The organism is Marinobacter pelagius (assembly GCF_003315345.1).
GTDB lineage: Bacteria > Pseudomonadota > Gammaproteobacteria > Pseudomonadales > Oleiphilaceae > Marinobacter > Marinobacter pelagius_A.
In genome coordinates, this window is record NZ_QNRO01000027.1 from 1 (window position 1) to 48,459 (window position 48,459).

Sequence of the window (48,459 nt, forward strand, 5' to 3'; positions counted from 1 at the left end):
ACTCAACTACGGAGTCGATCTATCAACCATCTGAGGGTGGTATCAGATTGATGGGGTGAAGGTGCCCCATCAACCATTAAATCCGTATACCCAGAATTCTTTGGTGGGGCTTTGCCTCACCGTCGGAAGAATAATAGGGGAGTAGAGGGCGTAGACGGATCGTCCAAAGGGCGTAGTGGCCAGGGAAAGGTTCTGAAAAATGTGATGGGGGTCACAAGTAGAGACTGATTCCCCTCAGGATTCCAGTAGCCCAAGCTCCCGGGCCCTGGCCAGGGCTTCGGTCCGGCGCCCAACGGCAAGCTTGCCGTAGAGGTTACGGATATGGGCCTTGACGGTGGCCGGCGCCACTTCCATCTTGCTGGCGATGTCCTTGTTGGCCAGACCTTCGTTGATCAGGGCAAGAACTTCCATTTCCCTTTGGCTCAAGGGTTCCACAAGACTTCCGTTATCCTCCGACACAGAAGATTGTTGGCCAACGGACGGTCTGGCGGCCTGCTTTTCATGTGCGACCCGCGTGCTCTCCAGCTCCCGGAGCATGTGCAGGACTCGCCGGTTCCAGCTACCCGGTGTCCGGAGCGCAGGCAGATCGAGCAACATCTCGCGAATCCTGGGGCTTTCCTCACCAAAGAGCCGGACAAATCCGGAGCCCGAGGCAAGCTCAAGCGCCTCGTTCAGCAGGGCGTTCGCTTTTCGGGCCTGTCCCAGAAGATCCTCTGCTTCCGCAGACACCAGCAGAATCTCCACCAGATGTCGGTTGTGGGCATGGCGTGATGCGGTTTCCCGTAGTCCGACCAGGCACTCCAATGCGTTCTCCGGCTTGCCCAGGGCCTTCAATACCCGGGCCTGGCTGATGCGTAACTGTTCCCGGTTCAGGGGATTGGTGGCGTGTTCTCCTTCGGTGGCCGCCATGATGCTTGCGGCCTTTTCGGGGTGCCCCTCAGCCAGGAAGCACCGTGCGAGCAGGGCGGCACTGGCCGGCGGTTCAAAGACGATGTGGTCGCGTCGTTTTCTGCTGGTTTGCCAGGCATCCTCAAGGGTTTCGATAGCGTCCTGGAACCTGCTTTCGCTGAAGGCCAGGTGCCCGCGTACGTACTGGATCACCACATGCTGACCGGGTTCGGTTCCATTGCTGACGTGTTCAAGGAGGGGCGCAAGGTGGCTCCGGGCCAGCTCCGGCTCGTTGCGTTCCCGGTAGATCTCGGTCAGGGCACTGTTCTGCCAGCACGAAATCAGCCTGGGCTGGCTCGGATCGGCATAATGTCTGTCCACCCATCGCCGAATTTCGGTGCAGGTTTCCAGGGCCAGGTCGATATCGCCCCGGTTGTACTGGATCCAGGCCAGCAGTCCACCGCTGGAAAGCACCGTGCTGGGTTTCCGCTCTACCTGGCCATAATGGACGGCGGAGCGCAGGGCGTCCTCGGCCTCGGGCAATTCACCGCGGCCGAAACCGTCCAGGGCAATCCCGTAGTAGGTGACGGATTTCAGGGGGATCCGGGTGTGGTCGATCTCCTCCAACACGCGACGGGTGAGGTCGCTGGCTGCCTTGTCGTCGCTCCGGGAGCGGGCAAGATAGGAACGGATCAGGGAAATCTCGCTGTGCAGTCCGAGCGCACCTTCGGCATCCGGATGGGAATCGGCGACCCGCCGGTCCAGAAGGTCTTCCAGGGCAACGAGCAGAGGTTCCAGGCTGTCGACGCGATTGGCAAAGAACAAACCCCAGATCTTCAACATCTGCAGTTGCGGGCTTTCACTCAACAAATGCTCTGGCAGTGCACCCAGCCAGTCCAGTACCGGCAGGTGAAAGCCGCCGTGGATCAGATTGTTGCCATGCTCCGACAGCACCCGGGCCAGCCAGGGCCAGTCCTGGTGGCGGACAATCTGGGCAATGGCTTCCTGTACGTGACCGTGAGCCAGCAGCCAGTCGACGGTTTTGCGCCAGAGCGATTCGGCCAGTTCCGGCTGAGTGTGTTGCATCCGCCTGGAAAGGGCGTCCCGGAACAGATCATGGTAACGGAACCAGCCGTTGTGATTGTCCAGTGGAATCAGGAACAGGTTTTGTCGGAGAAGTTCTTCCAGAATTTCCTGGCTGTCGTCCCGTCCCCGGATGCTGTTGCACAGGGATGCATTCAGGCGAGGGCAACAGGAAGTTTCCAGGAGGAAGTCAGCCAGGTGGGAGGGCTGCTTATCGAGCACCTCGGTCAGCACGTAATCGCTGATATGGCGCTCGTCCACTTCCAGGTTTCCGGCCGGTTTCGCCAGTCCCTCCCGGGAAATGCTGTTGTCACCGGAAAGTGCAGACAACTGCATGGCCGCAACCCAGCCCTCGGTTTTGCGGCAGATCGTGCGGGCATCTTCGTCGGTGATATCCAGCCCCATGGTGTCCCGGAAAAATTGCCCACACTCCTGTTCGGAGAATGCGAGCAATCCGGGGTGGATATCCTCTACCCAGCGGCGAACCCGCCAGCGGGCAAGCGGGAGAGGTGGCTCAGTGCGTGAGGCCAAACAAACCAGCACGCCCGGCGGAAGGTAATCAATGAACCAGGCCAGCTGGCGGTGGATGGTGTCGTCCTGGATAAAGTGGTAGTCATCGAGGACCAGCGCCCAGGCACCGCCGTCCCGGGCCAGCTCGTTGATCAGTGCCGTGATGACGGCCGTGGGATCTCCTTTGTCCTCCTGAGCCAGCAGTTTGTGGCACTGGGCCATGCCCGGCAGCCCTGCATATTCGAAAGCGCCGATCACGTAGTGCCAGAATCGTCGGGGCTGGCCATCGTGCTCGTCCAGGGACAGCCAGGCGGTAGGAGACGACGTGCGAGCACACCACTGACTGACGAGGGTTGTCTTGCCGAATCCGGCCGGGGCTATGACCAGATCCAGTCGTTTCGGCCCTGCAGGATCCAGCAAGGCTCGCAGCCGATCGCGGGGAACCGCTCTCGGATCGGAACTGGGCCGTAGGAATTTCGTGGTCAGCAGCATTGGATCCCTGAATGCCGGAAAGTAAGAATCTTAGTCGGATTGTGTGCTTTGCGTCAGACAAGTCAAGGTTTCTAATGACTCAGATCGTGGTGAAATGATGCGTAAATGCAATTTTGGTCTAAACTTTGGAAAAGGTTTTATCTATAATAAAAAAGAATGAAAGCTAAAGTTTTTATGCGGGAGTGCAGCAATCGATGAAATTACAACAATTGCGCTATATCTGGGAAGTTGCCCATCACGATCTGAACGTGTCCGCGACCGCCCAAAGCCTGTTCACCTCGCAGCCCGGGATATCGAAACAGATCCGTCTGCTGGAAGACGAGCTGGGCCTCGAGGTGTTTGCCCGCAGCGGTAAGCATCTTACCCGTATCACGCCGGGCGGCGAGATCATCATCCGGGAAGCGGGCGAGATCCTGCGACGGGTGGAAGGCATCAAGAAAATCGCCCAGGAATTCAGTAACCAGCGTAAGGGTGATCTGAGTATTGCCACCACTCACACCCAGGCCCGCTATGCCTTGCCGCCGATCATCAGCGGCTTCATCGAAGAGTATCCGGATGTGTCCCTGCACATGCACCAGGGTACCCCGATGCAGATTTCCGAGATGGCGGCGAACGGTGCGGTTGATTTTGCCATTGCCACCGAGGCCATGGAGCTGTTCAACGATCTGATCATGATGCCCTGCTATAAATGGAATCGCAGCGTTATCGTGCCCAAGGATCATCCGTTGGCGAAAAGGCCGGAGCTCACACTGCCGGAGTTGGCCGAATTCCCGCTGGTGACCTATGTGTTCGGCTTCACCGGTCGCTCGAAGCTGGACGAGGCGTTCCAGACGCAAGGTTTGACACCCAAGGTGGTGTTCACCGCCGCCGATGCCGACGTCATCAAGACCTATGTCCGTTTGGGGCTGGGCGTTGGCATTATCGCCAGCATGGCATTTGATCCGAAGACTGATACCGACCTGGTCGCCCTGGATGCCCGAAAACTGTTCCGGCCCAGTGTCACCCGGCTCGGCTTCCGGAAGGGCACCTTCCTGCGTGGCTACATGTATGACTTCATGCACAGGTTCGCACCGCACCTCACCAAGGAGAGGGTGGACGCGGCGGTTGCGCATCAGGGGAGTCGGTCAGAGATCGAGGAGTTGTTCAAGGACGTGGAACTGCCCACCTACTAAGCGGGCAGTTCGAGATGACCGGGGACTGGTCAGTCTTTGGCGATCAGGTTCCCGGCATGCAGGCCGCATTCTTTCTGCGTGGCCTCTTCCCACCACCAGCGGCCTTCCCGCTCGTGCTGGCCCGGCAGCACCGGTCGGGTGCAGGGCTGGCAGCCGATACTGACAAAACCTTTCTCGTGCAGTTTGTTGTAGGGCGCCTCCGACATCCGGATGTAGTCCCAGACCTCCTTGGACGTCCAGTTGGCCAGCGGGTTGAACTTCACCAGGGTCCTGTCTTCAGTTGAGAACGCCGAATCCTCCTGCACGACCGGTACGTCGTTGCGAGTACCGGGGCTCTGGTCCTTACGCTGACCGGTAATCCAGGCATCTACCGTGGCCAGTTTGCGTTTCAGCGGATTGACCTTGCGGACGCCGCAGCACTCGGAATGGCCGTCCTCGTAGAAGCTGAACAGACCCTTGCGATTGACCAGATCCTGCACTTCCGCCGCGTCCGGGAACAGCACCTCGATTTCGATGCCGTAATGCTTGCGGACCTTCTCCACAAACTCATAGGTCTCCGGGTGCAACCGACCGGTATCCAGGGTGAACACCTGCAGGTTGTCGGTGAGCTTGTGGGCCATTTCAATCAGGACCACATCCTCGGCACCGCTAAACGAGATAGCGATGTTGTCGTAACGCTGGAGTGCGGCCTTGAGGATGGCCCTGGGGCTTTGGCCCTCGAGTTCCGTGCGAAGGGTGTCGATATCCGTCATGGAGAAAACATACCTTTAATCAGTGTTCCGGCAGGTTAACATTCAATCCCTCATAGCCGGAAGGAATGACAATCTATATATTTATACCTTATTACACTGGTTTCGAACCCCAGAATCACGATGCATTCCGTACAGGATTTCCTTATCATACGCTCCTGATCAAACACGAGCGGCAGCTCAGCCACCGAACCACGTAATCAGGAGACCATTGTGGAACTCGCATGTCTTGACCTTGAGGGAGTACTGATCCCGGAAATCTGGATCGCATTCGCCGAGAAAACCGGCATTGAAGAACTCAAGGCCACCACCCGTGATATTCCCGATTACGACGTGCTGATGAAGCAGCGCCTGCGCATTCTCGACCAGCACGGCTATGGCCTGCCGCAGATCCAGGAAGTGATCGGAGAGCTGGACCCGCTGCCCGGTGCCCGGGAATTCCTCGACTGGCTGCGCGAACGCTTTCAGGTAGTGATCCTGTCCGACACCTTCTACGAGTTCGCCATGCCCCTGATGAAAAAACTGGGCTACCCGACACTCCTGTGCCACAAACTCGAAGTGGCCGAAGATGGCCAGATCACTAACTACCTCCTGCGCCAGCGCGACCCCAAGCGCCAGTCAGTCCGCGCCTTCCAGCTGCTGAACTACCGCGTCATCGCCGCCGGTGATTCCTACAACGACACCACCATGCTGGGCCAGGCAGAGCAGGGCATCCTCATCCACGCCCCGCAAAACGTCATCGACGAATTCCCCCACTTCCCGGCCGTCCACAACTTCGACGAGCTCAAACAGGAATTCCTCAAAGCCAGCACCGTCCACGACTGCTGATTGGTCCGGATGCCGGGGTCTGAAGAAAGCTTTCTTCTGACCCCATTTTGCTATTTGGCTGCCTGAGCCGAGAGCCGCGTCTACCCGAGGGGTCAGATGAAAGCCTTCATCTGACCCCATTTTCACCCCGCGATGCCAGACGCTAACTGAGGGGCAGGCACGAACTCCGGGGTCAGATGAAAACCTTCATCTGACCCCTTCTTCATCCCACAAGGCCAGAAGCTAACTGGGTGCAGGTATTGAACTCGGGGTCAGAAGAAAGCCTTCTTCTGACCCCACCTTCACCCTGACCCCTTCCCCCCAGGCCCAACCTCCAACTCCTCCAAAAACCCCATCAAAGACCCAACCTTGGCCAACGTCTCCTGATATTCAGCTTCCGGATCCGAATCCACCACAATACCGCCACCACCCCAACACCGAATCGTCCCCTCCCCATCACAAAGCAGGGTCCGAATCGCAATATTGCTATCCAGCCGTCCATCCAGCCCGTAATAAAACACCGAGCCACAGTAAGGCCCCCGCCAATGCGGCTCCAGCTCCCGGATAATCTCCATCGCCCGAATCTTCGGCGCACCGGTAATCGACCCCCCGGGAAACGCATCAAACAGCGCCTTCAGCGGTGAAACCCCCTCAGCCAGGTCCGCACGAATATGGCTGACCAGGTGATGCACATTGCGATAGGACTCCAGCGCAAACAGCTGATCCACCGAAACGGACCCGGTAACAGCATTCACACTCAGATCATTACGCAACAGGTCCACAATCATCAGATTCTCAGCCCGATCTTTCTCGGAAGCCTGAAGCTCAGCCGCAAGAGTCGCATCCTCTTCCGGTGTCTTCCCCCGCGGCCGAGTCCCCTTGATAGGACTGGTCTTTACCGTCCGACCCTCTATATCGAGAAAGCGCTCCGGAGAGATCGAAAGAACCGAATACTCACCGGCCCGGATAAACGCACTGTAGGGGGTAGGGTTCGCCTCCGCCAATGCCTGAAAGGCACACCAGGGGTCACCGCTAAACTTGCCAGTAAATTCCTGCGACAGGTTGGCCTGATAACAGTCCCCAGCCTGGATGTAATTGCGGATAGTCTGGACACCGGTTTTAAAGGATTCCGGAGATTGCCGGGGTGTGAAAGGCTCGGTGATCTTCCAGCTTGAAGGTTCACCGTTATCAGGCCCGGAAAGCCACTTTCCTATCTGATCAACCTGATTTTCAGGGCATTCCGGATGCACCCAGAGGTAATAACCGCCGGTTTCGCGGTTATGGCTGGCCATCCAGAGATATAAGCCAGCCGACACCAAAGGCACGGGAAGTGCGGGGCAGATCGGCGCAAGACGCGGTTCCCGGATATAACCCAATTCATAACTCAGAAACCCAATCCAGCCGCCGACCAGGCAGCTCAGGCCAGCCGTATGGCTATCAAATCTGCCGATTTCCGCCTCCATCTCACGGGCCAGTCTCACAAGCCCGTCACTGTCCGGATCACCGAGATGCAAAACACGGGAATCGGCCGCACCACACGAAAATCCCCGCCAGGTACCCCTGCCAGTACCTTCGCCAACAGTTCCCACGTGGATAAAATCATCCTGTGTCGAGGCGTGTTGCAGCAAACGTGCGAACTCTTCCCGGGATAGCTGGCGGGTCGTGGCCGGGCTCAAGGTACCTCCGAAGAATTTTGGAAGAATGATAAACAGGGCACAAAACGGGCGTTGTCGGTTCTGCGGAACCGCTGATCTAATGAAAACAGGTTCACACAGCAGATCCTGCCTGTGGACGATTATTTTAACCGAGTTCCTCAGTGAACGTATTCAAATCAGCACAATAACAAGGGAAAGAACGATGCCTCACTCTCTCAAAACCCTCATAGCCTCAGTGTCTGTGTCACTACTACTTACTACAGGTATAACCCAGGCCCAGGACAAGGACACCGTGGAGATAAAGATTCCGGAAAACAGCGTGCTTTCTGACGGTGTCATAGACAAGAAAGAGATGGCACGTTACCTCGTCATCGCCAACAAACAGCTCGCGTACCTGGCCGAACAGGCAACTGAGGAATATCAGGAAAGAATCCAGCCCGAGGAGACTCCGATGCCTTCCGGGTGGATGCTAATGAAAGACGGGGTCACGGTGAAGGAGTTGAAGCTCGATGAGTCAGCAGAGGGCGCTCCGGCGAATATACGTATTGTTATGTTTCGGGCAGCTCTCAAATCCATAGCGCGCAGGGGCCAGATCAATGCGGCTGCGATTCTCTATGCGGGGCAAATGAGTGAAGAAAATCCTCAGAAGGTTCTGGTGATGGAGCACGAGCACAGGCTTGGCATTTCGGGAAACAAGTTTGTCCCCTATAAGGTCGAAGGAGAAAAAATTCAATATTCGCAGTCAGTTACCAAAGATAAGCCTTTCCAGATGTTTTATGACAAAAAGGCCGATGCGCCAGAAATTTCAGGCTGAGTGAGAAGTGGTCGTGATTTGTTTCAGGTTGTAAATGGAACGTGACGAACTGTGAGGGTAATCACGGATTAGGACTGTAAAACAATCTTAAATGGAGGCGTGGGGATAAGGACCTCACGCCAAATCAAAAACTCAGATAACAAAAAAATGAGTTTATAAGGAGATAAGAATGAAAGGCCTGAAAAAAATTGCACTTGCTACTGCGGTAGCTGCCGCACCCTTCGCTGCCCAGGCAGAACTGAAGGCTCTGAATGACTCCGCGATGGGTAACGTAACCGGTCAGGCCGGTGTGACCATCGAACTGGAAACCAAGGTGAGCATTGGTCAGTTCAAGTACACTGACGAAGGTTCCTTTGCAGTGAACGACATTGTTCTTGGTGGTGCTGGTGTTACTGAGGATGGTGCCGTATTGGATGGTGCTGGCAATATCACTAATGGACTGCTTGATCAGCTCAAGATAGACATCGACGTGGCAGATGACGGTGACGCAGTGATCCACGTAGGTACCCTTGACGGTAATCCTATCGACTGGGGTATGACTGTTGGTTCCATGGAACTTCTGGCTGGAGGCACCGGTACTGGTAGCACAACGCTGATTTCCAACATGAGTGGTTGGGGTAATCTGGCACAGCTGGATATGCGAGTTGATACCGCAACCGATCACTTGAACATCGTCGCCGCCTTTGATGTTCAAGACATGGATTTCGACGTTGATTTCCTGGGTATTGGCATTCGCGACATGGTGGTTACTGGTGCTGGGATGAACTTCGACTACGATGGAAATGGTGACACTGCTCAGCAAGAAGTTGATGCTGGTACTGGCGTGGTTGAAGGTATTGATATGACGCAGACCGGCGCAAATCTCATGCTGGGCAAACTTACGAGTTATGCTAATGTCAATCTTGATGTATATAAAGGGGCTGGGCTGGGCGCATCCACTGCGACCAACGTCCTGCGCGTTGATGTCAACAATGTATACATGGACGTGAACATCGCTGATATCCAGATTGGTGGTGATATCGCTGGTGGCAATGGCCAATCCATTGGTTCTGTAAACCTGGATAACCTCGCCATCACCGATACCAAGCTGGCGATCTATGGCCACGATATCTCTCCGGTAACCACTCCGTAATCAGATATCGAAGAAGACACTCTGGGCGATCCAGAGTGTTCTTTCCAGAACAAACAAACCCCGGATTTCCGGGGTTTGTTTTTGTAGCAAGGGAACTTTAGCCAAGGAGTGCGATAAGGGCCGGCTATTCCGGCACCGCAATAGAAAGATCAAACCCGCCCCCAGCCCTCGGCGTCAAACTGATCGGCCCTTCATTAATCGCCTCCGGAATCCGAATCTGATCAATCCCCGGAGGATTCCCAATCGAGAAATTCACATTCTGCCCATCAAACCCGACACTCAGTTGGTCATTGAGAAAGGTCTGCGTGAACGGCTCATCCGGAATCTCCATCTGCTGGCCGAAGATCAGAGGTGGGATGGTGGGAGTAAACTCGGCGATGGGTTGGGCTGCAGCCAGTTGATCAGTGGGAAGCAGCAGGGCGCGGCGGATGAATTCCTCTTCCGCGGCGGATAGGGCATCTTCCCGATCCTCTTCCATATATTTCTGCAGCAGGTCCCGGTAGGCCTCTTCCTCGGCTTCGGTGAGTACGGGCTCGCCCGGGGAGATGGTCAGGGACCGAATGATGCGCCGTCGGTCAGCCTCGGATTTCCGCTTTTCCTTGGGTACGATGATGACCGCTGAGTCCTTGACGTAGGTTTCCACCATTTCGTCGGAAGTCAGGGCCTCCACGCCCGCATTTGCTGCCAGACTGGCGGTCAGGCCGGCGATGGCGCTTGCGAGCAGATGTGTGCCTTTCATAGTGTGGCCTCGTCCTTTGATCTGCTTCTCAGTATTCGGTTTGTTGGACAGTTTTTCAACCGAGTGCCACCGGGATTGTGATCAGTCTCTTTGAATTGTCAGTATCTTTATAAAAAGCTGTAGTTTCATTGGTATAGTCGTGGAACTTTTCCGTTCGTACATGGCCAGAAGGGCAGGATGATCAAAGTATTTCGCGAACGCTGGCAGCGCTGGGTGAACCGTCGGGTCCCCCGATCGGACAGTCAGTCCTTCAATCAGAAGAACATCTTTATTCTCCCGACCGGGGCTGGTGTGGTCTTCGGTATCCTGCTGTTGGTGATGTTGATCACCGGCATCAATTACCAGAACAGCCTGATCTATCTCACCACGTTCCTTCTTGGCGCACTGTTTGTCGGTGCCATGCACCAGACTCATCGCAACCTCTCGGGCCTGCAATTGACGGTGACGCAACCAGGTGAGGGCTTTGCCGGCGATGAGGTTCCGTACCGGTTCCGGGCGTCCGCAGGCAAAGGCCCGGCTATTGCGATACGGCTTTCCTGTGAGGGTTCCGTCCTTGCACCTTTTCATATCCCCGCCGGGCAGGCGCGGGATGTGACCTTGCCGGTTCCTTCCGCTCATCGGGGTTACCTTCGGCCCGACATGGTTCGGATTGAGACACGCTTTCCCTTTGGTTTGCTGAAGGCCTGGTCCTGGGTCCGGCCGATATCGCCGGCGATCGTTTTTCCCCGGCCCGTGGCAGCGCCTGATGCGGGAAGCACTGTTGAGGACGGGGACGAGGACAGTGCCCAGCGGCCAACCATCGGAAACGACAACGCGGACCTTCGTCCCTGGCGCGAGGGCGATCTGAGCCAGCGTGTCATGTGGAAGCGTTATGCCCGTACCGGGCAGATGGTGGTCGCGGACTGGGAGGGCGAGCAGGGCAACCCGCAGTGGCTGGACTTCTATGCGTTCGTCGGCGCTGACAACGAGCTGAGGCTGAGTTATCTCGCCCGGCAGGTGCTGGAACGGGCGAAGGGCAGCACGCCATTCGGTCTGAATCTCCCGGGGCAGGTGATCGAGCCTGATCAGGGGCCAGCCCACGTCACCCGCTGCCTGCGCGCCCTGGCTGTGTGGGGCGAGGAACCTCCGAGAGATGCAATATCAGCGCAGCATGGCACCCGCTGGCATGAGGCTCCCAGGGAGAAGGAGGCCGCTGCATGAAACTGACACGGGCCTTCTCTCTCGGTCGCGAGCCTGTTGAGCCGGCGAACGCTCTGCCTTCGAATGCCTTGCTCTGGCTGATCGGCAGTTTCGCCGTTCTGCTGGCGCCCCAGTGGGACCGACTGCCGATTTGGCTGGTGGCGGCCTGCGGAATACTGGCAGTGTGGCGCTGGCTTGCGCAGGAAGGCAGAGTCCGGCTTCCGGGGCGCTGGTTGCGCACTGGTATCATGCTGGTGCTGATTGCCGTCTATGTTGCTACCGTCCAGGGCCGTTTTACCGTGGATACCGCGGCCTCGTTCTTTGTGCTGGCGGTGGGGCTGAAGTGGCTGGAAACCCGCTCAACGCGGGACTTCTATGTGCTGTTTTTCATCCTGGTGTACCTGGCCGGGGTCAACTTCCTGTTCCAGCAGAACATTCTATGGTCGTTGGTGAACTTCCTTGCTGTTGCTTTACTGCTGGTGGGGTTGCAGGTGCTCAATGCCCCGGACCTGCCCAGTGATATGCCCTCCGGCTGGCGCCGTCTGGGCGGGTTGCTGCTGAAAACCCTGCCGGTCGTGGTGCTGTTGTTCGTTTTCTTTCCCCGCATGGCACCGCTCTGGAGTGTGCCGCTGGTTTCCGGAGAGGCCCGCTCGGGCATCAGCGATACCATGCGGCCGGGTGATATTTCCAACCTTGCACAAAGCAGCGAGCGGGCTTTCCGGGCAACATTCGGGGGTGAAATACCCGCATACCGCGATCGTTACTGGCGCGGCCTGGTGCTGGATTATCTGGATGGCGAAACCTGGCGTCAGGGGCGTGAAGAAGGTTTCCGTCGTCCGGGCCGGATTGCCATGGATGGGGGCGTCGGGCCGCTGGGTGGCCGTGAGTATGATGTGTTGATGGAGCCGACCGATCAGCGCTGGGCTTTCGCCCTGGAAGGCTCATCGGCGGTTTCCGACAACGTGGTGGAAGAGGGCGATGACCTGTTCCGCTTCCGCCGACCGGCGGACAGCCCGATGCGTTACCGCCTCACCCTTGATGAATCCCGTAGTCCCGGTAACGCTGAGCTGAGTCCGGCGGAGCGGCGCCGGTTTTTGCAATTGCCCGCGTCCGGAAACCCGCGGGCCCGTGAGCTGGCCGGCGAGCTGGACCAACGCTTTTCTGACGAGGGGGTGGTTGACTCTTTGCTCAGCCGGTTCCGTGAACAGGAATACTTCTACACACTCCGTCCGCCGGCCATGCCCGAAAATGGCATCGATGCCCTGTTGTTCGATCAGAAACGCGGCTTCTGCGCCCACTATGCGGGGGCTACCACCTTCGTTCTGAGAGCAGCAGGTATTCCGGCCCGGGTGGTTGTCGGCTATCAGGGTGGCGAGCCTGGTGCAGGGGGGGAATACCTGATTGTGCGTCAGTATGACGCCCATGCCTGGGTCGAGGTCTGGCTGGATGGCCAGGGCTGGGTGCGGGTGGATCCCACGGCAGCGATTTCTCCGGCACGGATCGAGTCCGGCCTCCGGGACGCGGTGGCGGAGGAAGGCTCGTTCCTGGAGGACGAGGTCCTCTCGGCCCAGAAGTACGGTGATATGGCACTGGTGCAATGGGCCAGTCTCCAGCTGGATCGAATCAACTATCAGTGGCAGCGCTGGGTGGTCGGTTACCAGGGCCAGAGCCAGATGGATCTGATGTCCCGCCTGCCAGGCGGTATCGGCATGAGGGAACTGGGCTATCTGACCGCCGGTATTGTAGGAGCCGGGTTGCTGATTGCCGGCCTGTTTTCAGCCTTGCAGTTGCGTCGGGGTGAACGCCGGGATGACTTCCAGAAAGTGCTGCTGTCCTGGTATCGCGCATGCGAAGGTGCTGGTGTACCGGTCCGGCAGGGCGAAACGCCCAGCACTCTGGCAGACCGGCTGTCGCAAGCGCGACCTTCAGTCACCGAAACGGCACGCCGTTTTGCCCGAATGGTGAACAGTCATTACTATAAGTCCTCATCCGAATCGGACGACCAGGAACTGCGGCGAATGCGGCGGCTACTTGGCACCATGAAGCGCCAGTTACGGGATGCCTCAAAGGGGCGCCAACCACACAGCGAATCCGGAACAACATCGTGACCGATATTGCCCAAGACATGCCCTGGCTCCAGCGAGCCTGGCAACAGATCCAGGCCCGGCTCGCCGAGGACCGGCTGCCCCATGCCCTGATCATCAATGGCGAGCGGGGCGTCGGCAAGCGGGCCTGGGCGGAAGCTGTGGCCGGGTTGCTCCTTTGCGACCGGCCGGTGAAGAATGAGGCAGGTCTCCCGGTCGCATGTGGTCACTGCAAACAATGCGAGCTTGTTGCCGCCGGTAGCCACCCGGATGTGCGGATCTACGCGCCGGAAAAGTCCCGGATGGTGAAGGTGGACCAGATCCGGGCGCTGTCGTCGTTTGCCGTGGGCTCGCCCCAAGTCGCCCATCACAAGGTGGCGATCATTGATCGGGCCGACCAGCTCAACATCAATGCCGCGAATGCCTTGCTGAAGACCCTTGAGGAACCACTGGCGGACGTCACCCTGCTGCTGCTCCAGGAAAGTGGCCGCCCGGTGCTGCCAACCATTCGTTCCCGTTGCCAGACTCTGAACATTCCTGTGCCTGCGAGGGAGCAGGCGGAACGCTGGCTGGTGTCGAAGGTAACCGAGCTGGATGAAGATCAGCGACCTCCCGCAGAGGTGCTGGCCAAGGCTTTGATGCTGGCGGGTAACGCACCGCGACTTGCCCTTGAATACGTCAATGGCGAGTTTCTCAAGCTCCGCGATGAGGCGTTCGAAAGCTTCCGGCAGTTCATGAAGGGGCAGATGCCCGTGGCCGAGGCCGCCAAGGCGTTCAAAGCCATGGGGCTGGAGGATGCGCTGTTCCTGTTCGAAGGCTGGGCAGCGGATCTCGCGCGTATGGCGGTTGGTGGCCAGGCTTCGGACGCGGAGGCATCGGACATGCTCGGATTCCTGGCAAAGCGGAACCCGGCGTGGCGGGCCCATGAGCTGCTGGACATGATCCGGGAGTCCAGGGCGGCCGGCGTCTACAACGCCAATCCGGAGCTTGAAGCCAGCCGGTTGTTGCTGGCCTGGCAGGCCCTGATGCCCAAGAGACGCAAGGCCGGCTGACCGCAATCCCGGCAAGGGCTACGCCTATGGGGGCCCAAGCTGCTATGATTGCGAAATGACAGGGATTTTCTTATCCCGGTATGGACGAGTTACCGTGACAACACAATAAAAGGTGTCAGATATGGGCCCAGGATTTGGCGCGCGCAGTGGCATTCTCACCCTGACCATCAAGGACAAGGCAGTGCTGTATGCCGCCTACATGCCCTACATCCGTCAGGGCGGACTGTTTATCCCGACGCAGAAACAGTACCAGCTCGGTGATGAGGTTTTTCTCCTGCTCAACCTGATGGATGAGCCGGAAAAAATCCCCGTGGCCGGCAAGGTCATCTGGATAACACCCAAGGGCGCCCAGGGGAACCGCGCCGCAGGTATCGGCGTACAGTTCAATGGTGATGATGAAACGGCTCGTACCAAGATTGAATCCTACCTGGCCGGCTCCCTGAGTTCCGATCGCCCCACACACACAATGTGAGGCGATCCGCTTCATGAATGATATGTCTGAAACCGCACGATCTGCCGTAGAGCCGCTGTGTTGTTCGGAAACCGTCTGGCAGCTCGAGAACATCGATCTTGCCGGCCTTTCCTGGTCCGCCAATCCCGGTGTTAGCGGGCAACCACCGGTCCTGATGCTTCACGGCTGGCTGGATAACAGCCTGACCTTCTCGAAACTTGCCCCGGAACTTGCAAAGCTGGCCGATGTCCATGCCATCGATATGGCCGGGCATGGAAAATCGGGGCACCGCTCACCGGGCCAGTCCTACCTGCTGATGGATTACGTGGCGGATCTGGCCGAATTGATCGAGCGGCATTTCAGCGAATCCGATGAAAGCCGGGTCGACCTGGTGGGGCACTCGCTCGGCGGCATCGTCAGCGCCCTTTACGCCGCAGCTTTTCCGGAAAAGGTCCGGCATCTGGTGATGATTGACAGCCTCGGCGCCATCAGCCGTCCGGTTGAAGAAACCGTTCCCCAGTTGAGAAGGGCCATCAAGAAACGCCTGAACGGATCTGGCAAGTCGGTGGTCTATCCGGACCTGACGACCGCAGCAAAGGCCCGGGAGGGCGGTGTCAGCCCGTTGAGCCATGAAGCCGCGCTGACTTTGGTGCCCCGGAATATGAAACCGTTTGGCGACGGTTACGTATGGTGTACTGATCCGCGTCTTCGTCACCCGTCCCCGCTGATGATGACGGAAGAGCAGGTGCTGGCTTCCCTGGAAGCCATCGAAACGCCTACGTTGTTCGTGCGCGCCGACGAAGGCCTGCTCTCCCATCGCACAGGCCTGGACGACAGGGCAGAGCGGATCAGAAATCTCACAATGGCGCGCGTTCCGGGCGGCCACCATTGTCATCTCGATGGCGATACCGTTCCGGTAGCAGAGGCGGTAAGGGCATTTCTGACCAATGGTTAAGAATTTCAGCGCAAAGCGGTTCGTTAAATCCCTTGGCGGGATGCTGGTCTTGTTGTCTACACTTTTGAATGGGGCAATGGCAGCCGGCTTTCCGGAGCCGTTCCCCCAGTCCCAGCTGGAAACCAGTACCCGGATTCAGTCCAACGGCCACCTGGTGCTTTTCAGCCCGGTGCGCGAAGTGAATGACGAGATCCGCTCCAGCACCATGGCCCGGTTGCCGGTTTTCGGTGAGGGTCGTATGTATCAGATCAACCGGGATGCGAGCCGGGAAGAAGCACGGGATTATTATCAGCGGCTGTTACAGGCCCGAAGCGCCAGCGTGTTGTTTGAATGTTCCGGTGTCAGCTGCGGCCGAAGTGTCATCTGGGCCAACCGGATTTTTGGCCAGGCGATCCTCAACGGCCGGGATTCGGAGCAGGATTACCTGGTTGCGGGGTCACTGGATGAGGATGGAACCCGTTGGCTGACGCTTGTTTACACCGTAACACGCGGTAATTTGCGCGAATACGTCTGGGTGGAACACCTCAGGCTCGGTGACGGTGCCGTTGTGCCGGGATTTGATGCCGGTTCCGATCGGGTGTTCGGCCCGCTGATCGTTCCTTACGAGGGCGGCTTTACCTACCAGTTTGACTGGACGTCAACCGATCGACGCACCCTGAGGGAACGGGCAACGGAAGAGGGCGCTATGGTCGTTCTGGTAGGGTTTTCGTCACTGGGCGCTGAAGAATCCGTCGAGGATTCCCTCGAGCGCGCCCGGGGGGCAACCGAGTCCCTCGCCGACGTGTTGGCGCGCATCGGGATATCCCGGGAGCAGCAGAAAATACTGGTAGTTGGCCCCTTTATACCCATGGAAAACCCGGATCGTCAGGGTGATCGGGTGGAAGTGACCGTCATTTCGAGGTGAGATCATGGCCAGGGATCAGGGAAAGAAGGGGGATTCCCCGGAAAAACCGGATTCAGATGTTCCACAGGACAACATTTCCAAGGTCCTGCAAAGTTCCGATGTGTCAGCGGCGGAGGCTCCTGCCGATGCCCAGAAACCCCCTCCCGGTACCAAACGCAAACAGACCGTTGCGCTAACTCTCGGTAGTGGCGGCGCACGGGGCTATGCCCATATCGGCGCCATCGAGATCCTGAATGAGCGCGGTTACGACATCGTGGCGATATCGGGATGTTCCATGGGCGCGCTCATCGGTGGCATGTATGGCGCCGGCAAGATGAAGGACTACAAGGACTGGGTCACCGGCCTTGGCCAGTTCGATGTACTCAAGTTGCTGGATGTCACCTTCAATTCCGTGGGTGCCATTCGGGGCGAGAAGATTTTCTCCGTGGTCCGGGAGATGCTGGGTGATACCCGGATCGAGGATCTTCCCCTGGCCTACACGGCAGTTGCCACCGACTTGCTTGCGCACAAGGAAGTCTGGTTCCAGGAAGGGCCTCTGGATCAGGCCATCCGCGCCTCCGTTGCCATTCCCAGTGTCGTGACCCCCCTGGTGCTGAATGGGCGCGTGCTGGTGGATGGGGCGCTGTTGAACCCGTTACCCATTATTCCGACCATCTCGGCCCATGCAGACCTGATTGTGGCGGTCAACCTTAGCGGCGAAGATGACCAGCGTCAGCGGATTCCGGACGCGGCCTTTGTCCATGATCAAGAGGCCTCCGACATGGAAGAGTGGGTCGACGCCATCCGGGACAAGGCGTCCCGCTGGTTTGACTGGGATGCCATCAAATCGCTCGGAGCCCGGAAAGCCGACAATGGCGAAAGTCCGGAAGAGAAGATCAGTCGGGAGGTCCACAAAAAAGAAAACCACAAGAACCACGACAAAAAGCCAACCGACAAGAAGCATCAGGAAGATCACGAAACCATCGACTGGGACAAGCTGGGCATTGGTAAATTCGATGTGATGAACCTGACCATCGAGACCATGCAGAGCGCACTGGTGCAGTACAAGATCGCCGGTTATCCGCCGGATCTGCTGGTCAACGTACCCAAGAATGCCTGCCGGACCTACGACTACCACAAGGCCCCGGAACTGATTCAGCTCGGGCGCGAGCGTATGGCCCTGGCGCTGGATCGTTACGAGGCGAACAGGAGCAGCTCCGGCCCGCTCGCCATCTGAGTAGCATCCGGGCTGGTTTAGGCTGCAGGAGCGGGGCCAAACAGCGTATAATCCCGCGCTGACATGCGCCAGAACAGGAAACGATCCTTGTGACGAGCCCCATCGACGATCTTCAGACCGTTCGCGATTACCTTCGCTATGCCTCGACGCAGTTTGCCGCGTCGCCACTGTTTTTTGGTCATGGCACCGATAACGTCTGGGACGAGGCGGTCCATCTGGTGATGCGCAGCCTGAACCTGCCGCTGGAAAACAACACCCTGTTTCTCGACGCCCGGCTCACTCGTGACGAGCGCGCCATGATTCTCGACCGAATCGAGCGCCGGGTGAACGAACGCGTTCCGCTCGCATACCTTCTGGGCGAGGCCTGGTTCATGGGTATGCCGTTCCACGTGGATGAGCGCGTACTGGTGCCCCGTTCACCCATCGGCGAATTGCTGGAAAATGGCCTCCAGCCCTGGCTGGGCGATATTGAAGTTAACAGGCTCCTTGATCTTTGCACCGGTAGTGGCTGCATCGGCATCGGTGCTGCCATGGTGTTCGAGGATGCCAAGGTGGATCTGTCCGATATTTCCGAGGACGCACTGGCAGTTGCCGAATCAAATATTGATCTTCATGACGTCCGTAACCGGGTGCGCACCGTAAGGTCTGATGTGTTCGAGAACATCACCGGCCGCTACGATGTCATTCTGAGTAATCCTCCATACGTGGATGCTGAAGACCTGGCGGACATGCCGGACGAATACCAGCATGAGCCTGAGCTGGGTCTTGCCGCAGGGACGGATGGCCTTGATATCGCCCACCGTATTCTGGCAAAAGCGGCTGACCATCTCACCGAAGAGGGCCTGCTGATCGTGGAAGTGGGCAACAGCTGGGTCGCGCTGGACCAGGCCTATCCAGACCTGCCGTTCACCTGGCTGGAGTTTGAAAATGGCGGTGACGGGGTGTTTCTGCTGCGGGCTGAAGACCTGCGCGCCTGGCAGGCTCGCGGTTAAACCGAATTCTCACAAGAACTGGATAAGATACTGAATCATGTCGGGAAATAGCTTTGGAAAACTGTTCACCGTAACCACCTTTGGTGAAAGCCATGGGGCTGCCTTGGGCTGCATTATCGACGGCTGCCCTCCAGGCCTGGAGCTTTCGGAAGCCGACATGCAGCGTGATCTGGACCGCCGCAAACCGGGCACTTCCCGCCATACCACCCAGCGGCGTGAGGCGGACGAGGTAAAGATCCTGTCCGGGGTGTTCGAGGGCAAGACCACCGGAACACCTATTGGCCTGATCATCGAGAATACCGATCAGCGCTCCAAGGACTATTCCAAGATCTCGGAGCAGTTCCGGCCGGCCCATGCCGACTATACCTACATGCATAAATACGGCGTTCGCGATTACCGGGGCGGTGGCCGCTCCTCGGCCCGCGAGACCGCCATGCGTGTGGCTGCCGGTGCCGTCGCCCGCAAATTCCTGGAGCAGCGCCTTGGCATCAAGATCCGCGGCTACCTTTCCCAGCTTGGCCCCATCAAGGCGGAAAAGCTGGACTGGGACCAGGTGCACCAGAACCCGTTCTTCTGCCCGGACGCCGACAAGGTGCCGGAAATGGAGGCCTACATGGATGCGCTCCGCAAAGAGGGCGATTCCATCGGTGCCAGAATCAATGTCGTGGCTGATGGCGTTCCTCCCGGCCTTGGCGAGCCTATTTTTGACCGTCTTGATGCTGATCTGGCCCATGCGCTGATGAGCATCAACGCGGTGAAAGGTGTGGAGATTGGCGCTGGTTTTGATTCTGTTGAGCAGAAGGGCACCGAGCACCGGGACGAGATGACGCCTGAAGGTTTCCTATCCAATAACGCCGGCGGTGTACTGGGCGGCATTTCCTCCGGTCAACCGATCGTGGCCAGTATCGCCTTGAAGCCGACCTCCAGCCTTCGTTTGCCCGGGCGCAGTATTGATGTGAACGGCAATCCGGTGGAAGTTATCACCACGGGCCGTCACGACCCCTGTGTCGGGATCAGGGCCACACCGATTGCTGAAGCCATGATGGCCATCGTTCTGATGGATCACTACCTGCGCCATCGTGGTCAGAATGGTGATGTGGAAGTTTCTACGCCTGTTCTGAAGCAGCTCTGATTCGGGAAGCCTGCAACGGTTGGTGAAGCGATTCCGTCGGGAAGGACGGTTCAAAAAACGCCCGTGAATAAGTCCCTGTAGGGCTTGGTCGCGCCCTCCTTGGCGCTCCACATTTTTGAACCGTCCTTCCCGCCGAAATCGCCGTAACTCACGATAAATCGTTTTTACAGGAGTCCTGGTATTTACTGGCGGCTTTCGAATCTTTATTTCTGGTTTTTCGCCCTTCTGGGCGGACTGCTTCCGTATTGGTCCCTCTATCTTGAGGGGCAGGGCTATACCTATCTTCAGATCGCCACGTTGATGGCGACCATCCAGCTTACGAAGATCGTAGCCCCCAGCGTCTGGGGCTGGCTCGGGGACCGGAGTGGTCAGCGGGTCCGGCTTGTAAGGTTCGGTGCCATAACCGGTTCGCTATTCTTTGCCGGCGTTTTCCTGGAACCGGGGTTCTATGGCCTGCTGCTGGTGATGCTTGCCTTCACGTTCTTCTGGAATGCCATCCTGCCTCTTTACGAGGTCATTACGCTTCGCACTCTCGGTAAGCAGAAAGAGAAGTACGGCCGGGTCCGGCTTTGGGGTTCGGTCGGGTTTATTGCAGCAGTAGCCGGGGTCGGGGGCATCCTCGAGATTGTTCCGGTCAGCTTGCTTCCATGGCTGTTGCTGCCGGTGTTTGTCGGTATTGCGGTCTCGGCGTTTCTGGTGCCATCGGAGAAAGGAGAGGTCAAGCCAAGGGCGCCAGAGGGCAGTCTGAAGAAAATTGTGACCCATCCAGCGGTGGTCACCTTCTTCCTGATGAATTTCCTGCTTCAGGTCTCCCACGGGCCGTACTACACCTTCTTCAGTATCCATCTCGAGCAGCATGGTTATGGCAAATTACCGATCGGGTTACTTTGGTCACTGGGCGTGGTCGCCGAGATCGGGTTATTTCTGGTGATGCACCGGTTTACCCGGCGTTTCTCCGTCCGGCAGATTGCCATCGGCGCCCTGGTGCTGACCATGATTCGCTGGGCGTTGATAGCCGAGCTGACCGACGTGGTTGCGGTGCTGATCTTCGCCCAGCTTCTTCATGCGGCTTCCTATGGGGCGCTGCACGCGATTTCTGTCCAGTACATCCAGGGCTTCTTCGGCAAACACCACCATGGCCAGGGTCAGGCCCTATACAGCGGCCTTACTTTCGGCGCCGGAGGAGCGGCTGGCGCGTGGATATCCGGCTTCCTTGTGGAAGGCGTCAATACTTCTGCAGCCTTTTGGGGAGGCGCCGTGGCTATGGCTATTGCCGTGCTGATTACCTGGCGGGGCCTGAGGCCGCCGCCAGAGGATGTCTGAAAAGCCTTTTATTCGTCCGGATCTTCCTCGTCTTCCTCGATTTTGAGGGAGAGGCCACTGCCGGTCGGGCCCGAGGCGGTGGAAGAGTCGGCGCCACCCTGACCGTGTAACTTGATCTTCAGTCGCAGGTTGTTGGCAGAGTCGGCGTTCTTCAATGCTTCCTCTTCGGAAATCTTGCCTTCCTTCCAGAGGTTGAACAGCGCCAGGTCGAAGGTCTGCATGCCGAGGTTGGCCGACTTCTCCATGATTTCCTTGATGCCGTCGATCTCACCACGCAGGATCAGCTCGCTTATGGTGGGCGTTCCGAGCAGGATTTCTATGGCCGCACAGCGCTTCTTATCGACCGTCGGAACCAGTCGCTGGGACACGAACGCGCGCAGGTTCATTGAAAGATCCATCAGCAGCTGCGGGCGCCGCTCCTCGGGGAAGAAATTGATGATGCGATCCAGCGCCTGGTTGGCATTGTTGGCGTGCAAGGTGGAAATGCACAGGTGCCCGGTTTCGGCGAAGGCCAGGGCGTGTTCCATGGTTTCCCGGTCCCGGATCTCACCGATCAGAATGACATCCGGCGCCTGACGCAGGGTGTTCTTCAGCGCTTTCTGGAAACTCCGGGTATCAACCCCTACCTCTCGCTGGTTGACGATGCATTTCTTGTGGCGGTGGATGTATTCCACCGGATCTTCGATGGTAATGATGTGGCCGGCGGAATTGCTGTTCCGATGATCGATCAGAGCGGCAAGGGAGGTGGACTTGCCCGAACCGGTGGCACCGACAAACAGAACCAGGCCGCGCTTGGCCATCACCACATCTTTGAGAATCGGCGGCAGACCGAGGTCGTCTGCGTTCGGAATCTCGGTGACGATGTTCCGCGCGACGATCGAAATCTCGTTACGCTGCCGGAAAATATTAATCCGGAACCGGCCCACTTTGCCAATGCTGTAGGCCAGGTTCATCTCGAGCTCCTGCTCGAACTCGGCAATTTGCTCATCGTCCATGATGGTATAGGCGATATCCTTGATCGCCCCGGGCCCCATGGGAGACCGGTCGATGGGCTTGAGCGCACCGTGGAATTTGGCGCAGGGCGGGGCGCCGGTACTCAGGTAAAGGTCCGAGCCATCGTGCTTGGCCAGAATCTTGAGGTAATCGTCAAAGCCCATGTTGTCTCCTGATCGTCAATGATTTACTTGGATTCGCCCGTTTCCTCCTCCCGCACAACCTTCAGCAGCGCCCGCGCCGCCTGGCTAAGCTGACGCCCGGCTACCCCGATACCGCCCAGCATCCGGTTAACGGGATACCCGGTATCCAGCTGGTGTATCGACTGATCCAGCATGCTCACGGGCAAAACACTCCAGCCTAGCCCGACACTCGTCATCATCTTGAGCGTCTCAAGGTAATTGGTCGGTATCTGCTGTTTCAGCGGAAGATTCGCCTCAAGAAAAAGGCGACTGACCGTCCGATAGGTGGCCGTCGTGGTATCCGGCAACAAAGCAGGATAGCGGGCAAGATCCTCAAGCGACGCCGAAACCTGACCCGACAACTCATGATCCCTCCCGACCACAAACGCCATTGGATCGGACCACTGCTCGTATACCACGAACTGGCTGCCCATACTGTCACTGAGTGTGACAAACGCCAGCTCCGCGTTACGTTTGAGCATCTGCGCGTAAGCCGCATCCGACTCCATGAACTGCAGATTCAACCGTACCTCCGGATAGTCACGGGAAAAACGCCTGAGCCAGTTGGGTAGGTGATGCAGTCCGATGTGGTGCGACGCGATAATCTCCAGCTCCCCGCTGATGTCTCCGTCATCTGCAGACAGCGCCACACGTGCGTTATGAATCTCGTCAAGAATCTTTCTCGCATGGGGCAGCAGCCTTGTACCGGCATCGGTCAGTCTTATCTCACGATGGCTGCGATCAATCAGCTTTGTACCCAACTGGTTCTCCAGAGCCGCCAGTCGTTTGCTGATTGCCGGTTGGGTAAGGTGCAGGACCTCCGCGGCTTCCGAGAAGGAGCCCTGATCAACAATGGTGAGAAATGCTCTTAGAGAGTTTGAATCCACTGTTCACCATTTCCTGTTTGGTGGCATTCATAGGTTTGGGGTCTGGATGGGGCCGGCTTTCCAAAACTGTGCGGAGCCATGGATGGCGGAGCTCAAGCGTCACAGGGACGTGCCGCAAGGAGCGTGTTTTGGAAAGCCGGCCCCACCCAGACCTTGCACCAAAATTAGAGCATGCCAAAAAGGAATGCAAAGAATAAAAAACATGAATTGAGGTTATGCAGCGCAGGGGAGTAACATAGCAATCAATGAAGTCAAAACCAGAAACCCCCAGAGAGTGAGAGAGAATCATGGCGGGCAAGACCTTATACGACAAATTGTGGGACGACCATCTCGTCAAACAGCGGGACGACGGCTCCGCACTGATCTACATCGACCGACAGTTGCTGCACGAAGTCACCTCACCGCAAGCGTTTGAAGGCCTGCGCCTGGCCGGTCGTAAGCCGTGGCGGATCGACGCCAACATCGCCACCCCGGACCACAACGTCCCGACCACCGATCGCGACAAAGGCATCGACGGCATCGTCGACCCCGTATCCCGGACCCAGGTCGAAACCCTCGACAAGAACTGCGACGAGTTCGGCATCCTCGAATTCAAGATCAAGGACCAGCGCCAGGGCATCGTCCACGTTATCGGGCCGGAGCAGGGCGCCACCCTGCCGGGCATGAGCATTGTGTGCGGTGACTCCCACACCTCCACCCACGGCGCCTTCGGCTGCCTGGCTCACGGCATCGGCACCTCCGAAGTCGAGCACGTGCTGGCCACCCAGTGCCTGGTGCAGAAAAAGATGAAAAACATGCTGGTCAAGGTCAACGGCAAGTTGGGTCCCGGCGTGACCGGCAAGGACGTGGTCCTGGCCATCATCGGCAAGATCGGAACCGCTGGCGGTACCGGTTACGCCATCGAATTTGGCGGTGAAGCCATCCGCGGCCTCAGCATGGAAGCCCGGATGACCATATGTAACATGTCTATCGAAGCCGGTGCCCGCGTTGGCATGGTGGCGGTGGATGACACCACCATCGACTACGTCGCAGGCCGCCCGTTCGCCCCGAAAGGCGAGACCTGGGACAAGGCTGTAGACTACTGGCGCACCCTGCACAGCGACGACGATGCCGTGTTCGACAAGGTGGTCGAGCTGGACGGCTCTGCCATCATGCCGCAGGTCAGCTGGGGCACCTCCCCGGAAATGGTGACCGGTGTCGACGGCGCCGTTCCGGACCCGGCAAAAGAAGAGGACCCGATCAAGCGCGAGGGCATTGTCCGGGCGCTCAAGTACATGGGTCTGCAGCCGAATCAGAAGATTATCGATATCCAGCTCGACCGCGTCTTCATCGGTTCCTGCACCAACAGCCGCATCGAGGATCTGCGGGAAGCCGCCGCCGTGGTAAAGGGTCGCAAGGTTGCATCCAGCCTCAAGCAGGCCATGGTTGTGCCCGGTTCAGGCCTGGTAAAGGCCCAGGCCGAGCAGGAAGGTCTGGACAAGATCTTTATCGAAGCCGGTCTGGAATGGCGCGATCCGGGTTGCTCCATGTGCCTGGCCATGAACGCCGACAAACTGGGGCAGGGCGAGCATTGTGCCTCCACCTCCAACCGGAACTTCGAGGGCCGTCAGGGCTTTGGTGGTCGTACTCACCTCGTCAGCCCGGCCATGGCCGCCGCTGCCGCGGTGACCGGCCATTTCGTTGATGTCCGTGATTTGATGCACTGAGCCACAGGAGAGAGACCATGCGAGCATTTACGCAACACCAGGGTATTGTTGCCCCCATGGACCGTTCCAATGTGGACACGGACATGATCATTCCCAAGCAGTTTTTGAAGTCCATCAAGCGCACCGGCTTCGGCCCGAACCTGTTTGACGAGCTGCGCTACCTGGACGAGGGCAAGCCGGACCAGGATAGCTCACAGCGTCCGATCAATCCGGACTTCGTGCTGAACCAGGATCGCTACAAGAACGCCAGCGTGCTGCTGGCCCGCAGCAATTTCGGTTGCGGCTCCAGCCGTGAGCACGCGCCCTGGGCCCTGGATGATTTCGGCTTCCGGGTCATCATTGCCCCGAGCTTTGCAGATATCTTCTACAATAACTGCTTCAAGAACGGGCTGTTACCCATTGTTTTGCAGGAAGAAGTAGTTGACCAACTGTTCCGAGAGACGGAAGAGAACGAAGGCTATCAGCTGACGGTGGACCTGGAGTCGAAGACCGTGACCACGCCGTCCGGTGAATCCTTCAGCTTCGAGGTGGATGATTTCCGCCGGCACTGCCTGCTCAACGGCCTGGACGATATCGGTGTCACCCTCGAAGATGCCGATCTGATCCGCGACTATGAAGAAAAGCGCAGGCAGACCGCGCCCTGGCTGTTCAATACCGGCAACTGATTCAAGCTCACTGACTTTAAGGAAGAATTTCATGTCCAGAAACATTCTCATGCTCCCGGGTGACGGAATCGGCCCTGAAATCGTTGCCGAGGCTGAAAAGGTCCTGAACAAGGTGAACGATCAGTTCGGCCTGGGGCTGAGCTTTGAAAGCGCGCTGGTCGGCGGTGCTGCCATTGATGAGGCGGACACGCCGTTGCCCGAGGAAACCCTGGAGAAAGCAAAGGCGGCCGACGCCATCCTGCTCGGTGCCGTTGGCGGCCCCCAGTGGGACAGCCTGCCCATGGCCAAGCGGCCGGAGAAAGGGCTGCTGGGCCTGCGCTCCAACCTTCAGTTATTCGCCAACCTGCGCCCTGCAATTCTGTATCCGCAGCTGGCGTCTGCTTCCTCTCTCAAGCCGGAAGTGGTGTCCGGTCTGGATATCATGATCGTGCGCGAGCTGACCGGCGGTATCTACTTCGGCCAGCCCCGTGGTGTCCGTGAACTCGAGAGTGGAGAGCGCCAGGGGTACAACACTTACGCCTACACCGAATCGGAAATTCGTCGCATAGGTCGGGTGGCCTTCGAGGCGGCCCAGCAGCGGGGCAAGAAGCTGTGTTCCGTGGACAAGGCCAACGTGCTGGAAGTGACTGTTCTGTGGCGGGAAATCATGGAAGACCTGAAGCGCGAATACCCGGATGTGGAGCTGTCCCACATGTACGTGGATAACGCCGCCATGCAGCTGGTGCGGGCCCCCAAACAGTTCGACGTAATTGTGACTGGCAACATGTTTGGTGATATTCTTTCGGACGAAGCGGCTATGCTCACCGGCTCAATCGGCATGTTGCCGTCCGCGTCGCTGAACTCGCAAAAGCAGGGAATGTACGAGCCCTGCCATGGTTCGGCGCCGGATATTGCCGGTCAGGGTATTGCCAATCCGCTGGCCACCATCCTCAGTGCTGCCATGATGTTGCGTTACAGCCTGGGTGAGGAAAAAGCCGCAGAAGCCATCGAAGCGGCGGTCAGCAAGGTTCTGGACCAGGGTCTGCGCACGGCTGACATTATGTCGGAAGGTGCGCAGAAAGTGTCCACCCGGGAGATGGGTGAGGCGGTGCTCGCAGCAATGTAAGCGGGCGATTCCGGTTCGGACCAACAAAGACCCGACGGCAACAGGATGCAGTTGCCGCGGGATCATCCATCCTGTCCCTGCCAGCGATAACGGTAGCGGGTGGGCATAAATCAACGAGGTTCAAAGGTCGCACATGAAGCGAGTTGGACTTGTAGGTTGGCGTGGCATGGTGGGCTCGGTCCTCATGCAGCGCATGCGTGAAGAAAACGATTTTGCTGACATCGATCCGGTGTTTTTCTCCACCTCCCAGACCGGGAAACCGGCTCCGGATGTCGGCAAGGAAGGCGTTCCGCCGCTGCAGGACGCGTTCGATATCGATACTCTCAAATCCATGGACGTCATCGTGACCTGCCAAGGTGGTGATTACACCGGTGAGGTCTACCAGAAACTGCGTGACGCAGGCTGGGAAGGCTACTGGATCGACGCCGCATCCACCCTGCGGATGGTTGATCATTCCGTAATCGTTCTGGATCCGGTTAACCGTAACGTGATCGATGAGGCCCTGGACAAGGGTGTCAAGGATTACATTGGCGGTAACTGCACCGTCAGCCTGATGATGTTGGCCCTCGGCGGACTGCTCGAGCAGGACCTGATCGAGTGGGTATCTCCCATGACCTATCAGGCGGCTTCCGGTTCCGGCGCCAAGCACATGCGGGAACTGCTGAACCAGATGGGTGCACTCAACAGCGCTGTTAAATCCGAGCTGGACGATCCGTCCTCCGCGATTCTGGAAATCGACCGCAAGGTGACCGATACCATGCGCTCCGGCGATTTTCCCACCGAGAACTTCGGTGTGCCTCTGGCCGGCAGCCTGATTCCGTTTATCGACAAGCAGCTCGATAACGGTATGAGCAAGGAAGAGTGGAAAGCGGGCGTCGAGACCAACAAGATCCTTGGTCGCAGTGACAACCCGATTCCCATCGACGGCATCTGTGTCCGCATCGGCGCGATGCGCTCCCACAGCCAGGCGCTGACCATCAAGCTCAAGAAGGACCTGTCCGTGTCCGAGATTGAGGGCATTCTGGCCAAGGCGAATGACTGGGTGAAGGTTATCCCGAATGACCGGGATGCGACCATGGAAGAACTGACGCCGGCAAAAGTGACCGGTACACTCAGTATCCCCATCGGGCGAATCCGCAAGCTGGCTATGGGTCCGGAGTACATCTCCGCGTTTACCGTTGGTGACCAGCTGCTGTGGGGCGCCGCAGAGCCGCTTCGCCGCATGCTCCGGGTCCTTCAGGAGCGTTAAGAAGTGTTACACAGGGGTAATTAATGCCAACTGTGTCCGGTTTCAGAAAACCGGTTGGGGGCGGAGGCTGATTTCGGCCTCCGCCCCTGTTATTTTCAGGGAACCTAGGGGGTTCCGGCTTGAAGATAAAAAAGTGCTGCAAGGATTGCAGCTGATTGATTGATAAACGAGGCTTTATCAACAATACTTGCGAAATTGAATATTAAAATCGCGACATAATAACGAAAATTATCCAGACGGAAGTCATCCAACCTCATCCGATTCTGTTTTGAAAAAAAAGCAGTAACGAATAACGGAGACTGGAAAGGAAAAAGCATGAAGGTACGCAAGCTTGCGGTTGCCCTGGCTCTGGCAGGAGGGCTCGGTTCCGGCGTTGCACAGGCCCTTGGGCTGGGACAAATCGAACTTCAGTCCTATCTGAATGAGCCACTGGATGCGGAGATTGTTCTGCCCCAGAGCCGGGGAGTGAGCCCCGGCGATGTTCTGGTCAATATTGCTTCGGATGCCGCCTACGAGCGTGTGGGGCTGGATCGCGGCCAGTTTCTCAGTAAGCTCCGGTTTGAGGTTGTGACCGGTACTGACGGTAATCTGGTGGTCAATGTCTCGTCCCGGGAACCCCTGCGCGAACCGTACCTGAACTTCCTGCTTGAGCTGACCTGGCCGAACGGCCGCCTGATGCGCGAGTATGCCGTGCTGGTTGATCCGCCCGTGTATGCCGAAGAGTCCGGCGTCCGTGAACAGGTAGCTGCCCCCAGCTCCACTACGCGTACCTTCGAGCCTGCCGCTCAAACGACCCGTAGCAGCGAATCCATCCGGCGCCAGGCCGAGGCGGAAAGCTCACTTGGTCGGGGCTATTCAGCAGATACCTTCGGCCCCACCGGTCCCTCCGATACCCTCTGGACAATCGCCCAACGGGTTCGTCCGGATAACAGCGTGTCCATGCAGCAGGTGATGCTTGCGATCCAGGATCTGAACCCGAATGCCTTCATCGGCGGCAACATCAACCGTCTGAAGCGCGGTGAAGTGTTGCGGGTGCCCACCAAGGACCAGATCCAGAGCCGTACCCGGGCTGAAGCTACCCGCATCGTCAGCCAGCAGAATCAGGAATTCCAGTCTCCCCAACGCACAGTGGATGCCACCCAGACTCCCCAGCCGGCCCAGCCGACCGAGCAGGCTGCAGCCGGTGCCGGGGACGCCGAACTGAAGCTCCTGGTGGCCGAGGAAAGCGACTCCCGGGATAGCACTGAGGGTGGTTCCGCCGGCGGTGACAGTGATCTGCCTGGCGGTGTGGATGCCGGCGAAGCCATTGCCATGGAAGAGCTGGAGAGTGCTCGCCGTGAAAATGCAGAACTGAACAGTCGCGTTGAAGACCTGCAGGATCAGGTTGAGACTCTGCAGCGTTTGATTGAGCTCAAGAATAGCCAGCTTGCCGATTTGCAGCAGATGGCCGGAGAGGATGATGCGCAAGCGGTAGCAGGCGAAACCGGAGCGCCCGGTGAAGGTGAGACGGCTGCAACTGCATCCGCTGAGGATGGCGCCGAATCTGGATCCGAAGAAGCTGGCACGGGCGAGATGTCCGAAACTGTAGCTTCGGCAGCCGGGTCCGAGTCAGCCGGGGATGAAGCGGAACAGGCCGGCGCCGCGACCGAAACCGAGGTGGCAACTGAGGAAACTGTCGCGGAAGAAGGTTCCGGTGATGCGGCCCAGGCATTCGAGACTGCTGCAACGGGTGAAACCACATCGAGCGAAGCCGCAAGCGGTATCGCGGGAACCGGCGCAGAGCCAGCTGATGCGGCCGCCGCAGGTGATGACGCCGCCGCTGCCGGACAGGAGTCTGAGCAAGACGCAGCTGCAGCTGCCCCTGCCCCTGCCCAGCAGCAGACCCAGCCTGCCCAGCAGCCCGTGGCTCCGCAGAAAGCCTTCCCCGGCAATATCATTGACATGATCGTCAACAACCCGATGTACCAGATCGCGCTGGGTGGCGGACTGATTCTCCTGCTGCTGCTCCTGCTTCTGGTGGCACGCCGGAATGCCAACCGGGAGAAGGAATTCTACGATGAGCTCAACGCAGATTCCGAGGGCGAATCCGATTCCTTCGAAGTGGACCTTGGGGAAGAAGAAACCAAAGCACCGGAAGCTGGTGACGCTCTGGCAGAGGCGGATCGTTATGTTGCCTATGGTCAGACCGATCAGGCGGTACAGAGCCTGGAAAATGCGATTTCGCGGGAGCCGAGCCGTACCGACCTGCGCCTGAAACTGCTGGCACTGTACGCCGACAATCAGGATCGCCAAGGCTTCGAGAAGCAGTTCGGTGAAATCGAAGCCTTCGAGGACGAGGATGCGCTGGCCGAGGCCAACGCACTGCGCAGTCGTCTCGAGGAGGCGGAGTCGGTCCCGAGCATTGATGACCTCGAATCGCAGCTTCGGTCCGATTCCTTTAGCACCGATCAGGAAGAAGTGTCCACGGACGTCGAAGTCTCCGACGAGCTTTTGGCGGACCAGTACGATGCGTCAAAGGAAGAGCAGGTTGAAAACGAGTTCGGCGATTTTGACACTGAATTCGCCGAGTTTGACCTGAGTGATGTCGAGCAGGCCGAGAAAAAGTCCGATGCTGCAGCGGACGAGGATGAGCCTGAGGTCGAGGCCGAGGGCGAGACTGCCGATACCCGTGATGACATGATCGAGTTCGATTTGTCCGCTCTCGAGACGGAAGAACAAGCCGAGACGGAAGCGCAGGGCGAAGAGACCGATTTTTCCTCCCTTGAAATGGATCTGGAGGAGCCTGCCGAAGAGTCCAGGGAAGACCAGAGCGATGAGTTCTCCCTGGAGCTGGAGGACGAGTCCGGAAAGCCGGCAGAGGGAGAAAACGAAGAAGTGGAATCCGAGCTCAGTGGCCTGGACGAGTCCTTCCTGGATGAGCTGGATGCCGAACTCGACAAGGTCGCCGATGAGGACGAGCTTGGCGGTGATGAGATGGAAGAGTCCTCACTGGATGATCTGGAGCTGGATGTCTCTGACGAGGACCTCGCCCTGATGGAGGAGTTCTCCGATTCCGCCGATACTACCAACCACGGCGAGGATGAACCGGCGTCCCTCGACGAGGAGCTGGGGCTGGAAGATACCCTCGGCGAAGGCGACGTGATGGGTGAGGGCGAGGAGCCCAGCCCGGAACAGGAAGTTGCCGAGACCGAGGAGTTGGAGGATCTGGGTACACTGGAGAACCTGGCGGAACAGGAAGCGCCTGCCGCCGACGAAGCTGCCGAAGAGGAGATCCCTGTGGCAAGCGATGAGGCACCCCGACCTGCTCCTGTCGATATCGATGAGTCCGAGCTCGGCGAAGACGACGACTTCGATTTCCTCGCCGGCACCGATGAGGCTGCGACCAAGCTGGACCTGGCTCGCGCCTACATCGAGATGGGTGACAGTGACGGTGCCCGGGACATCCTGGAGGAAGTCGCACTGGAAGGTGATGATGCCCAGAAGGCAGAAGCACAGGATCTCCTTAAAAATCTGTCCTGATCCGTTATAATCAAGCCTTCAGGTGACGAGCGCCGGCCCCGGTTCACGGGATGAAGCCGGCGCTTTGTTTTTACAGCAGGACCTTTTCGGATTTCCCCTTGTTCCTCGAAGCACAGCAACTGACCACAGACAACGCAATTGGTAACGGCCGGGTGGTCCTGGCCTTTGAATATGATGGCCGGAGTTTTCATGGCTGGCAGATGCAGAAATCCGGAGTGCGGTCGGTTGAAGGGGAGCTCTCCAGAGCGGTCGCCAAGGTGGCGGACCACCCGGTAGACCTGGTTTGTGCCGGTCGTACCGATGCAGGTGTTCATGCCAGTTACCAGATCGCCCACTTCGAGACGCCGTCAATCCGGAATTTGCGCTCGTGGGTGATGGGCATTAACACTGCTCTTCCGGAGGATATCTCCGTCCATTGGGCTGGTCAGGGCGCGGGAGATTTCCACGCACGGTTCTCCGCGGTCTATCGCCGTTACCGCTATGTGATCTACAACCACGCGGTTCGCCCGGGAATCCAGCGGGGCCAGGTCAGCTGGACCTTCCGTCCCCTGGATGCGGGCCGGATGCACGAGGCTGCCCAGGCGCTGGTTGGCGAGCATGATTTTTCATCTTTCCGGGCCGCCGGTTGCCAGTCCCGCACGCCCATTCGCTTTCTTGAGAGGATTTCGGTAACCCGCAGGGGGGATTTTGTCGTAATAGATATTCAGGCCAACGCTTTCCTGCACCACATGGTGCGGAACATTGCCGGAGCCCTGATGGCGGTCGGCAATGGCAAGGAATCCGTGGGCTGGATTGGGGCGATCCTGAATAAGCGGGACCGGACCGTGGCCGGTGTGACGGCTCCGCCGGACGGGCTTTACCTGGTGGATGTGGGGTATCCTGAAGGGTACGGAATCCCGAAAGCCGAATGTGGCCCGGGTTTTGTCCGGCCCTGGTTCCAGCGGAACGACAATCTCCCGATTGAGCCGACACATATTCATCCCAAAAAGCCGATGCCGAAGCTATGAGCACAAGAGTCAAGATTTGTGGGCTGACCCGCCCCGAGGATGTGTCGGCAGCTATCAGTTGTGGCGCGGATGCCCTCGGGTTCGTGTTCTATGAACCCAGTCCGCGCTCGGTCTCTCCCGGGCACGCGGCCGCCCTGATCCGGGACATCCCGCCCTTTGTGCAAGCGGTCGGATTGTTTGTGAATCCGGAGCCCGAATTTGTCGAGCAGGTCTTGTCTGCGGTGCCGCTGGATCTGCTCCAGTTTCATGGTGATGAAACGCCCGAGTTCTGTCGCAGTTTCGGCAGGCGCTGGATCAAGGCCATCCGGGTCCGCGAGGAAGGGCAGATCGAGACCGCTTTTCAGGATTTCCGGGACGCCGCCGGCTTGCTGGTAGATGCCTGGGATCCGGATAAATACGGGGGCACAGGGCAGTCCTTCAACTGGCAGCTGATCCCTGAAAGCCGCCCCATGCCACTTGTATTGGCCGGTGGGTTATCATCTGATAACGTATCCCGCGCCGTAACACAGGTGAAACCCTGGGCCGTGGATGTCAGTGGCGGCGTCGAACGCAGCAAAGGCATCAAGGACATCCAGAAAATTTCCGACTTCATTAAAGAGGTTCACCGTGTCTGTAAAACTGACTGAAGAAATGCTGAGCGCGCTTCCCGATGCACGGGGTCACTTCGGTGCCTACGGCGGACGGTTTGTTTCTGAAACCCTGATGGATTCGCTGATGATCCTGGAGAAGGAATATCTCCAGATGAAGAACGATCCGGAGTTCCAGGCCAAGTTCGACAAGGACCTGGCGGACTACGTTGGTCGCCCGAGCCCGCTTTACTTTGCGGAGCGTCTGACACGGGAGACCGGGGGTGCGCAGATCTGGCTCAAGCGGGAAGACCTGAACCATACCGGCGCTCACAAGGTGAATAACACCATCGGGCAGGCACTTCTGGCCAGTTTCCTCGGCAAGAAGCGGATCATTGCCGAAACCGGTGCAGGCCAGCATGGTGTCGCCACTGCCACGGTATGTGCACGGCTGGGGCTGGAATGCCACGTGTTCATGGGCGCGGAAGATGTCCAGCGCCAATCCCTGAATGTGTATCGCATGAAGCTCCTGGGCGCCCAGGTTCATGCCGTTCAAAGTGGCACCCGGACCCTGAAAGACGCCATGAACGACGCCATGCGTGACTGGGTTTCCCATGTGGACGACACCTTCTACATCATTGGCACCGTGGCTGGCCCCCATCCTTATCCGCTACTGGTACGTGATTTCCAGTCGGTGATCGGTCGTGAAACCCGCCGGCAGGCACTGGAGAAAACCGGTAAGTTGCCGGATGCGCTTGTTGCCTGTGTGGGTGGTGGATCAAATGCCATCGGCATGTTCTATCCGTTCCTCGGGGATGAGAATGTGGAGATGTATGGCGTTGAGGCCGGTGGGCTGGGTATCGAGACCGGCCAGCACGCCGCACCCCTCTGTGCCGGACGCCCGGGTGTATTGCATGGCAATCGCACCTACCTGATGGAAGACGAGAACGGCCAGATTGCCGGCACCCATTCCGTCAGCGCGGGCCTGGACTATCCCGGAGTCGGGCCTGAGCATGCATGGCTCAAGGATATCGGCCGCGCCAACTACGTGTCGGTGACCGACAACGAGGCGCTGGACGGCTTCCGTATGCTGACCCGGGTAGAGGGCATCATGCCGGCACTGGAAACCGCCCACGCGGTGGCCTACGGCGTGAAGAAAGCCGCGGAAATGGACAAGGACCAGATGCTGGTCATCAACATTTCCGGCCGGGGTGACAAAGACATTCACACCATCGCCCAGCTTGATGGTATCGAGATCTGATGAAAGGACGGAAACTGGCATGAGCCGAATTGAAGGGGTAATGAAGGCCCTGAAGGAACAGAATCGCAAGGCGCTGATTCCCTATATCACAGCCGGTGATCCCCACCCGGATGTGACGGTCGATCTGATGCACACGTTGGTCAGTGCCGGCGCGGATATTATCGAGCTTGGTGTGCCATTCTCCGACCCGATGGCGGATGGACCCGTTATCCAGCTGGCCTGCGAGCGGTCCCTCAAGCATGGAACGTCGCTGCGCCAGGTCATCGGCATGGTCAAGGAGTTCCGCAAGCAGGATGACAAGACCCCGGTGGTTCTCATGGGGTATCTCAACCCCATGGAAGCCATGGGTTACGAAACCTTCGCCGAGGCGGCAGCCGATAGCGGCGTCGACGGCATTCTCACCGTTGATCTGCCGCCGGAAGAGGCGGATGACGTGGCGCCGCTGTTCACCAGCCGCAACCTGGACGCGATTTTCCTGCTGGCACCGACCACGATTGATGAACGGATCCGGGCTATTGCCGAGCATTCTTCCGGCTATGTGTACTATGTTTCATTCAAGGGTGTGACCGGTGCGGCTAAAATCAATGTCGACGAAGTGGCCGCCAAGGTCGCCCATATTCACGAGATGACGGCCTTGCCGGTCGGAGTCGGGTTTGGAATTCGTGACGCGGAAACAGCGGCTGCCGTTGGTCGGGTATCCGATGGTGTAATTGTTGGCAGTGTGCTGGTCGATACAATAGCCAGAAATCAGGCAGATACGGAAGAGCTCAAGCGGGCCCTGACGGATCTGCTCCACCCGATGCGCGAAGCACTGGACAGCCTGGCCTCCTGACCGGAGGCCGAGGGCAGGCAGGCCTCACAGGACAGGATTGAATCATGAGTAACTGGCTGGACAAAATCATGCCGAGCAAGATCCGCTCGGAATCCAAGCAGAGAACAGGGGTCCCCGAGGGACTCTGGAAGAAGTGCCCCAAGTGCGGAGCCTTTCTCTACAAGCCGGAACTTGAGAAGAATCTGGATGTTTGCCCCAAATGTAACCATCACTTGCGGGTAAACGCCCGTCGTCGACTGGACATCTTCCTCGACGAAGACGGCCGTGAGGAAATCGCAGCGGATCTGGAGCCCTGGGATCGCCTCAAGTTCAAGGACAGCAAGCGTTACAAGGATCGCCTCTCCCAGGCCCAGAAGGGCACCGGTGAGAAAGACGCGCTCATCGCCATGAAGGGCACGACCCTGGGGGTTCCCCTGGTGGCCTGTTCCTTCGAGTTCAACTTCCTGGGTGGCTCCATGGGCCAGGTTGTGGGTGAGAAGTTCGTGCAGGCGGCCAACGTTGCCCTGCGTGACCGTATTCCGCTGGTGTGTTTCTCCGCCAGTGGTGGTGCCCGGATGCAGGAAGCGATTCTGTCGCTGATGCAGATGTCCAAGACGGCGGCTGTACTTGAGCGGATGAAGCAGGAAGGCATTCCTTACATTTCCGTGATGACCGATCCGGTGTTCGGTGGGGTATCTGCGAGTCTGGCCATGTTGGGTGATCTCAACATTGCCGAGCCCAATGCGCTGATCGGTTTCGCCGGGCCGCGAGTGATCGAGCAGACGGTCCGTGAAAAGCTGCCGGAAGGCTTCCAGCGCAGTGAATTCCTGTTGGAGCACGGTGCCATCGACATGATTCTTCATCGCCACCAGCTGCGGGAGCGTTGTGCCCATCTGCTCGCCAAGTTCACTGCGGACGAGAAACCCGGTACCGAAGAACCCATCGAGTTCGAAGTGACAGAAAAGCCCGAAAGCGATGCCGCCGAGCAGTAACAACTACGATAAGCCCCCGGCTGCGCCGGGGGCGAACGCCACGCCCGATCAGTGGCTTTCCTACCTGGAATCCATCCATCCCTCCGAAATAGATCTGGGTCTCGACCGGGTACTGCTGGTCCTGCGCCGGCTGTTTCCCCGCAAACCCCGGGGCCGGATCATCACCGTCGCCGGAACCAATGGTAAGGGCAGTGCTGTGGCTGCCATCGAGGCCCTGTTGCGTTCTGCCGGCCGTACAACGGGGGCTTATACCTCGCCACACCTGCATCGCTACAACGAGCGCGTCAGCATCGATGGCTCCGAGATTGGCGACGAGGCACTGGTGCGCGCCTTCGAGGCGGTGGAGCAGGCGCGGCGCAATATCACGCTGACCTATTTCGAATTCGGCACCCTGGCAGCGTTTGTGGCTTTTGCCGAGGCAGGTGTCGAGGATTGGGTGCTTGAGGTCGGCCTTGGTGGCCGTCTGGACGCGGTCAACGTGCTCGATGCGGACTTTGCCATCATCACCTCGGTGGATATAGATCATGTAGCCTTCCTCGGAAATGATCGTGAAGTGATCGGCTTCGAGAAAGCCGGGATCCTGCGGCCGGGCATTCCAGCGGTATATGCCGATGAGGATGCCCCCAGATCGGTGTTGCAGCAGGTTTCCGCGCAAAAGGTATCCCTCGATCTTTTCGGTAGGGACTACCAGCTCAGACTGCCTGAGGACGGTGCCACAGGTGATGCCGCCAAGGTCCATCTGGAATACCGGGGCGAGACGATTCGTTTTCCCGCCGGTCCTCTGCCGGTCAAGAGCGTGGCGGCGGCTGTGGTGGCCGTCCGGAACCTGGTGCCGGAGTTGGGTATTACGGAGATTGAATCGACTCTCATGGGGCTGTCGGTTCCCGGTCGGTTCGAGCAACTCTTCGATCATCCGGTGACACTGGTGGATGTCGGTCACAATCCCCACGCGGCAACCTGGCTTGCCGACCGGTTGGCGTCCATGCGCCACGCCGACCAGCGGGTGGTTGCGGTTTATGGGGCGCTCGCCGACAAGGATGTAGAGGGTGTGGCAGCGGCCATGGCACCAGTTGTGAATGAATGGTTCCTGGCGCCCCTGGAGGTTCCCAGGGGGCTCGATGTCGAGACCCTGACTGAGCGTGTCCGGGGCGCTGGCGTTACCGGACTGAAGCAGTGCGAATCGGTGGCCATGGCCATTGCTGAAGCCAGGGAATCTGCCGGCCGGGATGGGCTGGTCATCATATTCGGATCATTCTTCACCGTTGCCGAAGCGCGGGATGTCCTTCAGGGCGACAGATCTTAAACTTTGTCCATGGCAGGTGTTCCGGCTTTGAGTTATCGGAAACAGCCGTTTAGTATCGGCGATAGCAGTAAACTGTACAGGAACGGTTAACGGGAGTGGCAGCGTGGACGGACTGAAACAAAGGATCATCGGGGCACTGGTTCTCGTGTCTCTGGCGGTTATCTTTGTGCCAATGATTTTCGATGAGCCTCATTCCGAGCGCACCTCCACGCCCATACAGATTCCGGAAGAGCCGCCATTCCCGGAAGTGAACGCTCCGTCGGAGGAGATTCCTGAGGCGCCCGTTTATGAAATCGAGGAGTCAGCACCAGCTGACGCAACCTCGCAGGTTGAGCAGTCCGCACCAGCGGTTGCTGCAGAGACCGAACAGTCAGCCGGTTACCGGGTGATCGAGGATGAGCAAGCTGTTTCGGAGTCACAACCGGCAACGGATGACAGTTCTACCGAGAACGCCGCAGCTGATCAGCAGCCCGAAAGTACCGCTGATGCTCAGCCCGCCGCGTCCGGCGAACCGGAAAACGCCGAATATACCCGGTCCCTTGAAGGTGCCTGGGTGGTCCAGCTCGGCAGTTTCGGTAACCCCGATAATGCGCGCAGGCTCAGGGACCAGGTCCGGGAGAAGGGCTATGACTCCCATCTTCAGGAGGTGACCCGAGGCGACACGGTTCTGACGCGGGTGTTCAGTGGTCCCTTTGTAAACAAGACGGAAGCCGAAGCCGCCAAGCGGGAGCTCGATAACGCGTTCAACCTGAACAGCCTGGTCACCGAGGGCGATAAATAGTGCGTTGATCCCTGATTATGAGCGTCCTGCAGTTTGGTGGCGCTGCGATTCCTGATAGAATTCGCGCTTTCTTTTCTCTGCCGGGTTTTTCATGGAATCGCTGATCTGGATTGACTGGGTCATTATTGTCCTCATTGCGGTTTCCACGCTGATCAGTCTCAAGCGTGGATTCGTCAAGGAAGCTCTGTCACTGGTCACCTGGGTTGCCGCTTTCATCCTGGCCAGGACGTTCCACCCGCAGATGCAAACCCTTTTGGAGAGCACCGTCGAGACGCCCCTCGTGCGTCTGATTGCGGCGTTTGCCATCCTGTTCTTTGGTACCCTGATTGTCGGAGCCATCATCAATAACATGATCGGCCATCTGGTTCGTGTCACCGGGCTGTCGGCAACGGACCGTGTGCTCGGCATGGGTTTCGGTCTGCTCAGGGGCGTGGTCGTGGTGATCGTCGCGATTGCCTTTACCCGTTACACCCCGCTGGCCCAGGACACCTGGTGGCGGGAGTCCGTGATGATCAACAGGCTCGCCGTGGTGGAGGACTGGTCACGGCGCACCTTCGGCGATGAATTCGCCCGTTTTCTGGAGCCGGCAGGGGAGGGCGAAGCCCGACCGGAAGCTCCGGAGGCAAGTCAGGGAAAAGAAGACGTGGAACCCAGGTCCGCGTCCCGTTAACATTCAGTATTAACACTCGGAGAAGATCCTATCCATGTGTGGCATTGTCGGCATCGTCAGTACTTCCAACGTCAATCAGTCGCTCTATGACGCGCTGACTGTACTTCAGCACCGGGGCCAGGACGCGGCGGGCATTGTTACCTTTCAGGACGAACGGTTTTACCTGCGCAAGGACAACGGTCTGGTGCGGGATGTCTTCCATACCCGTCACATGCGTCGCCTCGTAGGCAATGTCGGGATTGGTCACGTGCGTTATCCCACTGCCGGTACCTCCAGTTCTGCCGAGGCCCAGCCGTTCTACGTCAACAGCCCTTACGGCATCACCCTTGCGCACAACGGCAACCTGACCAACGCCGATGAGCTGGCGCGGGATCTTTTCCGCACCGATCTTCGCCACATCAACACCAATTCCGATTCGGAAGTACTGCTCAACGTGTTCGCCCACGAGCTGCAGAAGCTAGGCAAGCTGACGCCGACGAAAGACGAAATCTTCTACGCGGTGAAGGCTGTACACAAGCGTTGCCGGGGCGCCTACGCGGTAATTGCCATGATTACCGGTTACGGGATTATCGGTTTCCGTGACCCGAACGGGATCCGCCCGGCCTGTTACGGGGTGCGTGAGACCGAAGATGGCGGCAAGGAGTACATGATTGCCTCTGAGAGCGTGGCGCTGAGCGCCGCCGGCTTCAAGCTGGTTCGGGACATTGCGCCGGGCGAGGCAGTGTATATCGAGACCGATGGCACCCTGTACACCCAGCAGTGCGCCGATGAAGCGCACCTTTACCCCTGTATTTTCGAACACGTCTATTTTGCCCGTCCGGACTCGATCATCGACAAGGTCTCTGTCTACAAGGCGCGGTTGCGCATGGGCGAAACTCTGGCTGAAAAGGTTATGCGCGAGCGCCCGGATCACGACATTGACGTGGTCATCCCGATCCCGGACACCAGCCGGACCTCGGCCATGCAGATGGCCCACCGCCTGGGAGTCAAGTTCCGTGAAGGGTTCATCAAGAACCGCTATATCGGCCGGACCTTCATCATGCCGGGCCAGAAGATGCGGAAGAAATCCGTTCGCCAGAAGCTGAACCCGATCGATCTGGAATTCCGGGGCAAGAACGTGATGCTGGTGGATGATTCCATCGTCCGCGGCACCACCTGTAAGGAAATCGTGCAAATGGCCCGGGATGCTGGCGCCAGGAACGTCTATTTCGCCTCAGCTGCGCCCCCCGTGCGTTATCCGAATGTGTACGGTATCGACATGCCGTCCGCGAGTGAGCTGATTGCCCACGATCGCACCATCGAGGAGATCCGGGAGTTGATCGGCGCCGACTGGTTGCTGTACCAGGATCTGGAGGATCTTATTACCTGTGTCAGCGATGTGAACGACCAGATTGAAGGCTGGGAGTGCTCGGTCTTTACCGGCAACTACGTCACCGGTGATGTGGATCGGGCCTACCTGGACAAACTTGAGGACCTCCGTAAGGATGAATCTCGCAGCAACTCAGGCGGCGACTCGTCCGACAACGGTATTATCGATCTTCACAACGATGAAGACTGATTGTCCGGAAACCCTGGCCAGGAGACGCCCATGACCTTTCGCAGAGAAGAAACCGTCCAGATTCCGGAATCGGATCTCGAGGGTATGTCCGTGGATACCCTGGCCGTGAGGGCAGGTCAGATCCGCACCGATCAGTTGGAACACAGCGACGCAATCTTTCCCACTTCCAGCTTCGTCTATGGCAGCGCCGCCCAGGCGGCGGCACGGTTTGGTGGCGACGAGCCGGGTAACATCTACTCCCGGTTTACCAACCCGACCGTGCAGGCCTTCGAGGGCCGCATCGCAGCCATGGAAGGGGGCGAGCGTGCGGTGGCCACGGCGTCCGGCATGGCGGCCATCCTCAGCACCTGTATTTCGCTGCTCAAGAGCGGTGACCACGTCATTTGTTCCCGGGGAGTGTTCGGAACCACCAATGTGCTGTTCCAGAAGTACCTGGCCCGGTTCGGGGTGGAGACCAGCTTCGTCAGCCTGACCAATTACGGGGAATGGCAGCAGGCCATTCGTCCGGAAACCCGCATGCTCTTCCTGGAAACCCCATCCAATCCCTTGTGTGAAGTGGCGGACCTCGGCGAGTTGTCCAGGCTTGCCCGGGCCAGTGATGCGCTGCTGGTGGTGGATAACTGCTTCTGCACACCGGTTCTTCAACGGCCGCTGGAGCATGGTGCGGACATCGTCATTCATTCCGCCACCAAGTACCTGGATGGTCAGGGCCGTTGTGTTGGCGGCGTCGTGGTTGGTTCTGAAAAACTGATGGAAGAGGTGTACGGCTTTCTGCGTTCCGCAGGCCCGACCATGAGCCCGTTCAATGCCTGGGTTTTCCATAAGGGTCTGGAAACGTTACCAATCCGTATGCGCGCCCATTGCGACAATGCGTTAGAGTTGGCATTGTGGCTGGAGCAGCAAAATGCAGTGGAATCCGTGTATTACGCGGGCTTGCAGAGCCATCCCCAGCACGAGTTGGCAAAGAAGCAACAAAAAGGCTTTGGCGGGGTACTGTCGTTCCGCGTCAAAGGTGGTCGCGAAGAAGCCTGGCGTTTCATCGATGCCACGCGGATGATCTCGATTACTGCCAACCTTGGGGATGTGAAGACAACCATTACCCATCCGGCAACCACGACTCATGGCCGCTTGTCGCCCGAGGACAAGGATCACGCAGGTATTACCGAAAACCTGATCCGGTTGTCGGTCGGCATTGAGGACGTCGAGGATCTGAAAACAGATCTGATGCGAGGCTTCGACGCCCTGGGCAGTTAAAGTAACGGACACGTCAGAGCATTCATGGCCGAAACCGCAAAAGCTAAGAAAGCATCCCCGGAACTTACGGAAAAGCAGCAGCGTTTTCGCCGTCTTGCCGCACAGGGCGCGCGTGAGGGCGCGGTAATCGCGCTGATTGCCCTGGCGATCTACCTCGCCATGGCCCTGGTTACCTTTACTCCGAGCGATCCGGGCTGGGCGAGCATCGGGCACGACACCTCGGTCCGTAACTACGCCGGCCGCACAGGTGCCTGGCTGGCGAGCCTGTTCATGGATTTCTTTGGCCACATGGCCTATCTGTTCCCGGTGATGATCGCCGGCTACGCGATCATGCTGATCCGGCGACGCAATGAATCCCTGGACCTGCACTGGCCGCTGTTCCTGATGCGTTTTGGCGGCTTCCTCCTGATCCTGTTGTCCTCGACCAGCCTGTTGTCCCTGTATTCGGTTTTCGGGCTTGGCGTGTCTTCCGGCGGTGTGCTGGGCACGGCGGTGTCCGAAGCGATGGTTCGGTTCTTCAACCTGCCGGCTACAACACTTCTGCTGATCGCCATCTTCCTGTTCGCGCTCACGGTGTCCACGGGTCTGTCCTGGTTCTGGCTCATGGACCAGGTGGGCAGTCTGACCCTGCGTTTTGGACAATTCCTCAAGGGGCTGTTCACCTCCAGCGGCGACAAGCCGGCGAAACCCAAGGCCGAGCCGAAAGCGCCGGAGGCTCCCAAGAAAGAACCGCCCATCGTGAATGACCGGATCGAAAGCAAAAGTGAGGCTACCGGAGGCAAGAAGCGCCGTTGGTGGCACCGCTTGCCTGGCCTGGGGCCCCGCAAGCAGAAACCCGCGGCGCCGTCCGAGCGCAGGGAACCGGGGCTCGACGGCCTGAGTGCTTCCGAACCGGCCGAGCCGGCGCGACTGGAAAATTTCAGTGCTCGGGACAGCGGGGACAAGCCCGAAACCCTGACGAAACCGGCAAAAGCGGAAGCGCAGCCGCAGCCGCAACCGGCCTCCCGATCCTTCAAGATCTCCCCGTTCAAGAAAGAGGATCAGTCGAAGGCGGAGAAAGGCAAGAAGCCGGGGCAGGGGTCCCTGCTTGAGGACATCGAAAGCCCGATTCCTCCGCTGACCCTGCTGGATCCCCCCGAGGAGCACAAGGAGAGAGGGTACTCCGAGGAATCCCTGGAGCATATGTCCCGTCTGCTTGAAGAGAAGCTGGCAGATTTCGGTGTCTCCGTGGAGGTGGTCGAGGTCAATCCGGGCCCGGTGATCACCCGGTTCGAAATCAAGCCCGCCCCTGGCGTGAAAGTGAGCAAGATCTCCAACCTGGCCAAGGACCTTGCGCGGTCTCTGGCAGTACTCAGCGTACGGGTGGTGGAAGTCATTCCCGGCAAGTCCGTGGTCGGCATCGAGATTCCGAACGAGGAACGGGAAATGGTTCGCTTGTCGGAGGTACTCGGCGCCCGGGTATTCACCGAAAGCTCCTCACCACTGACCCTGGCCCTGGGTAACGATATTGGCGGCAATCCGGTGGTGGCCAACCTCGCCAAGATGCCGCACCTGCTGGTGGCCGGTACCACCGGTTCCGGTAAGTCCGTGGGGGTCAACGCCATGCTTCTGAGCATGCTGCTCAAGGCCACCCCGGAGGAAGTTCGGTTCATTATGGTGGATCCGAAGATGCTGGAACTCAGCATCTATGACGGTATCCCCCACTTGCTGGCTCCGGTAGTGACCGACATGAAGGAAGCGGCCAATGCCCTGCGCTGGTGTGTGGCCGAGATGGAACGACGTTACAAGCTGATGGCCAACCTGGGCGTCCGGAACATTGCCGGTTACAACCGCAAGATCAAGGATGCCGAGGCCGCCGGAGAGCCGATCCTGGATCCGCTGTGGAAGCCGGACGAATACCTCGAAAATGACGAGGAGAATCGTCCCGAGCTGGAAACCCTGCCGTTCATCGTCGTGGTCATTGACGAGTTTGCCGATATGATGATGATCGTCGGCAAGAAGGTGGAGGAGCTCATCGCCCGTATTGCCCAGAAGGCCCGGGCTGCCGGTATCCACCTGATCCTCGCCACTCAGCGCCCGTCGGTGGATGTGATTACCGGTCTGATCAAGGCCAATATCCCGACCCGGATGTCGTTCCAGGTATCCTCCAAGATCGATTCCCGCACGGTTCTGGACCAGGGCGGTGCGGAGCAGCTGCTCGGTCACGGCGACATGCTTTACCTGCCACCGGGCTCCGGCCTGCCGGTTCGTGTCCATGGCGCCTTCGTCGACGACGACGAAGTCCACCGGGTGGTCAGTGCCTGGAAAGCCCGCGGCGAACCTGTGTACGTGGATGACGTTCTCAACGGTGCGGAGGGCGAGAGTCTGCCGGGCGTCCCGACCCTCAGCGAAGGTGGCGGGGACAGCGAAGGCGATTCCCTGTTTGACGAGGCGGTAGCGTTCGTTACCGAAGGCCGGCGGGTATCGATTTCGTCAGTACAGCGAAAATTCAAGATTGGCTATAACCGGGCGGCGAACCTGGTGGAAGCCATGGAGGCGTCGGGAGTGGTAAGCCCCGCAGGGCATAACGGTGCCCGTGAGGTGCTGGCCCCGCCGCCACCCAGAGACTAGGAGTAAACCCTATGATGGTAAGCCAGTTGAAAGTCGCGTTTGCCCTGGTGATCGGGCTGATGCTCAGTCTGGGCACTGCAATGGCTGAGGAGAGTGCCGAACAGAGTCGCGAGGCCGCGTCGGAGCTCGCGTCGATTCTCAAGAGTTATGAATCCTACCAGGCGAACTTCATCCAGATTGTGGTGAATGAAAACGGTAGCCGAGTGCAGGAAACCCAGGGTGAGCTCAAGGCCAAGCGGCCCGGGCTGTTCTACTGGGAAACCAGCGCACCCCTGCCGCAGTTCATTGTGAGCAACGGGGAAACCGTGGAAGTCTACGATCCGGACCTGGAACAGGTAACCATCCATAAACTGGATGACCGGGTCCAAACCACGCCAGCACTGTTACTCAGTGGCGAGGTCGGCAATCTGAACGAAACCTACAAGGTGTCCCAGCGCCGGATTGGCGAAAACACACAGGAATTCACCCTGATTCCACGCAGTCCGGATTCGCTGTTTACCTCCCTGCGACTGAGCTTCTTCAAGGGGGAGCTGCAGGAAATGCGGATGAAAGATTCCCTGTCCCAGCTCAGCATCCTGAGTTTCGACGATATCCGGTTGAATGAAACCGTCGATGCCAGTGCCTTTACTCTGGAGTATCCCGACGGCGTGGATATTATCCGGGACGGAGCCTGATGCAGGACAGCCTTTTCGACGAGCCTGCGGGATTCCAGCCGCTGGCGGCGCGGATGCGGCCAAGGAACCTGGACGAGTATGTCGGCCAGGCCCACCTGGTAGGCCCCGGCAAACCGCTTCGCCGGGCGGTAGAGCAGGGCCAGTTGCACTCCATGATCCTCTGGGGCCCTCCCGGAGTGGGCAAGACAACCTTTGCCCAGCTGCTGGCGAACGTGGGCAACCTCAGCTTTGAAACCATTTCGGCGGTGCTGAGCGGCGTGAAGGAGATACGCGCTGTTGTCGAGCGTGCCCGGAACCGCAAGCAAAGCGAAGGGCGTGATACCTTGCTGTTCGTGGACGAGGTCCACCGTTTCAACAAGAGCCAGCAGGATGCTTTCCTGCCGCACATTGAAGACGGCACCTTCATCTTCGTGGGTGCCACCACGGAAAACCCTTCCTTTGAGCTCAACAGCGCCTTGCTCTCACGTACCCGGGTGTATGTGCTCAAGAATCTCGAAGAGTCGGATATCCTGATCCTGCTGCAACGGGCCCTGAGCTCCGAACAGGGCTTTGCCGGTCGGCTCGCGGTTCCGGACCGGGTGCTGGAGTTGATGGCCTCGGCCTCCGGTGGCGACGCCCGGCGGGCATTGAACATCCTGGAAGTGGCGGCCGACCTGGCGGAACCCGGCGAGGATGGCACTGACACCATCACCGAGGAGGTGCTTGAACAGGTGATGCAGACCAGTCTGCGCCGCTTCGATAAGGGCGGTGATGTCTTCTACGATCAGATTTCAGCACTGCACAAATCGGTCAGGGGCTCGGATCCGGATGGCTCGCTCTACTGGCTGTGCCGGATGCTCGACGGGGGCTGTGACCCGTTATATGTGGCTCGCCGGCTCGTGCGCATTGCCAGCGAAGACATCGGCAACGCCGACCCGAGAGCCCTTCAGCTGAGCATGGATGCCTGGGATGCCCAGGAGCGGCTGGGATCCCCGGAGGGTCAACTGGCTCTGGCTCAGGCGGTCACCTACCTGGCCCTTTCGCCCAAGAGCAACGCGGTCTACAAGGCGTTTAACCAGTGCATGGCCGATATCCGGCAGGACCCGGATTACGAGGTGCCCCCACATCTTCGGAATGCGCCAACCAAGTTGCTCAAATCCATGGGCCACGGCGACAGTTACCGCTATGCCCATGATGAGCCGGAGGCCTTTGCCGCCGGAGAGTCCTACCTGCCGGAAGCCATTCATTCCCGTCGGTACTACGAGCCGGTTAACCGGGGGCTTGAGATCAAGCTGGCCGAAAAACGCCAGCGCCTGGATGCCCGCAACGCCGAGAGTCCCAACAAACGCTATTCCTGAGGCCCCACGGTGGTCACCGCGGCCTGTGCAGGTATAATGGCCTGTCATTCAACTCATCACGCAAACCGGAAGAATCAGGACTACCATGCTCGATCCCAAACGCGTCCGTACCCAGACAGAAGAGATCGCCCGCCGGCTGGCTATCAAGAATTTTGAATTCGATATTGCCACCTTCGAGCAACTGGAAGAGCGCCGTCGTGCCCTTCAGGTGCGTACGGAAACGTTGCAGAGCGAGCAGAACAAGCGGTCCAAATCCATCGGCAAGGCCAAGGCGGCCGGTGAGGATATCCAGCCGCTGCTGGAGGAAGTGGACAGCCTGAAGAAGCAGCGTTCCGAGGCCGAGGACGAGCTGCGGGGTCTGCAGGAAGAGCTCAATGCCTTCCTGGCTGGAATTCCCAACCTTCCGGACGAAGATGTGCCCGCCGGCGCTTCCGAGGAAGACAACGTCGAGACGCGCACCTGGGGAGAGCCCAGGAGCTTCGACTTTGAACCTAAGGATCACGTCACTCTCGGTGAAAACCTCAAGGGCCTGGACTTTGAAACCGCCTCGCGACTGGCCCATTCCCGTTTTGCCGTGATGCGCGGTCCGATTGCCCGCCTGCACCGTGCCCTGGCCCAGTTCATGCTGGACCTGCACACCGGTGAGCACGGCTACACCGAGGCCTACGTGCCGTACCTGGTCAATGCGGAAACCCTGTACGGAACCGGGCAGCTTCCGAAATTTGAGGAAGACCTGTTCAAGACAGAGGGTGAGAATCCGCTTTACCTGATTCCGACCGCCGAGGTGCCGGCCACCAACCTGGTATCCGACACCATCCTGGACGCAGAGGAGCTTCCGCTGCAACTGGTTTGCCATACGCCGTGTTTCCGCAGTGAGGCGGGCTCCTACGGCCGTGATACCCGTGGCATGATTCGCCAGCATCAGTTCGACAAGGTGGAGCTGGTACACGTGGTGCGCCCGTCCGATTCCGAGGCAGCCCTGGAAGCGCTCACCGGCCACGCGGAGAAAGTCCTGCAGCTGCTGGAACTGCCATACCGGGTGGTGACCCTGTGCGGAGGCGACATGGGCTTCTCTGCCGCCAAGACCTACGATCTGGAAGTCTGGCTTCCGGGCCAGAGCAAATACCGGGAAATCTCCTCCTGTTCCAATACCCGGGACTTCCAGGCACGGCGCATGCATGCACGCTGGCGTAATCCGGAAACCGGCAAGCCGGAGCCGGTTCATACCCTGAACGGCTCGGGCCTTGCGGTTGGTCGCGCCCTGATTGCGGTGATGGAGAACTATCAGCAGGAGGACGGCAGCATTGTGGTACCGGAAGTTCTTCGGCCTTACATGGGAGGCATCGAAAAGATTCAATGAGTGATCAACCAGCACCAGCACCCGGGGATGGCATAACCGCACGGCCTGCACCAATTCGGTACAAAGCCAATCCGGTCACTGACAACCCGAACAATTCCGCGGGTGAGGTGGCTCTGGTCGGTGCCGGTCCGGGCGATCCGGAGTTGCTGACGCTGAAAGCCTGGCGCCTGATCAGCTCGGCGGAGGTGGTGCTATACGATCGTCTTGTTTCGCCGGAGATCCTGTCGCTGATACCGGACGCCGCGGAAAAGATCCACGTCGGCAAACAACGCTCAAATCACACCTTGCCCCAGGAGCAGATCAACCAGCGCCTGGTGGAACTGGCGCGAAAGGGCCTCAGGGTGGTACGGCTTAAGGGCGGCGACCCGTTCATCTTCGGTCGGGGCGGCGAGGAGATTGAAACCCTGGCTGAAGCGGGAGTCCGGTTCCAGGTCGTTCCCGGTATCACTGCCGCCTCCGGCTGTGCGGCCTACGCCGGCATCCCGCTGACACACCGGGACCACGCTCAGTCAGTGCGATTCATTACCGGTCATCTGAAGAATGACGGGTATACGGATTTAATGGTTGATGGGGCACCTTCACCCCATCAATCTGATACCACCCTCAGATGGTTGATAGATCGACTCCGTAGTTGAGTTCC

The 48,459-nt window shown here is 58.7% G+C and carries 38 protein-coding genes and 3 pseudogenes; 35 read left to right on the plus strand and 6 right to left on the minus strand.

All coding sequences use genetic code 11. From position 1 onward, the window contains the following. Positions 1 to 234: 234 nt before the first annotated feature. Positions 235 to 2,973, minus strand: coding sequence for a winged helix-turn-helix domain-containing protein (locus tag DET50_RS17295; protein WP_113863996.1), 2,739 nt, complete (start codon positions 2,971 to 2,973; stop codon positions 235 to 237). Between the two features lie 194 nt (positions 2,974 to 3,167). Here DET50_RS17295 and cysB point away from each other — a divergent pair, with 194 nt between their 5' ends. Next, positions 3,168 to 4,145, plus strand: coding sequence for an HTH-type transcriptional regulator CysB (gene cysB, locus DET50_RS17300; protein ID WP_113863997.1), 978 nt, complete (start codon positions 3,168 to 3,170; stop codon positions 4,143 to 4,145). A 29-nt stretch (positions 4,146 to 4,174) separates the two neighbouring features. On the opposite strand, the gene DET50_RS17305 is transcribed toward cysB, so the two are convergent. Then, positions 4,175 to 4,897: a phosphoadenylyl-sulfate reductase gene (locus DET50_RS17305; protein WP_113863998.1), complete on the minus strand. Its 723-nt coding sequence runs from the start codon at positions 4,895 to 4,897 to the stop codon at positions 4,175 to 4,177. A gap of 210 nt (positions 4,898 to 5,107) precedes the next feature. On the opposite strand from DET50_RS17305, the gene thrH reads away from it, so the two are divergent. Beyond that, positions 5,108 to 5,722 carry a bifunctional phosphoserine phosphatase/homoserine phosphotransferase ThrH gene (thrH, locus tag DET50_RS17310; protein ID WP_113863999.1) on the plus strand — a complete coding sequence of 205 codons (615 nt, stop codon included), beginning with the start codon at positions 5,108 to 5,110 and terminating at the stop codon, positions 5,720 to 5,722. 281 nt (positions 5,723 to 6,003) lie between these two features. On the opposite strand, the gene pabB is transcribed toward thrH, so the two are convergent. Beyond that, entirely contained in the window at positions 6,004 to 7,377 is a 1,374-nt protein-coding gene (gene pabB, locus DET50_RS17315; RefSeq protein ID WP_113864000.1) for an aminodeoxychorismate synthase component I, read from the minus strand. A 271-nt stretch (positions 7,378 to 7,648) separates the two neighbouring features. Here pabB and DET50_RS17320 point away from each other — a divergent pair, with 271 nt between their 5' ends. Both DET50_RS17320 and DET50_RS17325 read left to right on the plus strand, forming a co-directional pair. After that, entirely contained in the window at positions 7,649 to 8,170 is a 522-nt protein-coding gene (locus DET50_RS17320) for a hypothetical protein (protein ID WP_147252229.1), read from the plus strand. 169 nt (positions 8,171 to 8,339) lie between these two features. Further along, positions 8,340 to 9,302 (plus strand): DUF6160 family protein, encoded by a 963-nt coding sequence (locus DET50_RS17325; RefSeq protein ID WP_113864002.1) that lies wholly within the window; start codon positions 8,340 to 8,342, stop codon positions 9,300 to 9,302. A 124-nt stretch (positions 9,303 to 9,426) separates the two neighbouring features. On the opposite strand, the gene DET50_RS17330 is transcribed toward DET50_RS17325, so the two are convergent. Further along, positions 9,427 to 10,041, minus strand: coding sequence for a hypothetical protein (locus DET50_RS17330; protein WP_113864003.1), 615 nt, complete (start codon positions 10,039 to 10,041; stop codon positions 9,427 to 9,429). 177 nt (positions 10,042 to 10,218) lie between these two features. Here DET50_RS17330 and DET50_RS17335 point away from each other — a divergent pair, with 177 nt between their 5' ends. From DET50_RS17335 to DET50_RS17380, 10 genes are all read left to right on the plus strand, one after another. After that, positions 10,219 to 11,241, plus strand: a complete 1,023-nt coding sequence (locus DET50_RS17335; RefSeq protein WP_113864004.1) for a DUF58 domain-containing protein — start codon at positions 10,219 to 10,221, stop codon at positions 11,239 to 11,241. Continuing rightward, positions 11,238 to 13,328, plus strand: coding sequence for a transglutaminase TgpA family protein (locus DET50_RS17340; protein ID WP_113864005.1), 2,091 nt, complete (start codon positions 11,238 to 11,240; stop codon positions 13,326 to 13,328). The genes DET50_RS17335 and DET50_RS17340 overlap by 4 nt, the downstream gene beginning before the upstream one ends. Next, positions 13,325 to 14,356 carry a DNA polymerase III subunit delta' gene (holB, locus tag DET50_RS17345; RefSeq protein ID WP_113864006.1) on the plus strand — a complete coding sequence of 344 codons (1,032 nt, stop codon included), beginning with the start codon at positions 13,325 to 13,327 and terminating at the stop codon, positions 14,354 to 14,356. Before DET50_RS17340 ends, holB begins: the two co-directional genes overlap by 4 nt. Positions 14,357 to 14,477: 121 nt before the next feature. Continuing rightward, the gene (locus DET50_RS17350; RefSeq protein WP_008171779.1) at positions 14,478 to 14,828 is read left to right on the plus strand and encodes a PilZ domain-containing protein; all 351 of its coding nucleotides are present in this window, start codon (positions 14,478 to 14,480) and stop codon (positions 14,826 to 14,828) included. A gap of 22 nt (positions 14,829 to 14,850) precedes the next feature. Beyond that, positions 14,851 to 15,762: an alpha/beta fold hydrolase gene (locus DET50_RS17355; RefSeq protein WP_113864007.1), complete on the plus strand. Its 912-nt coding sequence runs from the start codon at positions 14,851 to 14,853 to the stop codon at positions 15,760 to 15,762. A gap of 76 nt (positions 15,763 to 15,838) precedes the next feature. Then, entirely contained in the window at positions 15,839 to 16,666 is an 828-nt protein-coding gene (locus tag DET50_RS17360; RefSeq protein WP_258546164.1) for a DUF4892 domain-containing protein, read from the plus strand. A gap of 4 nt (positions 16,667 to 16,670) precedes the next feature. Beyond that, positions 16,671 to 17,882, plus strand: a complete 1,212-nt coding sequence (locus tag DET50_RS17365; RefSeq protein ID WP_113864008.1) for a patatin-like phospholipase family protein — start codon at positions 16,671 to 16,673, stop codon at positions 17,880 to 17,882. Positions 17,883 to 17,971: 89 nt separating this feature from the next. Continuing rightward, positions 17,972 to 18,874, plus strand: coding sequence for a 50S ribosomal protein L3 N(5)-glutamine methyltransferase (prmB, locus tag DET50_RS17370; protein WP_113864009.1), 903 nt, complete (start codon positions 17,972 to 17,974; stop codon positions 18,872 to 18,874). Positions 18,875 to 18,911: 37 nt separating this feature from the next. Further along, the gene (gene aroC / locus DET50_RS17375; protein WP_113864010.1) at positions 18,912 to 20,006 is read left to right on the plus strand and encodes a chorismate synthase; all 1,095 of its coding nucleotides are present in this window, start codon (positions 18,912 to 18,914) and stop codon (positions 20,004 to 20,006) included. A gap of 180 nt (positions 20,007 to 20,186) precedes the next feature. Continuing rightward, positions 20,187 to 21,329, plus strand: a complete 1,143-nt coding sequence (locus DET50_RS17380) for an MFS transporter (RefSeq protein ID WP_113864011.1) — start codon at positions 20,187 to 20,189, stop codon at positions 21,327 to 21,329. An 8-nt stretch (positions 21,330 to 21,337) separates the two neighbouring features. Here the strand turns inward: DET50_RS17380 and DET50_RS17385 are convergent, their stop codons facing one another. Both DET50_RS17385 and DET50_RS17390 read right to left on the minus strand, forming a co-directional pair. Then, complete coding sequence (locus DET50_RS17385; RefSeq protein ID WP_113864012.1) at positions 21,338 to 22,486, minus strand: PilT/PilU family type 4a pilus ATPase; 1,149 nt, start codon at positions 22,484 to 22,486, stop codon at positions 21,338 to 21,340. Between the two features lie 23 nt (positions 22,487 to 22,509). Continuing rightward, positions 22,510 to 23,391 (minus strand): LysR family transcriptional regulator, encoded by an 882-nt coding sequence (locus tag DET50_RS17390; protein ID WP_113864013.1) that lies wholly within the window; start codon positions 23,389 to 23,391, stop codon positions 22,510 to 22,512. A 287-nt stretch (positions 23,392 to 23,678) separates the two neighbouring features. Between DET50_RS17390 and leuC the strand changes: the two genes are divergently transcribed. The 21 genes and pseudogenes from leuC to cobA form a co-directional block, all read left to right on the plus strand. Next, complete coding sequence (leuC, locus tag DET50_RS17395) at positions 23,679 to 25,097, plus strand: 3-isopropylmalate dehydratase large subunit (protein ID WP_113864014.1); 1,419 nt, start codon at positions 23,679 to 23,681, stop codon at positions 25,095 to 25,097. Between the two features lie 17 nt (positions 25,098 to 25,114). Next, positions 25,115 to 25,762 carry a 3-isopropylmalate dehydratase small subunit gene (gene leuD, locus DET50_RS17400; RefSeq protein WP_113864015.1) on the plus strand — a complete coding sequence of 216 codons (648 nt, stop codon included), beginning with the start codon at positions 25,115 to 25,117 and terminating at the stop codon, positions 25,760 to 25,762. Between the two features lie 31 nt (positions 25,763 to 25,793). Further along, complete coding sequence (gene leuB, locus DET50_RS17405) at positions 25,794 to 26,867, plus strand: 3-isopropylmalate dehydrogenase (protein WP_113864016.1); 1,074 nt, start codon at positions 25,794 to 25,796, stop codon at positions 26,865 to 26,867. 133 nt (positions 26,868 to 27,000) lie between these two features. Next, complete coding sequence (gene asd / locus DET50_RS17410; protein ID WP_113864017.1) at positions 27,001 to 28,116, plus strand: aspartate-semialdehyde dehydrogenase; 1,116 nt, start codon at positions 27,001 to 27,003, stop codon at positions 28,114 to 28,116. A gap of 315 nt (positions 28,117 to 28,431) precedes the next feature. Continuing rightward, positions 28,432 to 31,635 carry a FimV/HubP family polar landmark protein gene (locus tag DET50_RS17415; RefSeq protein ID WP_113864018.1) on the plus strand — a complete coding sequence of 1,068 codons (3,204 nt, stop codon included), beginning with the start codon at positions 28,432 to 28,434 and terminating at the stop codon, positions 31,633 to 31,635. Positions 31,636 to 31,733: 98 nt separating this feature from the next. Next, positions 31,734 to 32,642, plus strand: coding sequence for a tRNA pseudouridine(38-40) synthase TruA (gene truA / locus DET50_RS17420; RefSeq protein WP_113864033.1), 909 nt, complete (start codon positions 31,734 to 31,736; stop codon positions 32,640 to 32,642). Then, positions 32,639 to 33,268, plus strand: a complete 630-nt coding sequence (locus DET50_RS17425; RefSeq protein WP_113864019.1) for a phosphoribosylanthranilate isomerase — start codon at positions 32,639 to 32,641, stop codon at positions 33,266 to 33,268. Before truA ends, DET50_RS17425 begins: the two co-directional genes overlap by 4 nt. Before the next feature lie 4 nt (positions 33,269 to 33,272). Then, positions 33,273 to 34,469 carry a tryptophan synthase subunit beta gene (gene trpB / locus DET50_RS17430; RefSeq protein ID WP_258546165.1) on the plus strand — a complete coding sequence of 399 codons (1,197 nt, stop codon included), beginning with the start codon at positions 33,273 to 33,275 and terminating at the stop codon, positions 34,467 to 34,469. A gap of 19 nt (positions 34,470 to 34,488) precedes the next feature. After that, positions 34,489 to 35,301, plus strand: coding sequence for a tryptophan synthase subunit alpha (gene trpA, locus DET50_RS17435; RefSeq protein WP_113864021.1), 813 nt, complete (start codon positions 34,489 to 34,491; stop codon positions 35,299 to 35,301). Between the two features lie 44 nt (positions 35,302 to 35,345). Beyond that, positions 35,346 to 36,272 carry an acetyl-CoA carboxylase, carboxyltransferase subunit beta gene (gene accD / locus DET50_RS17440; protein WP_113864022.1) on the plus strand — a complete coding sequence of 309 codons (927 nt, stop codon included), beginning with the start codon at positions 35,346 to 35,348 and terminating at the stop codon, positions 36,270 to 36,272. Then, the gene (gene folC, locus DET50_RS17445; RefSeq protein ID WP_113864023.1) at positions 36,256 to 37,575 is read left to right on the plus strand and encodes a bifunctional tetrahydrofolate synthase/dihydrofolate synthase; all 1,320 of its coding nucleotides are present in this window, start codon (positions 36,256 to 36,258) and stop codon (positions 37,573 to 37,575) included. Before accD ends, folC begins: the two co-directional genes overlap by 17 nt. A gap of 103 nt (positions 37,576 to 37,678) precedes the next feature. Beyond that, positions 37,679 to 38,356: an SPOR domain-containing protein gene (locus DET50_RS17450; protein ID WP_113864024.1), complete on the plus strand. Its 678-nt coding sequence runs from the start codon at positions 37,679 to 37,681 to the stop codon at positions 38,354 to 38,356. Positions 38,357 to 38,447: 91 nt separating this feature from the next. Next, on the plus strand, positions 38,448 to 39,026 hold the full coding sequence (locus DET50_RS17455; RefSeq protein ID WP_113864025.1) for a CvpA family protein: 579 nt from the start codon (positions 38,448 to 38,450) through the stop codon (positions 39,024 to 39,026). 34 nt (positions 39,027 to 39,060) lie between these two features. Further along, a complete protein-coding gene (gene purF / locus DET50_RS17460; protein ID WP_113864026.1) occupies positions 39,061 to 40,584 on the plus strand; it encodes an amidophosphoribosyltransferase in 1,524 nt (507 codons plus the stop codon). Between the two features lie 30 nt (positions 40,585 to 40,614). After that, positions 40,615 to 41,838, plus strand: a complete 1,224-nt coding sequence (locus tag DET50_RS17465) for an O-succinylhomoserine sulfhydrylase (protein WP_113864027.1) — start codon at positions 40,615 to 40,617, stop codon at positions 41,836 to 41,838. Between the two features lie 159 nt (positions 41,839 to 41,997). Then, a pseudogene (locus DET50_RS19805) lies at positions 41,998 to 42,396 on the plus strand (DNA translocase FtsK 4TM domain-containing protein); the annotation flags it as partial. Between the two features lie 546 nt (positions 42,397 to 42,942). Continuing rightward, positions 42,943 to 44,448, plus strand: a pseudogene (locus DET50_RS19810) (DNA translocase FtsK); the annotation flags it as partial. Between the two features lie 59 nt (positions 44,449 to 44,507). Continuing rightward, positions 44,508 to 45,122, plus strand: a complete 615-nt coding sequence (gene lolA / locus DET50_RS17475; protein ID WP_181800012.1) for an outer membrane lipoprotein periplasmic chaperone LolA — start codon at positions 44,508 to 44,510, stop codon at positions 45,120 to 45,122. After that, positions 45,122 to 46,459 (plus strand): replication-associated recombination protein A, encoded by a 1,338-nt coding sequence (locus DET50_RS17480; RefSeq protein WP_113864030.1) that lies wholly within the window; start codon positions 45,122 to 45,124, stop codon positions 46,457 to 46,459. Before lolA ends, DET50_RS17480 begins: the two co-directional genes overlap by 1 nt. A gap of 85 nt (positions 46,460 to 46,544) precedes the next feature. Next, on the plus strand, positions 46,545 to 47,819 hold the full coding sequence (gene serS, locus DET50_RS17485; protein WP_113864031.1) for a serine--tRNA ligase: 1,275 nt from the start codon (positions 46,545 to 46,547) through the stop codon (positions 47,817 to 47,819). Positions 47,820 to 47,893: 74 nt separating this feature from the next. Then, positions 47,894 to 48,412: pseudogene (cobA, locus tag DET50_RS17490) on the plus strand (uroporphyrinogen-III C-methyltransferase); the annotation flags it as partial. Positions 48,413 to 48,459 lie beyond the last annotated feature (47 nt).

Coding starts and splice junctions, on each gene's coding strand:
- DET50_RS17295 (WP_113863996.1), bottom strand. CDS start 2,973: ATGCTGCTGACCACGAAATTCCTACGGCCCAGTTCCGATCCGAGAGCG.
- cysB (WP_113863997.1), top strand. CDS start 3,168: ATGAAATTACAACAATTGCGCTATATCTGGGAAGTTGCCCATCACGAT.
- DET50_RS17305 (WP_113863998.1), bottom strand. CDS start 4,897: ATGACGGATATCGACACCCTTCGCACGGAACTCGAGGGCCAAAGCCCC.
- DET50_RS17325 (WP_113864002.1), top strand. CDS start 8,340: ATGAAAGGCCTGAAAAAAATTGCACTTGCTACTGCGGTAGCTGCCGCA.
- DET50_RS17330 (WP_113864003.1), bottom strand. CDS start 10,041: ATGAAAGGCACACATCTGCTCGCAAGCGCCATCGCCGGCCTGACCGCC.
- DET50_RS17335 (WP_113864004.1), top strand. CDS start 10,219: ATGATCAAAGTATTTCGCGAACGCTGGCAGCGCTGGGTGAACCGTCGG.
- DET50_RS17340 (WP_113864005.1), top strand. CDS start 11,238: ATGAAACTGACACGGGCCTTCTCTCTCGGTCGCGAGCCTGTTGAGCCG.
- DET50_RS17350 (WP_008171779.1), top strand. CDS start 14,478: ATGGGCCCAGGATTTGGCGCGCGCAGTGGCATTCTCACCCTGACCATC.
- DET50_RS17355 (WP_113864007.1), top strand. CDS start 14,851: ATGTCTGAAACCGCACGATCTGCCGTAGAGCCGCTGTGTTGTTCGGAA.
- DET50_RS17360 (WP_258546164.1), top strand. CDS start 15,839: ATGGCAGCCGGCTTTCCGGAGCCGTTCCCCCAGTCCCAGCTGGAAACC.
- DET50_RS17365 (WP_113864008.1), top strand. CDS start 16,671: ATGGCCAGGGATCAGGGAAAGAAGGGGGATTCCCCGGAAAAACCGGAT.
- aroC (WP_113864010.1), top strand. CDS start 18,912: ATGTCGGGAAATAGCTTTGGAAAACTGTTCACCGTAACCACCTTTGGT.
- DET50_RS17385 (WP_113864012.1), bottom strand. CDS start 22,486: ATGGGCTTTGACGATTACCTCAAGATTCTGGCCAAGCACGATGGCTCG.
- leuC (WP_113864014.1), top strand. CDS start 23,679: ATGGCGGGCAAGACCTTATACGACAAATTGTGGGACGACCATCTCGTC.
- leuD (WP_113864015.1), top strand. CDS start 25,115: ATGCGAGCATTTACGCAACACCAGGGTATTGTTGCCCCCATGGACCGT.
- leuB (WP_113864016.1), top strand. CDS start 25,794: ATGTCCAGAAACATTCTCATGCTCCCGGGTGACGGAATCGGCCCTGAA.
- asd (WP_113864017.1), top strand. CDS start 27,001: ATGAAGCGAGTTGGACTTGTAGGTTGGCGTGGCATGGTGGGCTCGGTC.
- DET50_RS17415 (WP_113864018.1), top strand. CDS start 28,432: ATGAAGGTACGCAAGCTTGCGGTTGCCCTGGCTCTGGCAGGAGGGCTC.
- DET50_RS17425 (WP_113864019.1), top strand. CDS start 32,639: ATGAGCACAAGAGTCAAGATTTGTGGGCTGACCCGCCCCGAGGATGTG.
- trpB (WP_258546165.1), top strand. CDS start 33,273: ATGCTGAGCGCGCTTCCCGATGCACGGGGTCACTTCGGTGCCTACGGC.
- trpA (WP_113864021.1), top strand. CDS start 34,489: ATGAGCCGAATTGAAGGGGTAATGAAGGCCCTGAAGGAACAGAATCGC.
- accD (WP_113864022.1), top strand. CDS start 35,346: ATGAGTAACTGGCTGGACAAAATCATGCCGAGCAAGATCCGCTCGGAA.
- folC (WP_113864023.1), top strand. CDS start 36,256: ATGCCGCCGAGCAGTAACAACTACGATAAGCCCCCGGCTGCGCCGGGG.
- DET50_RS17455 (WP_113864025.1), top strand. CDS start 38,448: ATGGAATCGCTGATCTGGATTGACTGGGTCATTATTGTCCTCATTGCG.
- purF (WP_113864026.1), top strand. CDS start 39,061: ATGTGTGGCATTGTCGGCATCGTCAGTACTTCCAACGTCAATCAGTCG.
- DET50_RS17465 (WP_113864027.1), top strand. CDS start 40,615: ATGACCTTTCGCAGAGAAGAAACCGTCCAGATTCCGGAATCGGATCTC.
- lolA (WP_181800012.1), top strand. CDS start 44,508: ATGCTCAGTCTGGGCACTGCAATGGCTGAGGAGAGTGCCGAACAGAGT.
- DET50_RS17480 (WP_113864030.1), top strand. CDS start 45,122: ATGCAGGACAGCCTTTTCGACGAGCCTGCGGGATTCCAGCCGCTGGCG.
- serS (WP_113864031.1), top strand. CDS start 46,545: ATGCTCGATCCCAAACGCGTCCGTACCCAGACAGAAGAGATCGCCCGC.